At 39.3% G+C, this 57,671-nt stretch carries 55 protein-coding genes and 1 pseudogene (2 of these 56 cut by a window edge); 54 read left to right on the top strand and 2 right to left on the bottom strand.

The window, feature by feature from the left end; all coding sequences use genetic code 11:
- From EO111_RS07100 to EO111_RS07030, 15 genes are all read left to right on the top strand, one after another.
- Positions 1-82: the final stretch of an aminopeptidase gene (locus EO111_RS07100; protein WP_127011123.1), read on the top strand. Its footprint begins 1,304 nt before the window's first position; the window shows 82 of its 1,386 coding nt (coding positions 1,305-1,386); its start codon lies beyond the left edge, outside the window; it ends in the stop codon at positions 80-82.
- A 4-nt stretch (positions 83-86) separates the two neighbouring features.
- Complete coding sequence (locus EO111_RS07095; protein ID WP_062403195.1) at positions 87-461, top strand: hypothetical protein; 375 nt, start codon at positions 87-89, stop codon at positions 459-461.
- 19 nt (positions 462-480) lie between these two features.
- Positions 481-849 carry an arsenate reductase family protein gene (locus EO111_RS07090; RefSeq protein WP_009372193.1) on the top strand — a complete coding sequence of 123 codons (369 nt, stop codon included), beginning with the start codon at positions 481-483 and terminating at the stop codon, positions 847-849.
- Between the two features lie 107 nt (positions 850-956).
- Positions 957-1,415, top strand: a complete 459-nt coding sequence (gene rimP / locus EO111_RS07085) for a ribosome maturation factor RimP (RefSeq protein ID WP_009372209.1) — start codon at positions 957-959, stop codon at positions 1,413-1,415.
- 12 nt (positions 1,416-1,427) lie between these two features.
- Positions 1,428-2,525, top strand: coding sequence for a transcription termination factor NusA (gene nusA, locus EO111_RS07080; RefSeq protein ID WP_009372179.1), 1,098 nt, complete (start codon positions 1,428-1,430; stop codon positions 2,523-2,525).
- 1 nt (position 2,526) lies between these two features.
- Positions 2,527-2,793 carry an RNase P modulator RnpM gene (gene rnpM / locus EO111_RS07075; RefSeq protein ID WP_038145077.1) on the top strand — a complete coding sequence of 89 codons (267 nt, stop codon included), beginning with the start codon at positions 2,527-2,529 and terminating at the stop codon, positions 2,791-2,793.
- Positions 2,786-3,097: a ribosomal L7Ae/L30e/S12e/Gadd45 family protein gene (locus EO111_RS07070; RefSeq protein ID WP_009372159.1), complete on the top strand. Its 312-nt coding sequence runs from the start codon at positions 2,786-2,788 to the stop codon at positions 3,095-3,097. Before rnpM ends, EO111_RS07070 begins: the two co-directional genes overlap by 8 nt.
- A gap of 13 nt (positions 3,098-3,110) precedes the next feature.
- Positions 3,111-5,765, top strand: a complete 2,655-nt coding sequence (gene infB, locus EO111_RS07065; protein ID WP_127011122.1) for a translation initiation factor IF-2 — start codon at positions 3,111-3,113, stop codon at positions 5,763-5,765.
- 9 nt (positions 5,766-5,774) lie between these two features.
- Positions 5,775-6,125 (top strand): 30S ribosome-binding factor RbfA, encoded by a 351-nt coding sequence (rbfA, locus tag EO111_RS07060; protein ID WP_009372220.1) that lies wholly within the window; start codon positions 5,775-5,777, stop codon positions 6,123-6,125.
- Positions 6,125-7,066 (top strand): bifunctional oligoribonuclease/PAP phosphatase NrnA, encoded by a 942-nt coding sequence (locus EO111_RS07055; protein WP_126940973.1) that lies wholly within the window; start codon positions 6,125-6,127, stop codon positions 7,064-7,066. Before rbfA ends, EO111_RS07055 begins: the two co-directional genes overlap by 1 nt.
- A complete protein-coding gene (gene truB, locus EO111_RS07050; protein ID WP_127011121.1) occupies positions 7,066-7,965 on the top strand; it encodes a tRNA pseudouridine(55) synthase TruB in 900 nt (299 codons plus the stop codon). Before EO111_RS07055 ends, truB begins: the two co-directional genes overlap by 1 nt.
- 250 nt (positions 7,966-8,215) lie before the next feature.
- Positions 8,216-9,157 carry a bifunctional riboflavin kinase/FAD synthetase gene (locus EO111_RS07045; protein ID WP_127011120.1) on the top strand — a complete coding sequence of 314 codons (942 nt, stop codon included), beginning with the start codon at positions 8,216-8,218 and terminating at the stop codon, positions 9,155-9,157.
- 11 nt (positions 9,158-9,168) lie between these two features.
- Entirely contained in the window at positions 9,169-9,936 is a 768-nt protein-coding gene (locus EO111_RS07040) for a shikimate kinase (protein WP_062403179.1), read from the top strand.
- Positions 9,933-12,080, top strand: coding sequence for an ATP-dependent RecD-like DNA helicase (locus EO111_RS07035; protein WP_126940976.1), 2,148 nt, complete (start codon positions 9,933-9,935; stop codon positions 12,078-12,080). The genes EO111_RS07040 and EO111_RS07035 overlap by 4 nt, the downstream gene beginning before the upstream one ends.
- A complete protein-coding gene (locus tag EO111_RS07030) occupies positions 12,080-12,733 on the top strand; it encodes a ComF family protein (RefSeq protein WP_127011119.1) in 654 nt (217 codons plus the stop codon). Before EO111_RS07035 ends, EO111_RS07030 begins: the two co-directional genes overlap by 1 nt.
- Positions 12,734-12,736: 3 nt before the next feature.
- Here EO111_RS07030 and EO111_RS07025 read toward each other — a convergent pair whose 3' ends face one another.
- The gene (locus EO111_RS07025) at positions 12,737-13,339 is read right to left on the bottom strand and encodes an HD-GYP domain-containing protein (RefSeq protein ID WP_127011118.1); all 603 of its coding nucleotides are present in this window, start codon (positions 13,337-13,339) and stop codon (positions 12,737-12,739) included.
- Between the two features lie 739 nt (positions 13,340-14,078).
- Here EO111_RS07025 and EO111_RS07020 point away from each other — a divergent pair.
- The 5 genes from EO111_RS07020 (at position 14,079) to hpf (ending at position 17,854) form a co-directional block, all read left to right on the top strand.
- Entirely contained in the window at positions 14,079-14,894 is an 816-nt protein-coding gene (locus EO111_RS07020; protein ID WP_369813347.1) for a basic amino acid ABC transporter substrate-binding protein, read from the top strand.
- Positions 14,895-14,958: 64 nt separating this feature from the next.
- Positions 14,959-15,642, top strand: coding sequence for an amino acid ABC transporter permease (locus EO111_RS07015; RefSeq protein WP_009372151.1), 684 nt, complete (start codon positions 14,959-14,961; stop codon positions 15,640-15,642).
- A complete protein-coding gene (locus tag EO111_RS07010) occupies positions 15,639-16,361 on the top strand; it encodes an amino acid ABC transporter ATP-binding protein (RefSeq protein ID WP_127011117.1) in 723 nt (240 codons plus the stop codon). The genes EO111_RS07015 and EO111_RS07010 overlap by 4 nt, the downstream gene beginning before the upstream one ends.
- A 599-nt stretch (positions 16,362-16,960) precedes the next feature.
- Positions 16,961-17,158, top strand: a complete 198-nt coding sequence (locus EO111_RS07005) for a cold shock domain-containing protein (protein WP_009354004.1) — start codon at positions 16,961-16,963, stop codon at positions 17,156-17,158.
- 162 nt (positions 17,159-17,320) lie between these two features.
- Positions 17,321-17,854, top strand: coding sequence for a ribosome hibernation-promoting factor, HPF/YfiA family (gene hpf, locus EO111_RS07000; RefSeq protein WP_009372200.1), 534 nt, complete (start codon positions 17,321-17,323; stop codon positions 17,852-17,854).
- Between the two features lie 184 nt (positions 17,855-18,038).
- Here hpf and EO111_RS06995 read toward each other — a convergent pair whose 3' ends face one another.
- Entirely contained in the window at positions 18,039-21,947 is a 3,909-nt protein-coding gene (locus tag EO111_RS06995; protein WP_127011116.1) for a phosphoribosylformylglycinamidine synthase, read from the bottom strand.
- Between the two features lie 231 nt (positions 21,948-22,178).
- Here EO111_RS06995 and EO111_RS06990 point away from each other — a divergent pair, with 231 nt between their 5' ends.
- From EO111_RS06990 to groL, 34 genes and pseudogenes are all read left to right on the top strand, one after another.
- Positions 22,179-23,735, top strand: coding sequence for an amidophosphoribosyltransferase (locus EO111_RS06990; RefSeq protein ID WP_127011115.1), 1,557 nt, complete (start codon positions 22,179-22,181; stop codon positions 23,733-23,735).
- Positions 23,725-24,786: a phosphoribosylformylglycinamidine cyclo-ligase gene (purM, locus tag EO111_RS06985; protein ID WP_127011114.1), complete on the top strand. Its 1,062-nt coding sequence runs from the start codon at positions 23,725-23,727 to the stop codon at positions 24,784-24,786. The genes EO111_RS06990 and purM overlap by 11 nt, the downstream gene beginning before the upstream one ends.
- Positions 24,779-25,402, top strand: coding sequence for a phosphoribosylglycinamide formyltransferase (purN, locus tag EO111_RS06980; RefSeq protein WP_127011113.1), 624 nt, complete (start codon positions 24,779-24,781; stop codon positions 25,400-25,402). Before purM ends, purN begins: the two co-directional genes overlap by 8 nt.
- A 19-nt stretch (positions 25,403-25,421) precedes the next feature.
- Complete coding sequence (gene purD / locus EO111_RS06975; protein WP_127011112.1) at positions 25,422-26,723, top strand: phosphoribosylamine--glycine ligase; 1,302 nt, start codon at positions 25,422-25,424, stop codon at positions 26,721-26,723.
- A 67-nt stretch (positions 26,724-26,790) separates the two neighbouring features.
- Positions 26,791-27,975 carry a Na+/H+ antiporter NhaA gene (nhaA, locus tag EO111_RS06970; RefSeq protein WP_127011111.1) on the top strand — a complete coding sequence of 395 codons (1,185 nt, stop codon included), beginning with the start codon at positions 26,791-26,793 and terminating at the stop codon, positions 27,973-27,975.
- Between the two features lie 171 nt (positions 27,976-28,146).
- The gene (locus tag EO111_RS06965; protein WP_062403145.1) at positions 28,147-29,151 is read left to right on the top strand and encodes an iron ABC transporter permease; all 1,005 of its coding nucleotides are present in this window, start codon (positions 28,147-28,149) and stop codon (positions 29,149-29,151) included.
- Positions 29,151-29,957 (top strand): ABC transporter ATP-binding protein, encoded by an 807-nt coding sequence (locus EO111_RS06960; protein WP_127011110.1) that lies wholly within the window; start codon positions 29,151-29,153, stop codon positions 29,955-29,957. The genes EO111_RS06965 and EO111_RS06960 overlap by 1 nt, the downstream gene beginning before the upstream one ends.
- Positions 29,954-31,009: an ABC transporter substrate-binding protein gene (locus EO111_RS06955; RefSeq protein WP_206168563.1), complete on the top strand. Its 1,056-nt coding sequence runs from the start codon at positions 29,954-29,956 to the stop codon at positions 31,007-31,009. The genes EO111_RS06960 and EO111_RS06955 overlap by 4 nt, the downstream gene beginning before the upstream one ends.
- Positions 31,010-31,070: 61 nt before the next feature.
- On the top strand, positions 31,071-32,126 hold the full coding sequence (locus EO111_RS06950) for an ABC transporter substrate-binding protein (RefSeq protein WP_206168562.1): 1,056 nt from the start codon (positions 31,071-31,073) through the stop codon (positions 32,124-32,126).
- A 296-nt stretch (positions 32,127-32,422) separates the two neighbouring features.
- Entirely contained in the window at positions 32,423-32,680 is a 258-nt protein-coding gene (locus EO111_RS06940; protein WP_062403139.1) for a SemiSWEET family transporter, read from the top strand.
- 433 nt (positions 32,681-33,113) lie between these two features.
- On the top strand, positions 33,114-33,917 hold the full coding sequence (locus EO111_RS06935) for a peptidoglycan-binding protein (protein WP_305798498.1): 804 nt from the start codon (positions 33,114-33,116) through the stop codon (positions 33,915-33,917).
- Between the two features lie 203 nt (positions 33,918-34,120).
- Positions 34,121-34,780: a TerC family protein gene (locus EO111_RS06930; RefSeq protein WP_082717820.1), complete on the top strand. Its 660-nt coding sequence runs from the start codon at positions 34,121-34,123 to the stop codon at positions 34,778-34,780.
- Positions 34,781-35,040: 260 nt separating this feature from the next.
- Positions 35,041-36,432: a 23S rRNA (uracil(1939)-C(5))-methyltransferase RlmD gene (rlmD, locus tag EO111_RS06925; RefSeq protein WP_126941200.1), complete on the top strand. Its 1,392-nt coding sequence runs from the start codon at positions 35,041-35,043 to the stop codon at positions 36,430-36,432.
- A gap of 161 nt (positions 36,433-36,593) precedes the next feature.
- Entirely contained in the window at positions 36,594-36,833 is a 240-nt protein-coding gene (locus EO111_RS06920; RefSeq protein ID WP_009354058.1) for a GlsB/YeaQ/YmgE family stress response membrane protein, read from the top strand.
- Positions 36,834-37,286: 453 nt separating this feature from the next.
- The gene (locus tag EO111_RS06915; RefSeq protein WP_164723928.1) at positions 37,287-38,879 is read left to right on the top strand and encodes an ABC transporter substrate-binding protein; all 1,593 of its coding nucleotides are present in this window, start codon (positions 37,287-37,289) and stop codon (positions 38,877-38,879) included.
- A 17-nt stretch (positions 38,880-38,896) separates the two neighbouring features.
- The gene (locus tag EO111_RS06910) at positions 38,897-39,883 is read left to right on the top strand and encodes an ABC transporter permease (protein WP_127011109.1); all 987 of its coding nucleotides are present in this window, start codon (positions 38,897-38,899) and stop codon (positions 39,881-39,883) included.
- On the top strand, positions 39,880-40,734 hold the full coding sequence (locus EO111_RS06905) for an ABC transporter permease (RefSeq protein ID WP_127011108.1): 855 nt from the start codon (positions 39,880-39,882) through the stop codon (positions 40,732-40,734). Before EO111_RS06910 ends, EO111_RS06905 begins: the two co-directional genes overlap by 4 nt.
- Positions 40,735-40,743: 9 nt before the next feature.
- Positions 40,744-41,574, top strand: coding sequence for an ABC transporter ATP-binding protein (locus EO111_RS06900; RefSeq protein WP_127011107.1), 831 nt, complete (start codon positions 40,744-40,746; stop codon positions 41,572-41,574).
- Positions 41,561-42,169: an ABC transporter ATP-binding protein gene (locus tag EO111_RS06895; protein WP_127011106.1), complete on the top strand. Its 609-nt coding sequence runs from the start codon at positions 41,561-41,563 to the stop codon at positions 42,167-42,169. The genes EO111_RS06900 and EO111_RS06895 overlap by 14 nt, the downstream gene beginning before the upstream one ends.
- A 113-nt stretch (positions 42,170-42,282) precedes the next feature.
- Positions 42,283-43,628 (top strand): annotated as a pseudogene (locus tag EO111_RS06890) (anaerobic C4-dicarboxylate transporter).
- A gap of 184 nt (positions 43,629-43,812) precedes the next feature.
- The gene (locus EO111_RS06885) at positions 43,813-45,096 is read left to right on the top strand and encodes an APC family permease (protein ID WP_127011105.1); all 1,284 of its coding nucleotides are present in this window, start codon (positions 43,813-43,815) and stop codon (positions 45,094-45,096) included.
- A gap of 390 nt (positions 45,097-45,486) precedes the next feature.
- Complete coding sequence (locus EO111_RS06880; RefSeq protein ID WP_127011104.1) at positions 45,487-46,752, top strand: N-acetylmuramoyl-L-alanine amidase; 1,266 nt, start codon at positions 45,487-45,489, stop codon at positions 46,750-46,752.
- Positions 46,753-46,755: 3 nt separating this feature from the next.
- Complete coding sequence (locus EO111_RS06875) at positions 46,756-47,310, top strand: GerMN domain-containing protein (protein WP_009353602.1); 555 nt, start codon at positions 46,756-46,758, stop codon at positions 47,308-47,310.
- Positions 47,311-47,423: 113 nt separating this feature from the next.
- Entirely contained in the window at positions 47,424-48,965 is a 1,542-nt protein-coding gene (locus EO111_RS06870; protein ID WP_127011103.1) for a glycine betaine ABC transporter substrate-binding protein, read from the top strand.
- Entirely contained in the window at positions 48,966-49,694 is a 729-nt protein-coding gene (locus EO111_RS06865) for an ABC transporter ATP-binding protein (RefSeq protein WP_127011102.1), read from the top strand.
- 216 nt (positions 49,695-49,910) lie between these two features.
- The gene (gene thiL / locus EO111_RS08360) at positions 49,911-51,851 is read left to right on the top strand and encodes a thiamine-phosphate kinase (RefSeq protein ID WP_206168941.1); all 1,941 of its coding nucleotides are present in this window, start codon (positions 49,911-49,913) and stop codon (positions 51,849-51,851) included.
- Positions 51,848-52,321 (top strand): tRNA (adenosine(37)-N6)-threonylcarbamoyltransferase complex ATPase subunit type 1 TsaE, encoded by a 474-nt coding sequence (gene tsaE, locus EO111_RS06850; protein ID WP_062403110.1) that lies wholly within the window; start codon positions 51,848-51,850, stop codon positions 52,319-52,321. Before thiL ends, tsaE begins: the two co-directional genes overlap by 4 nt.
- Positions 52,318-53,106: a tRNA (adenosine(37)-N6)-threonylcarbamoyltransferase complex dimerization subunit type 1 TsaB gene (tsaB, locus tag EO111_RS06845; RefSeq protein WP_164727619.1), complete on the top strand. Its 789-nt coding sequence runs from the start codon at positions 52,318-52,320 to the stop codon at positions 53,104-53,106. Before tsaE ends, tsaB begins: the two co-directional genes overlap by 4 nt.
- Positions 53,106-53,558, top strand: a complete 453-nt coding sequence (gene rimI, locus EO111_RS06840) for a ribosomal protein S18-alanine N-acetyltransferase (RefSeq protein WP_127011100.1) — start codon at positions 53,106-53,108, stop codon at positions 53,556-53,558. The genes tsaB and rimI overlap by 1 nt, the downstream gene beginning before the upstream one ends.
- Positions 53,555-54,595 (top strand): tRNA (adenosine(37)-N6)-threonylcarbamoyltransferase complex transferase subunit TsaD, encoded by a 1,041-nt coding sequence (gene tsaD, locus EO111_RS06835; RefSeq protein ID WP_127011099.1) that lies wholly within the window; start codon positions 53,555-53,557, stop codon positions 54,593-54,595. The genes rimI and tsaD overlap by 4 nt, the downstream gene beginning before the upstream one ends.
- Positions 54,588-56,048 (top strand): sensor histidine kinase, encoded by a 1,461-nt coding sequence (locus EO111_RS06830; RefSeq protein WP_164727618.1) that lies wholly within the window; start codon positions 54,588-54,590, stop codon positions 56,046-56,048. Before tsaD ends, EO111_RS06830 begins: the two co-directional genes overlap by 8 nt.
- Entirely contained in the window at positions 56,026-56,598 is a 573-nt protein-coding gene (locus EO111_RS06825; protein WP_062403101.1) for an ANTAR domain-containing response regulator, read from the top strand. Before EO111_RS06830 ends, EO111_RS06825 begins: the two co-directional genes overlap by 23 nt.
- 173 nt (positions 56,599-56,771) lie before the next feature.
- Positions 56,772-57,050: a co-chaperone GroES gene (gene groES, locus EO111_RS06820; RefSeq protein ID WP_038144714.1), complete on the top strand. Its 279-nt coding sequence runs from the start codon at positions 56,772-56,774 to the stop codon at positions 57,048-57,050.
- A 42-nt stretch (positions 57,051-57,092) separates the two neighbouring features.
- Positions 57,093-57,671: the beginning of a chaperonin GroEL gene (gene groL / locus EO111_RS06815; protein WP_062403098.1), read on the top strand. Its footprint extends 1,050 nt past the window's final position; only the first 579 of its 1,629 coding nucleotides appear in the window; it begins with the start codon at positions 57,093-57,095; its stop codon lies beyond the right edge, outside the window.

The following is a 57,671-nucleotide window of genomic DNA, read 5'->3' as shown; positions in this document are numbered from 1 at the left end:
TCCTTGGGAGGTGACGAGCAAAGCCGATATTTACGAAGCAAAACGTTGTTATTTAGCGTTCTTAGCGGCGAAAGGGGAATAATCCTATGACAACACATGGTGAAATGGAACGTGTGAAAGTAGATATTTTTAGCATGACTAAAGATGAAGCAGCGCAATTCATTGAGGATAAGGCATACTTTATGATGACTTTGCGTAAATTGATGTATGAATATTGCCCTATCGTAAAAGTAGAGCGATTTGATCCTGCGGAAGGTGAAAGTATTTCGGGGTACTTGACGGAGGACCTAGAACAAGCACAAACTCCAGTCTTATCTGTGGTGTTAGATCCCTTTGAAGTGTCTGCTATGAAAGTGGCAGAAGAACGAGGTAAATTAAAAGAGTATGTCTTTGCGGCTAGCGAAATGACAGAAGTTTTATTACAGGTATTAAAAGAAAAATTTTCTAATGGTGAAATATAGTAATTGGAGGAACAGAGAAATGTTATATATTGAATATCCAAAATGTACGACTTGCAAACGAGCAAAAAAATATTTAGATGATCATGGTATTCACTATACCCATCGTGATATTAAAGAAGAAAACCCAACAGCAGAAGAATTAGGTGTATGGTATCCAAAAAGCAAGAAAGCAGATATTAAAGCCTTCTTTAATACATCTGGTCAAATTTATCGTGGAGAAGGTATTAAAGATAAATTACCAACTATGACAGAGGATGAGAAGTTAGCCTTATTAGCAACGAATGGTATGTTGGTGAAACGTCCTATTTTGGTCTTAGAAGATACAGTGCTTGTAGGATTCAAAGAACAAGAGTGGGAAGATGCCTTAAAACGTAATGGTTTACTGTAGCTATTTTTAGTCAGTTGTGGTATACTAGAAGTAACTTTTATAGAATCTATTAAAAGAGTGAGCTGCGGCTCACTCTTTCTCTTATACTAATGCAGGGAGGGGATAAGATGAAACGTGACGCCGTAGAGGAATTTGTGTCCGAAGTAGTAGAAACGATTATAGAGTCTACGGAGTTAGAGCTTGTAGATGTGGAGTACGTGCATGAGCGGGAATGGTACTTGCGTGTATTTTTAGACAAAGAGGGTGGCATCGACTTAGATGACTGCCAAATGGTGAGTGAAAAATTAAGCGAAGTATTGGATGCAAAGGATCCAATCAAAGAAAATTACTTGTTAGAAGTATCTTCTCCAGGATTGGATCGAGTGTTGAAAAAAGAAAAAGATTTCATTCGCTACCATGGACGTGATGTGGATATTCAATTGTTTAAACCTATTGATGGTAAAAAGCAATACACAGGATCTTTGCAAGGCTATTCTGATGAAGTCATCACGATTCAGGTGCAAGAAGAACGTATTGATCTAGAACGTGCAGCTATTGCACAAATTCGTTTACATTTAGATTTTTAAGGGAGGAAACCAGTGAGTCAAGAATTAGTACAAGCGGTATTAGCAGTTACTAAACAAAAAGGGGTGGCACCAGAGATTATTTTTGATTCTCTTGAAGTGGCATTATTACAAGCCTATCGTAAAGAGGTGGGAGCAAATCAAGAGGCATATATTTATTTCAATCGTGAAACAGGTGATTATAAAGTGTTGGCTAAGAAAACAGTAGTGGACACGCCTGAAAATGAAGAAGTAGAAATTGCGTTAGTAGATGCTCGTCAATTGGATAAACGTATGGAAATCGGCGATATTATCGAAGTGGATGTGACGCCAAAAAACTTCGGTCGTAGTGCAGCTCATACGGCAAAACAATTGTTGATTCAACGCTTGAAAGAAGCAGAACGCAACATTGTCTATGATGAATATTCCAGCCGTGAAGGCGATATTTTGACTGGTTTGGTGGAACGTATTGAGGGTCGAAATGTATTCATTAATCTAGGAAAAACTGAGGCGATTTTACCTGTATCTGAGCAAATTCCTAGTGAAAGCTATGCTGTGGGAGATCGTATTAAATGCTACATTGTGGAAGTGAAAAAGACCACAAAAGGCCCTCAAATTATGATTTCCCGTACACATCCTGGTTTATTAAAACGCTTGTTTGAATTAGAAGTGCCAGAAATTGCAGAAGGTACAGTAGAATTGAAATCGGTAGCTCGTGAACCAGGTATGCGTTCTAAAATTGCTGTTGTATCTCGCGAGGAAGAAGTGGATGCAGTAGGCGCGTGTGTTGGTCCTAAAGGACAACGTGTACAAAATATCGTGGATGAGCTAAATGGCGAAAAAATAGATATTGTGAAATGGGATGAAGATCCAGCGGTATATATTGCCAATGCCTTAAGTCCAGCGAAAGTAGTAAGCGTAGTAGCTCGTGATGAAGAAAAAACATCTTCTGTTGTGGTGCCAGATTACCAACTTTCACTGGCTATCGGTAAAGCAGGTCAAAATGCCCGTTTAGCGGCGAAATTAACAAACTGGAAAATTGATATTAAAAGTGAAACACAAGCCGCTGAAGCCGGTGAATATGTGGAATCTGATGATATGATTTCCTTGGATGCTTTTGGAGATGAAGACTAATATGAAACAGAAGTCTCAGCCTATGCGAGTATGTGTGGGATGTGGAGAACTTCTTCCCAAGAAAGAGTTAACACGTGTTGTGTTGAGTCCAACGGGAGAGATTTCTATTGACCCCACAGGTAAAGCCCCTGGACGGGGAGCATATATGGAAATGAAAGTAGAATGCCTAGACATGGCGTATAAAGCCAAACGATTAGAGCGTTCGCTAAAACATAAAGTTTCACAAGAAATTTATGAATCTTTAAAGGAACAAATATCCCATGAATAAAGAAAAAGTGTTGAATATATTAGGATTAGCACAGCGAGCAGGTCGCTTATTATCAGGCGATTTTGTAGTGGAACGGTCCATGAAGCGGCAAGCCTATCCACTGTTGATTATGGCAGAAGATTGTGCGCAGAATAATGCTAAAAAATATATGCACTTAGCCGAGTCTCATCAGGTGCCCCTTCGTTTAGTAGGGACCAAAGAGGAACTAGGTAGAGCATTGGGAAAAGAAATGCGAGCAGTTATATTAGTAAATGATGCTGGATTTGCTAAATCCTTGCTAGCTGAAATAGATAAGAATCAGTAGAGGGGGAATGTAGATGTCCAAAAAAAGAGTATATGAAGTAGCAAAAGACCTAGGTGTAGAAAATAAAGTAGTGATTGATGCTTTAAAAAAGCACAATGTAGAAGTGAAAAGCCATATGAGTACAGTGGAGGATTCACAAGTATCTATGATTAAACAATCGTTAGCAGGTGGCGCTAAACAAGCACAAAGTGAAGCACCAAAAGCAACTCAACAAGCACCGCAAAAGAAAGTACACGAATACCGTCGCAATGAAGATGGCGAAAGACGTGGACCTAAACAAGATAGAAATAATCGCAATGATCGTAACGATCGTGGAGACCGTAATGACCGTGGTGAAAAGCGTGACCGCCCATTCAATCGTGATGGTAAAAATAATGGTCAACGAGATCATCGCAATGACAGAAATGACCGTGGAGACAATCGTTCTAACCAACGAAATGGTCAAAACCGTGATGGTCGTCGTCCAGAAGGTCGCAATGATCAACGTCAAGACAATCGTAATGGTGGTAATCGTCCTAACAATGGTGGCAGATTCGACCGCAATAATGACCGCAATCATGATCGCAACAACAATCGTAGTAACGATCGTAATAATGATCGTCGCAATGATGGACCACGTCGTGAACGCCGCTTAGAGATTCCACAAGTGGATCCAGCTCTTACTGTGAAAACAGAAGGTCGTGATCGTCAAGCGAGCCGTGAAGTGGATCGTCAAAAAGAAAATCGTCGTTTTGAATCTGAACATCGCAATGAAAATCGTAGCGAGCGTCGCAATAAAAAAGATAAAAAAGGTAAAAAAGGCGAACGTACTCAATCCTTAGTATCTTCTGCGTTGCAAAAAAATAAAAATAAGGTTAAGCAACGTAATGAGCAACACATCAAACAAAAAGAAGAAGAACGCCGTAAGGCTGAAGCAGCGATTGCTACATCTATCGAACTGTCTGGGCCATTAACTGTTAAAGAATTGGCTGAAAAAATGGGCCGTGAAGTATCTGAAATCATCAAAAAATTGATGATGTTAGGTGTTATGGCTACCATCAACCAAGAAATTGATGTGGAAACTGCTATGGTATTAGCAGAAGATTTCGGCGTGGAAGTGGTAGAAGTAGAACCTGAACAAGATCCTACAGAAATCATCGAAATCGAGGATAGCCCAGAAAGCTTACAAGCTCGTCCACCAGTTGTTACCATCATGGGTCACGTTGACCATGGTAAAACATCTTTGTTGGACGTGATTCGTTCTACCAATGTAACAGCTTCTGAAGCAGGTGGTATTACGCAGCATATCGGTGCCTACCAAGTTCGCTATGAAGGTAATAAAATTACATTCCTTGATACACCAGGCCATGAAGCTTTCACAGCGATGCGTTTGCGTGGTGCTCAATCCACGGATATCGCAGTCCTTGTGGTAGCTGCTGATGACGGTGTTATGCCACAAACCATCGAAGCTATCAACCATGCTAAATCCGCAGAAGTGCCAATTATCGTAGCTATCAATAAAATGGATAAACCAGGTGCGAACCCTGACCATGTAAAACAACAACTGTCTGAACACGGTTTGCTACCAGAAGAATGGGGCGGTGATACCATCATGGTTCCTGTATCTGCTAAACAACGTCAAGGTATTGAAGACCTATTGGAAACTATCTTGTTGGTAGCAGAAGTACAAGAATTGAAGGCGAACCCTAACCGTAAGGCACAAGGTATCGTTATCGAAGCCCAATTGGATAAAGGCCGTGGTCCTGTATGTACAGTGTTGGTACAAAAAGGTTCCTTACGTGTAGGGGAAACGATCCTTGCCGGTGTAGCCTACGGTAAAGTACGTGCTATGACGAATGAACGTGGAGAAAAAGTAAAAGTAGCTCGTCCATCTATGCCTGTGGAAATCTTAGGTTTATCTGATGTACCACAAGCTGGTGAAGTGATATTCGCTGTAGATGACAACGAAGCTCGTTCCATTGCAGAAAAACGTATTGAAAAACAACGCATTACTGAAATGAATGCGAAAACAAAAGTCACTCTTGATGATTTGTTCAACCAAATGCAACAAGGGGAATTGAAAGACTTAAATATTATTATCAAAGGTGACGTACAAGGTTCTGTAGAAGCGTTACGTCAATCCTTAGAGGGCATTAAAAACCCAGAAGTACGCATCAACATTATCCACAGTGCAGTAGGTGCTATCAACGAATCTGATGTGATGTTAGCCTCTGCATCGGGTGCGATTATTATCGGCTTTAACGTGCGTCCAGATGCGAATGTACGTAAAGAAGCAGAAAAAGAAAGTGTTGACCTTCGTACATACCGTGTCATCTACGATGCGATCAATGAAATTGAAGCCGCTATGCGTGGTATGTTAACTCCTGAATTTAAAGAAGTGATTTTAGGCCGTGCAGAAGTGCGCCAAGTGATTTCTACTCCGAAAGCTATTGTAGCTGGTTCCTATGTAACGGAAGGTAAAATCACAAATAACTCTGAAATTCGCTTAATCCGTGATGGTATCGTTATCCATGAAGGGCATATCGATTCCTTACGCCGTTTCAAAGATGAAGTGAAAGAAGTAGCTACCAGCTTTGAGTGTGGTATCTCCTTAGAACGTTACCGTGATGTGAAAGAAGGCGACGTGATCGAAGCGTACAAAATGGAAGAAATTGCCCCAGAAGTATAGGAGGTATCCATGAGTGAAGTTCGTGTACGAAAATTACAAGAGTTTATTAAACAAGAAGCAAGTCAAATCTTATTGCGCGGGTTGAAAGACCCTCGCATCGGATTTGTTACTGTTACCGATGTGCGTGTTACTGGCGATTTGCGAGAAGCTACGATTTATGTAAGCTTATTCGGCAGTGAAGCGGAGAAACAACAGTCCTTAGAGACTTTGCGCAGAAGCGCTGGCTACTTCCGCTCTGAACTAGGAAAGGTGCTTCAATTGCGCCATATTCCTAGCATTGCCTTTGATGCAGATACATCCTTAGATTACAGTATGCACATCGAAGGATTATTAAATTCTATTAAACAAGAGGAACAATAATGGCAAAAATTAGTATTGATCAACTAAAAACATCGATTGATACAGCCCATTCCATTCTTCTTACCGTTCATGTTAGTCCTGATGGAGATGCTATTGGTTCCATGCTCGCTATGTATGAAGCCTTGGTAGCCCAAGGGAAAGCAGTTCGCATGGTAGTAGATGATGTGATTCCTGAAAAGTTTTCTTTTCTTCCTCTATGCTCTAAGATTGAGCCTATTGAAAGTTTAGAAACCGGTTATACATCGGATATGCTACTTATTTTGGACGCTAGCACATTTGAACGAATTGGAGAAGTAGGTGTACGAGTGAGTGCACCTACTTTTAATATAGACCATCATATTTCTAATACAGAATTTGCAGACGGCTTATATTTACGTCCTGATTTTTCTTCTACTGGAGAAACCGTGGCGTACCTATGTAAGATATGGAATTGGGAAATCACTCAATCGATGGGACAAGCTTTGTACATGGCTATGGCTACAGATACAGGGTTCTTTAAATTCTCTAATACAACAGCACATACGATGGAGATGTCAGGTCTATGTTTACAAGCAGGAGCACAACCACATGTGATTTCTGAAGCCATAGAAATGGTAGAACCAGGTCGTATCGAGGTGATGAAACAGATCTTAGATAATGTGTCCTTTCATCATGAAGGGCAAGTGGTATCCATGTGCTTGACATTACCGCTGATGGAGCGCATTGGGGATGATACCGATGGATTTGTGGACATGATTCGAAACATCAAAGGTGTGGATGTAGCTATCGTTTTAAAAGCGAAAACAGAGACGGTAACTCGTGCTAGCATTCGCTCCAAAGTGCGAGATGCAAATCAAATTGCTAGTCACTTTGGCGGTGGTGGGCATATTCGAGCAGCTGGCTGCTCTATCGAAAGTCCTATCCACGAAGCATTGGAACAAATCTTAGCGGTGATTGATTAATGGATGGTGTTATTTCTTTAATCAAGCCACCAGGCATCACGAGCCATGATGCGATCGGTATTTGTCGACGCATTTTGAAAGAGCGCCGTATCGGTCATAGTGGGACGTTAGATCCATTGGCGTATGGAGTGCTACCTATCTTTGTCGGAAAAGCCACTCGTGCCATCGAATACACAGAGTCCATCGGTAAAACCTATGTGGCGGAATGCAAATTTGGCGTTGAAACAGATACAGAAGATAGCACAGGGAATATATTACGTACTTTAGATAGTATTGAGGCTCCTAGTTGGGACGAACTAGAACAAGCAGTGCAGTCCTTCCAAGGTTCGATTGAACAGCGACCATCCAAGTATTCTGCTATCAAAATCAATGGGCAACGTGCTTATGATTTAGCCCGTGCAGGAGTAGAATTTGAACTGCCATCTCGTTTGATTCATATCCATGACATTGAGTTACTAGCCTATGCATTTCCATTCTTTACCATTCGTGTACGATGTTCTGCGGGCACTTATGTGCGTGCTTTGTTACGGGATATATGTCAGCGATTGGATCTATGTGGTATGATGACACAACTATGTCGTACTGCAGTAGGACAATGCAACATTGAACAGTCTGTGACCATCGAAGAACTAGAAACACTGGTGGAACAAGCTGTGCAGCCAGTAGATACTTTGCTAACGCACTTGCCAGCGGTGTATATCAATGATATTAATCGAACGCGCTTGGTGCAAGGGAAACAAGTTCCAATCCATACAGTCAAACCGAATGAAACTTTCTGTGTGTCGCCAGATGAAATCCAAGTAGATACATTAGTGAGAGCCTATGATGCGAATGGGTTTATGAGTATCTTACGACGATTGGATGATACCTTAAAAGTAGAGAAAAATATATACATATGATGTAAGTATAAAAATGGTCAGGAACCTCAAGGGAACCTGACCATTTTCTTGTGTATACTATTTGATAGAAAAGAATCTTATATGGCGTGTATTATAATGAATAGGATATTACAAATAAAACTGTATATGGTGACATTGTATTTCTTTTAGAGAAATACATGTATACACTTTCTATAGTCTTCGGTTGTGTTATAATAAAGAGTAAACGAAATAAAAGTTTTATTTCATATTTCAAAAGATAAGGATCAATATGAATATTTTATATACGATATCAGAGTTAGATACGATACAGGAGCCCATTGTATATGGAATGGGAACCTTTGATGGACTGCATTTAGGTCATCAATCAATCATTAAGGAAGTCTGTGACAGCGCTAAGGCATGTCATGGAGTTTCTGTGATTGTTACCTTCGATGCCCATCCATTTACTATATTACAACCGAAACAAATTCCACCTCGTTTGTTACAACGAGAAGAACGATATGATATGTTAAAGGCTATGGGTGTTGATTATATATTGGAGCTTCCTATGACTCAAGAATTAGTAGCGCAGTCAGGGGAAGATTTTATTCATGGTTTATGTGCCCATCGTAATGTACTGAAAATAGTGGTAGGTGCAAACTTTAATTTTGGATATAAAGGGTTAGGCAATTCTCAGTTAATTCGTCAGTTATATCCGTCTATTGAAGTCCATGATCAAGAATTGGTGCGTTATGATTGGATTGATGCGCCTATATCGAGTACTGCCATACGCAGTAGCATTTTACGTGGTGATATTGAATTAGCTAATACCATGCTAGGTAGACCTTATCGATTTACTGGCACAGTAGTAAAAGGGGATCAACGGGGGCGCACTTTGGGGTTTCCTACGTTAAACTTTCATTTCCCAGATACTATGGCAGCGCCAGCTGATGGTGTGTATGTAAACCAAGTATATATTGGTGGCAAATGGTATGGTGCAGTAGGTAATATGGGCGATAATCCGACTTTTACCAATCAATATCATCGTTTTGAAACCCATTTATTTGATTTTTCTGATGATGTATACGGAGAAGTGGCTACGGTAGAATTTCTTGCTTTTATCCGAGGAGAAGTAAAGTTTGATTCCCTGCAAGCCCTTATCGATCAAATGGAAGATGATAAGACCTTTGCATTAAAGCATTTACATAGTACTATCTATAAAAAATTCTAAGGAGTATATCTATGAAATTACAAGAAAATCGCCAAAAAATTGATGCTATTAATAAAGAAATGATTCGCCTCTTTGAAGAACGTTTGAGTATTGTGGTAGATATTGCAAAATATAAAGAAGAGCATCAGATGAAAATTCATGATGTACAAAGAGAGCAAGAAATCCTTGCATCGGCTGTACAAGCATTGGAAAACCCTGAATTAGCGGATTATGCAAAAGAGTTTATGAATGAGGTAATTCGTATTTCTAAAGAGTATGAAAAGAACCATGTTCATCAACATATTTTCTTAATTGGTATGCCTGGAGCAGGTAAAACAACGATTGGTAAAGCCTTAGCACAGGCATTAGGCTTAGAGTTCTTTGATGTGGATACAGAAATCCAAGAGCGTACAGGAAAATCCATTCAAAATATTATTATTCATGATGGAGAAGAAGAATTCCACCAATTAGAACTCAATGTAATTCAAGATTTGGTGAGCAAAAAAAATGCCAGTGTCATTGCTACAGGTGGTGGTACGGTATTGTGTGATGCCACAGCTGAACTGATGCGTGAATCTGGTTATGTGGTATTGATCCAACGAGATGTAAAACAAATCCTTGACGATTTAGATATGGAAATTCGTCCATTATTAAAAGAAAGTATTGAATATATTTTCCGACTGTACGAAGAGCGTCAACCAATTTATGAACGTGTGAGTCACATTAAAATTGAAAATATTAGCAATGTAGCAGATGTGGTACAAGCTGTTATTTCTGCATTGCCCAATGCATCTCTATGATAACGGTATTAGGAACGGTATACCGTGTAATCTATAAGTCCCCTCAAGAAGATTACTGTATATTTATCGTGCGGGATTATCAGGAAGATACTCATACTTGTACGGGAAATATAGCACCTCCCAAAGTAGGGGAAGAGGTGGAAATTAAAGGTAAGTTTGTCATCCATAAAAGATATGGCAAACAGATTGCTGTCCAAAGCATACAACGTGTGATGCCAGATACCTTAGCAGGTGCTAGACGGTATTTAGAAAGTCTTAGTGTGAAAGGGTTAGGGCCTAAATCATTAGATAAGCTGCTGGACTATTTTGGAATTTCTATTCTAGAGATTCTTAAAAACGAAAATCCTATGGAATTATTAGAAGTTCCTAATATATCCCTTAGAACAAAGCAAGAACTGTATAAGGTTTTGTTAGGTGAAGGAGTCCTGCAGGAAATTAATGATTTTTTTGCTAAATACAATATGAGTAATCGTTGGAGTCGCCAACTTTACGAAGTGTACGGTGCTAAAAGCATAGAAATGCTGCAAGATAATCCTTATTACCTATTGACGGTGGATACAAACTTGCCTTTTTCTGTAGTAGATCATTTTGCAGCAGAATTAGGATTTCCCTTTGATAATCCAAAGCGCATCGATGCAGGGATTCGCTTTACCATGGAGCAGATCGGATCTTCAGGGCATTCTTGTATGCCCGTAGAGGAATTGATGGTACAGTTGTCGAATCTATTAGGTGATGAGTATATCGATGTGATTGTAGACCGTTTAGAAACCTTAATTGAAACAAAGCGCTATGTACAGGTAGATCACGACGATGTACTGTATATCTACCACCCTACTGTGTATCGAGCAGAAGTAGACAGCGTAGATTTCACAGAAGCTTTCCTAGATAATGATGTACTACCTTTATTGGATGGTGATGATTTCTGCAAAAGTTATGAAATTAAGCATTCCATGGAGTTAGGGGTGGAGCAAAAGCAAGCTATTCATATGGCGCTTAGTCATCGATTCTCTATTATCACTGGAGGTCCAGGTACAGGAAAGACCACTATTATCAAAGCCTTAGTAGAAGGATTTCAGCAAGGAAATTTAAAACGTATTGTCCTCTGTGCGCCTACAGGACGAGCTACAAAACGTCTGTCGGAAGCGACGGGTATGGAGGCTTATACTATTCATCGCTTGCTAGAGCCAGAACTTGATAATACTATTTATACCTTTGCCCGGAATCAAGATGAGCCATTAGAGGTAGATGTAGTTATCGTTGATGAATCATCTATGCTTAATTTAGAGCTATACTATGCCCTGATACAGGCGATTCCACCTAGTGCTTATGTGGTCCTTGTGGGAGATGTGGATCAATTGCCACCTATTGGTGCGGGCTTTATTTTGCGAGATATGTTGACTAGTTCTGTGATACCTTATCAAGGGTTAACGCAGATATATCGTCAACAAGAGGGGAATCGAATCATCGATAATGCCTACGCGATCAATCATGGTGAGATGCCCGATCTATCGAGTTGTGATGAATTTCAATTTGAAAGTGCTCATGATGTGGAAAGTGTCCTATTAGCGGTTACTAAGCATTATCGAGAGGAATTACAGTACGTAGAGTCTGACCTAGATATTCAAATCGTTTGTCCTATGCGTAAAGGCGTCATAGGTAGTGCGGCTATTTCTAAATATTTGCAAGAAGAATTGAATCCGAGAAGAAGTGGTGAAGAAGAATTAAAAGTAGATGGTACAGTGTATCGCATTGGAGATAAGATTATTCAAATGGAAAATAATTATGATCAAGATGTGTACAATGGAGAAATTGGTGTAATTACAGATATACTTGGCAAACAGGTACATGTAAAATTTCCAGATAAATCGATGACTCTTGACGAAGAAGATATGATGACGATGGCACTTGCTTATGCAATTACGGTTCATAAAGCACAGGGTAGTGAATATGAACGTATCATTCTACCATTTATTTCTGCCTATAATGTGATGTTACAGCGAAATCTACTCTATACAGCGATTACACGTGCTAAGGATAAGGTGTTACTTATCGGTAGCGAAACGGCTGTAGATACAGCGGTGAATCGAGTAGATACAAATTATCGATATACATTATTTAAAGAACGCTTAGAGGGGGCGATCTAATGAGATTATGGGACGTATTGTGTCCACCTACTTGTATCCATTGTGGTAAAGATGTATATACTCAAGGCGAGTGGTGTGATACATGTTTGCAAGCAGTTATGCATGAACGTTGTATAATAGGTCCAAAATTTTCTTCTTTAGAATGTATATATATTCTAGCAGATTATGTAGGTGGCATTAAAACCATGCTACACGATATAAAATTTAATGGAAAAAAGGAGCGAGCTCTAGGAGCCGCTCCTTTTTTACAACGTTTTACAGTTACTTGTTTGGATATGAAGTATGTACCAACCATTGTTGTACCTATTCCCATTAGTGAAAGCAAACGGAAACAACGGGGTTATAATCAAGTGGATGTGCTATTCAAAAGTTGGGTTATGCAACAAGGTTGGAATTGGGTAGATTTATTGTTGAAATTAGATGGATCTAAACCGATGTGGACATTGACAAAGGAAGAACGACGAAAAAATATGAAAGGTCATTTCTTAGTTCGTTCTACTATGGTGGATGCCTATGTAGACAAAGAAATCAGTATATTACTAGTGGATGACATCTATACAACAGGGGCCACCTTATTAGAAGCAACGGAGACAATCCATGCTGTCTTACCTAAAGCAAAGATAAAGGCTCTCACTTTAGCAAGTGGAGCCTAATGATTATCCTAATATTTCTATGAATGCTTTCACCACATCTGGATCAAATTGTGTGCCAGAGTGTCTAAATAGTTCTTGTTTGATCTCGCTACGAGGTTGTAGGCTTGTATCTGAAGCTGGATCGATGGCTGTTACGTAGTAATCAGCAATACCAATAATGCGAGCTCCTAATGGAATATTGGCACCTCGTAAGTGTTTTGGAAAACCTGTGCCATCCCAACGCTCATGATGGTATTTAACGTAAGGGATGATAGGTTGACAACATGGATAGTTTTCAATCATGCTAGCCCCAAATACAGGATGTTGCTTGTATTTGGATAATTCCTGACGGTTGAAGTAGGGAAACTTCATCAAGGTAGTGGTAGGTAAGCAAATTAAGCCTAAATCGTGTAAACACGCTGCGTGGCGAATCAATTCGATTTCACCTTTTGGCAAACCCATTTTAGCAGCAATGGCTACAGCATAATTGGTAACCTGTACTGAATGCACATATAAAGTTTGGCTTTTCATCTGAATCATTTGTAAGAGTTGTAAGGTTACTAACTCTAAGGTGCTTTTATCTTGTTCGTAAGCCCCTGATTCTTGAATTAATGATAACATAAACATGTGCAAACCCTTCCTAACAAACAGAAACGGTGTACTCTCTTTTGGAAAACCACCGTTTTTATATTCTTCGTTTACTTAAGTACACACATTATACAATAAAATTCTATCCTTGAATATACCCTATAGAGTGGACAAAAATGTACTGAAAAGTTCTCATCATTTACATAAAAAGTGAGAATGTGATAAACATGGGATGGAGTAAAGCTGATGTATATTTGATGAAAAAAAGCAAGTCTTTTTTATAAATGTACTATATAAAAATGATATAAGTAAAATGAAAAATATCATGATAGTTCCTAAGTGACAAAAGTGAAAAATATAGATATAATAAGAGTACATAACGGGTCTGTGGTTGAAAGTCGAGGCCAGTCGCAGGCGAAACGATCCACATAAGCAATGAGAAATTGTGAGCATGGTGCGGCTTAGATGTAAGACCTGCCGACAAAATATGTCGAGAGGGGTAGTAGTGGGGAGCATGGCTTAAGAGCGAACCTTCCAGCAGGCGAGTGTGGGGGCAAAGACCAGGTCAGCCGTATGAAACACAGCAGAAATTGTTCTGCTGTGTATTTTTTTATGCTTTTTTGGTATATCAGTTTCTATATATTGCTTATACAATTTAACAAATATAACAAGAATTAATAAAAATACAAAATATATGTAAATTTATGTTGACTAAATATTCGTATAGATGTATAATTAGTGCATAAGATATACATAAGATATTTAATAAAGGAGACCAATTATGAAAGCAAATGTAAAAAAATTAATATGTACGGGCTTATTAGCTTTAGGTGTAGTAGCACTACTAGGGGGATGTGGCTCTCAAGGAGGAGACCAAGTACAAAAAGGAAGTGTCTTGAAGATAGGCACTAATGCAACGTTTGTACCGTTTGAGTTTAAGCAAGAAGGATCCGAAGAATTACAAGGTTTTGACATCGATGTAGCTAAAGAAATTGCGAAACGGACGGGGAAAACTATTGAATTTAAAAATGTTCCTTTTGATGCACTAGTACCAGCTTTAGATAATGGCGAAATTGATTTAGCAGCATCGGGGATGACCATTACAAAAGCACGGATGGAAAAAGTTGGTTTCAGTATGCCTTATTATGAATCTGGTATGGCTGTGGTTGTCAAGGAAAGTAGCGTTATTAAAAGTTTAGATGATTTGACAGGAAAAACGATTGCCGTACAAATGGGTACTACAGGGGCAGACTTAGCAAACAAAATCAATGGAGCTATAGTAAAAAACTTTGACCATACTAGCGATGCTTTATTAGAATTACAAAATGGTGGTGTAGAAGGGGCCTTAATTGATTTGCCAGTGGCTCAGTATTACGTAGCCAAACATAGTGATCAACACTTAACGATTATCGCTTATCCAAATACGAAAGAATACTTTGGTTTAGCTATGAATAAAAAGAATAAAGACCTAGTAGATAGTGTAAATAAAGCATTGACAGAGATGAAGCAAGATGGTACTTTAAATAAGATATACCAAACATGGTTTAAAACTGACATGCCTAAGGATATTCCCGTGACATACGAAGGAAAATAATGTACTATATAAGGAGGCTTTGTGCCTCCTTATCTGTGTTGAATGAAAGGATGGATAGGTAACGATGGATTTTAATTGGCAGTTAATTGTCGACTCTTTACCCCTGTTAATTGGAGGGGCTGGAATTACAATTCAAATTACCCTCATGAGTGTGGGCTTTGGTTTCTTTATTGGACTAGTAGTGGCGCTGATGAACTTATCACGATTTAAAGTGATTCGTTTGATCGCAAAATGTTATGTAGAACTATTTCGTGGCACACCACTATTAGTACAAATCTTTATGATTTACTTTGGTGGTCCTAAATTATTGGGGGCTATCGTTAATGCCAATGGTGCGCCAGAACCAATTGGGCCCTATTTAGCCGCCGTCTTGGCTTGTTCTATAAACTCTGGTGCTTATGTTTCAGAAATTTTCCGTGCCGGTATCCAATCTATTAATAAAGGTCAAATGGAAGCAGGTCGCTCTTTAGGTTTAACTTGGTTCCAAACGATGCGCTATGTTATTATGCCACAAGCTTTCAAAGCTATCATTCCACCATTGGGCAATGAATTTATTGCTATGTTGAAAGATACTTCTCTAGTAGCAGTTATTGGTTTTGAAGAATTGACACGTCGAGGACAATTAATTATCGCTCGTACCTACGGTTCCTTTGAAATTTGGACAGCCGTAGCGGTGATTTACTTGATTATGACATTAACCATTTCCCGACTCGTAGCGTACTTAGAAAGGAAATATAATATCAAATGATTCAATTACAGAATGTACATAAATATTTTGGACAACTCCATGTCTTAAAAGGCGTTTCTACAGAAATCGATGCTGGTGAAGTAGTGGTCATTATTGGACCATCTGGTTCTGGTAAAAGTACTGTATTACGCTGTATGAACTATTTAGAAGAACCAACAGAAGGTGACGTGATTGTAGATGGCAAGAACTTAAATGTGAAAGAAAACATCAACAACGTACGCGCTGAAGTGGGCATGGTATTCCAGCGGTTTAATCTATTTCCTCATATGACTGTAATAGATAATATTACTTTAGCACCACAAAAAATTAGAGGACTTTCAAAATCTGAAGCGGAAAGCATTGCTCGTGATTTATTGGGAAAAGTAGGTTTATCCGATAAAGCAGAGGCGTACCCAGAACAATTATCTGGGGGGCAGCAACAGCGTGTAGCCATTGCTAGAGCTTTAGCGATGAAACCAAAAGTCATGCTTTTTGACGAACCTACATCAGCGTTAGATCCAGAGATGGTTAGTGAAGTATTAGACGTTATGAAAGATTTGGCTAAAGAGGGGATGACTATGGTCATCGTTACTCATGAAATGAGCTTTGCCAAAGAAGTAGCTACACGTGTATTATTTGTAGATGGTGGCGAAATTTTGGAAGAAGGAACACCAGCAGAAGTATTCGATACTCCAAAACATGAACGAACAAAGTCTTTCTTATCAAAAGTTATTCGATAAGACGATATCAGAGACATATAACTACCCTATATATGGAGTTTCCTATGTAGGGTAGTTTTTTTGTTGTGAAATTAAGTATGATATCTAAAATTTTACTAATGAATTGATTGGTATGCCTAGACCTATATGTTGTAAGGAGTACACCGTTTTAGATAGTAGTGGTATTTATTTGTATGAGTATAAAATATAGTGAATAACTTACGCAAAAAGAATAATTATGGTATTGTTTCATAGTTGTTTATAAAATAAAATAATTATTAAAATGATGCGCATATGGAATAAATACAACGATATGAATAAAATATATAAATTTAATCTTGATAATTGACATTATTCATAGATTTATAAAAATAAGGTATAATGTGAATATAAATTGAAAAATATAATGCATATATAAAGCGTAAAATATACCCTAAATGTTTATCTTATTAGTATAGAATGAAATAATTGATTAATAGTTTCGTTAAATTATATCGATATGTTATATACTTGAAAATAAAGTGATATTTTGATTGACATCATACATATATAGTGATAACATGAAAGCAAGATTTAGATACTCTAAATCGCTTGCAGTATTAAAGGTAGGAGGAATTATCATGCTTGGGAAAGTAAAATGGTTCAGTGCAGAAAAAGGTTATGGCTTTATTGAAAGAGAAGATGGCAGCGATGTATTCGTTCATTTTTCTGCAATCCAAGAAGATGGCTTTAAGTCTTTATCCGAAGGACAACAAGTAGAATTTGAAATCGTAGATGGCAACCGTGGTCTTCAAGCGGCTAACGTATATAAAGCATAATTTATGAACAAAGCTTAGGGATTCCTAAATAGGGTCCCTAAGTTTTTTTTACTTTCACTAAATGCAGAAAAAATATAGAAAAATAAAAAAGGGTTTTCATACTTTCATGTAGAATTATATACATATAGCAACACTATATGTTACACAGAAAGGGTGACGACTATGAAAGTATCTGTAAGAGGAAAAAATCTTGAAGTGACAGCTGCCTTGCGTGAATATATTGAAAAACGGTTGGAAAAGTTATCCCGTTATTTTGAAACACCAGTTACGGTTCAAGTTGTGTTATCTCTAGAAAAAGAAGAGCGCAAAGTAGAAGTGACATGTTTTGTAGAAAGCGTAGTATTGCGTGGTGTAGAAAGTCATTTAGATATGTATGCTGCTATCGATTTAGTGGTGGATAAAATTGTTCGTCAAATCCATAAACATAAAACACGGTTAGCAAAACGATTCCGTAAAGAAACTGGATTCCATGTAGATGTGACACCTGTGGAAGCGATTCCAGAAGAAAAGGAATTAGAAGTAGTACGTCGCAAAAACTTTACCGTACGTCCTATGAGCGTGGAAGAAGCAATTTTACAAATGAATCTATTGGAACATGACTTCTTTATGTTCTTCAATGAAGATACTGAAATCATGAACGTTGTATATCGTCGTCATGATGGCAAATATGGTTTGTTAGAACCAGAAGTGGGTTAATTATAATTCATACATCATATATCATATATAAAGGGCTATGATACCATGTGTTACATGTTGTCATAGCCTCTTTTTTGTAAAGCCATATAACGATAGAGGAAGATGGAGGCCTTTACTCCATCTTCCTCTATTTGTGTTTTTCAGTCTTTTTTATAGTTGGGGCTTAGGTTACCGAGCGAGAGTACTAATCTATAAAGTAGTGCACGCCTGATGCAAAAATAGGCATTACAAGGTTACCATTGATATTTTTATGTATACCATGGCCCAGGCGTTCTATATGAGCCATTTTCCCTAATATTCTACCATCAGGGCTTAATAATCCTTCTACAGCACCTATAGATTGGTTAGGATTCCATCGTGGATCATAGGTAGTATTACCCACAAGGTCTACATATTGTGTGGCAACTTGCCCCTGAGCATAGAGTTCTTCTACTTGTTCTGTTGTAGCAAGGAAACGACCTTCTCCATGAGAAATAGGGACTGTGTAGATGTCGCCTATTTGACAAGCACTGAGCCATGGTGAATTTGTGGATACAACCTTTGTATGGACTATCGTAGAAATGTGACGTCCTATTGTATTGTACGTTAAGGTAGGACTGGTTTGCTCCAATGGTTGGATATGGCCTGTTGGGACTAATCCAAGCTTAATTAGTGCTTGAAATCCATTGCATATACCAAGCACTAAACCATCACGCTTGTATAATAGATTCTCTAAAGATTCTTGCAAGTATGGATTGTGAAACAGGGTAGCTATAAATTTGCCTGATCCAGCTGGTTCATCACCGCTACTAAAACCACCAGGGAAACATACAATTTGAGCACTGTTTATACTGCGTTTTAAGGCTTGAATAGATTCTTGTAATTCTTGACTGCTTCGATTGCGAATGACAAGAGTTTCTATCTTGGCACCATGCTCTGTGAAAGCCCGTGCAGATTCATATTCACAATTGGTGCCAGGGAATACAGGAATCAGCACTTTAGGATGAGATAGAGAAGTATACTTACTACATGGTTTGCTTTGTGTAGTGTGTAGTAGTTTGCTGTTAGCAGAGGTACTGGTATCACCGAAGTTTTTTTCTTTTGCGTAGATAGGAAAGATAGATGCTAAGGAGCTTTCATAGGAATTGGTTAAGTCATCTAATGAGATAGAGGTATCCCCCATCACAATAGAAGGGTCTTCTTGTGTAGTGCCAATATGGTACATGTGAGGTAAGTCCCTTAATGCCTGAGCTGTCACAGTATCCACCTCTATGAGGAAGGAACCACGGAAGGGATAGAACAATATATCTTCAGGAGTTAGAGAAGCAAGGAGACTATCATTCTCTGATGTATTGGCACAGGATTGAGTTATGCTTGTTTGGTCTAGTTCTCGTTTTTTATGCGTAGAAGATACAGCCATAACTAGTCTTTGCAGTTCGTCTTTATGGTAGACACAGCCAATGGCATTGCCTAGACAAGCTTTCACCGTAGCGGGTCCGATGCCATCCTGTTCTACGACATACGCACTATACACTTGTTGCGTGATATTGAAGGAACGCAAGGTTTTACAATGTGCTTTAAAGGCGGCCCAGTTAGGTGTACCATCAGAGAGCTCTGGTACATACAGAAATAGGATGTGATGGTGTGCCTCATGAAAGTGAGGAGAGAGTATGCGATGGATATCCTCGGTGGTGACAGCAAAAGAAATGAGAGAAGGGGGCACATGGAGATCTTGGAATGTACCGCTCATAGAATCTTTACCACCAATGGCGGCTACACCTAATTGGCGTTGCGCCTCATAGGCGCCCAACAGAGCAGATATCACTTTACCCCAGGACATAGGAGTGTTGAGTTTTTCAAAATATTCTTGAAAACTTAGATAAGCTTTAGAGATATCTCCTCCTAAAGCGGCTAATTTTGCTAAGCTAAGGAGTACCGCATATTGAGCGCCATGGTAGGGACTCCATTCTGATAGATATGGATCAAAACCATGGGTCATGATACTTGCAGTCGTGGTAGTTCCCTGTAACACAGGAAGTTTTGCTACCATCCCTTGGACCGGAGTTTTCAGATAGGTTCCGCTGAAAGGAAAGAGCACAGTATTCGCACCGACGGTAGAGTCAAACATAGCTCGTAATCCTTCTTGGGAGGTACTGTTCAAATCTTGCAAGGCTTGATGAAAGCGTGTTTCTATGGAAGCTTTGGTTGTTGTATAGAGAGAAGATAGATTCGTAATAAACGAAGGAGAGGGAGTTGCTCTTGGAGATACGATATGAGCTGTAGTACTTTGTGTAGCTCCATTTGTAGCTAAGAGCTGACGATGTAGGCTGACGATAATTTCTCCGCGAAAGTCCATCACTAGGCGTCCAGTATTTGTTACTTCTCCTACAATAGTAGCCTCCAAATTTTCCTCTGCACAATAGGATTGGATTCGTTTCCATTGGCTAGGATCAATAATGCAAGCCATTCTTTCTTGGGATTCTGAGATAGCTAGTTCCGTACCAGTGAGTCCAGTGTATTTTGTAGGTATCGCATCTAGGTATATATGAATGCTATCTGTGAGTTCTCCAATAGCAACGGCTACACCTCCTGCTCCAAAGTCGTTACATCTCTTGATATATAATGTCACCTCTGGGTTGCGGAATAGGCGTTGAATTTTTCGTTCTGTTACAGGATTTCCTTTTTGCACTTCTGCACCACAGGTAGAGAGAGAGTCTTTCGTATGTATTTTAGAAGAGCCCGTAGCACCGCCACAGCCATCACGGCCGGTTTTACCACCTAGCAATATAATGAGATCACCTGGGACAGGGTTTTCACGATGTACATGAGATCGCGGCACAGCACCGATGACAGCACCTACTTCTAAACGTTTAGCTCGATAGGAGTCGTGGTAATACTCACGTACTTCCCCTGTAGGAACGCCAATTTGGTTGCCGTAGGAAGAAAAACCTTTGGCAGCTGTGGTTGTGATGTAGGATTGTGGTAATTTACCGAGCAAAGTATGCTCTTTTGAGACTAAAGGGTTACCAGATCCAGTGATACGCATGGCTTGGTATACATAGGCACGACCACTGAGAGGATCTCGAATACAGCCACCTAAACAAGTAGCAGCACCACCGAAAGGTTCGATTTCAGTGGGGTGATTATGGGTTTCGTTTTTGAACAATAATAGCCATTCTTCTTCTTTGCCATCCACCTGCACCGGAACAATGATGGTGCACGCATTGATTTCGTCCGACACATCTAATTGATTTAGTTTGCCTTGATGACGAAGTTCTTGCATAGCCATTGTGGCCATGTCCATTAATGTGGGTACTACATTGCTCGATGGATTCAGTTGTTGTTTTGTTTCAAGATAGGTTTGATACGTTTTTTGAATCGGCTCGGTAAGGGCAGACTCATCAAAAGTAATCTCCGTTAATTGGGTATTGAATGTAGTGTGGCGACAATGATCTGACCAATAGGTGTCTAATACACGAATTTCAGTTACTGTTGGATTTCGATGCTCTTTTTGAAAATACCTTTGAATACATAGTAGGTCTTCTAGAGTCATGGCCAATTGCATAGAGTGAAGGAGTTCTTCTAGCTTTATTTTCGTCAGGGTGGTGAACTCCTTTATGTGCGAAGTCTCTGGAACTACCGGTGTTACTATATCTAGCGTTGTAGGAAGGTCCATGGAGCTTTCATAGGCATCGATAGATTGCAAAAGATATTGTCGAGCTGTATCTATATGTGTGTTAGTTAGGGGGCCCCTTAAGACATAGATTCGTGCAGTACGTACAGTACTATGATCATGACCAGTGAGGATGGAGAGGCATTGCTCTGCAGCATCAGCACGCTGGTCATATTGACCTAGTATAGGTGCAATAGCAATGGGATGGTCTAGGGAGGACAGGTTTAATGTAGTACAGGTAGTTTCTATGGGAGGTTCAGAAAAAATGAGGGTTTTAGCACGTTCAAACTCTGATTCTGTGATTCCAGAGATGTCGTATCGTTCGTAGACCCTGAGGTCGGTGAGAGGAATCTGTAAGTCTTGTTGAAAGGTCGTAAGTAGTTGCTGTGACTCTTGTGATGTGGTAGTGTGAGGAGTGACAAATAGACGGAATATGTGCATACATAGCCTCCTTTAGGTTAATAGGACAGTAGTGAGATTCTTATTACATCCTATAGTATGTTTGATAGCGTTCCATACATGACTTCTTATATCTTAAGTATATCACGTTTTTGTTGATTCCTTGAGTTTATATTGAAGATAGCTGTGTAGCAAGTTATAATAGAGATAGTTTGACATTTGATAATCTGTCCGTGTGCACGATATGAGTAGAGTATGACTCTAGGGGGCATAATGAAATATGATGGTGTGTTAGATACATGGCATGAGGAATGTGGAGTCTTTGGAATCTATGACAAGTCCTCTACCATCGGGACAACTATATATGAAGGCCTTATGGCGTTACAGCACCGAGGGCAAGAGGGAGCGGGTATCGCTGTTGTTCATGAATCACAGATAGATGTGGTGAAAGGACCAGGGCTCGTGAAAGAGGCCTTACAGGATGTTTCTTTCTTAAAAGGTCATATAGGAATTGGACATGTGCGGTATTCCACTACAGGTATAGAGAATCCTTGTGATGTACAACCCATTGTAGGGGAGTCGCAGTGGGGTGCATTTGCAGTGGCCCATAATGGGAATTTGACGAATGCCCAAGTGTTACGTCGTGAGTTGGAAACTCAAGGCTGTGTGTTTACGACCACAATGGATTCAGAAGTCATCGTCCATTTAATCAACTGCTCCAATACATCGACCATCTTAGGTGCGATTCAGCAAGCTTGTAGAAGATTGGAAGGCGCCTTTTCGTTGACGATTGTTGCTAATGAGATGCTGATAGGTGTACGAGATCCTCATGGATATCGTCCTCTTTGCGTAGGTCGTACGACCCATGGGTATGTACTTGCCTCTGAAAGTTGCGCTATAGACGCTATAGAGGGGACTTTCATTCGTGATGTAAGGCCTAGTGAAATAATTCTTATTGATGGAACAGATTTCTGCAGTGTACCGTATCACTCCAGTATAAGATACGAAGTCTCGGACTACCAAAATACTGAGGGTGGTATACAGAGTAGAACTATTTCTCGAGGTGGGGTTGAGGGATTAGAAAATAAAGAAAAAACAAAACAATTACATGTAGGAAGTGCAGGCATAGAACAACAGGAGGTAGTGGAACAACATACTTGCGTGTTTGAATATATTTATTTTGCACATCCTACCAGTGTTATCGATGGGCAAGGTGTATCAGAAGCAAGGGTAGCTATGGGACGTCAGCTGGCAAAAGAAACACAATATGAAGCGGATATTGTTATGCCCATACCTAATTCAGGGACTTTGTCTGCTCAGGGATATGCAGAGGAATCTGGTATACCCTATAGGGAAGGGTTAGTGAGGAATCCGAAGGTATTGCGGACTTTCATAGAACCCAACCAAATTAGTCGAGAGGAAGCGGTGTGTAAAAAGTTTAGTATTGTTCCTGATGTGGTACAAGGAAAGCGTATTGTTCTTATTGATGATTCCATTGTACGAGGCACCACAAGTCGACATATCGTTTCCATGTTACGACAAGCGGGAGCGAAAGAAATCTATTTGTGTTTAACTTCTGAACCTATTCGGTATCCTTGCTATTTTGGTATCGATACATCTGATTCAGAAGAGTTGTTAGCTCATCGATATTCCATAGAAGAAATCAGTCAATATATTGGCGTTGATCGTTTATATTATTTGTCTCATGAAGGATTGATGCAGTCTATGAAACAATTAGAAGTACCGCATTTGTGTGTGGCTTGTTTTACTGGAGAGTATCCAAGTCCTGTAGGGGATGAGTATACCAAGGGAGGTACTTATGTCTGTTGATAATACACCTGTTACTTATTTAGATGCTGGCGTGGATGTAGAAGCGGGGAACCAGCTCATTCAAAAGATTAAACACCGTGTGGAACGCACCTATACACCGGGTGTACTAGGATCTCTAGGTGGTTTTAGTGGGCTCTATTCTTTAGCAGGCCATAGCATGAAAGAACCCGTGCTAGTATCAAGCACAGATGGAGTGGGTACAAAAATTCGCTTTGCCGTCCTCATGAATGAGCATCGCCAGATTGGTCAAGATTGTGTGGCTATGAGTGTGAACGATGTGATAGCACAGGGGGCGACTCCTTTATTTTTCCTAGACTACATTGCAGTCGGTAAATTGGAACATAATCATATTGAAAGTATCATTGATGGTATCGGCGAAGCTTGTGAAGAATCTGGGTGTGCTTTAATCGGTGGAGAAACATCGGAAATGTCTAGTTTCTACGGAGATGGCAATTATGATTTGGCTGGCTTTGCAGTAGGGATTGTAGATAAGGACCGATGCATTACGGGAGCTTCTATCGAGGCAGGAGATATGGTGCTAGGTTTACCTTCATCAGGTTTACACTCCAATGGATTTTCCTTAGTACGCCATATCATTTTAGATAAACAACAAATGCCATTGGACACCTATGTAGACGAGTTAGGTCGCACCATTGGAGAAGAAGTATTAACACCAACGAAACTGTATGTAAAACCTATTCTATCACTACTGAAAGAACAGTTAGTGAAGGGGATGGCTCATATAACAGGGGGATCTTTCTACGACAATATTCCTCGCATATTACCAAAGGGGTTATCTGTTACGATTCATAGTGATGCCTGGCCAGTACCATCTATTTTTAAGCTATTACAAGAATGGGGACATGTGGAAACGAGAGAAATGTATCATACTTTCAATATGGGCATAGGTATGGTGCTAGTAGTGAAGCCAGAGTTAGTAGAACGAGTCGTAGAAGTGTTGCAAGAGCAAGGGGAAGTGGTGTACTCCATTGGACTTGTTACAGAAGGGCAGGGAGATGTGACGATTCTTGGTGAGGCATTCCATGGGTAAACGATTGGCTCTATTTGGCAGTGGCAGAGGGTCTAATGGAGAAGCCATCTATAAGGCCATAGAAGCGGGGTATATAGAGGGTGAAATAGTTCTTATCATTAGTGATAGACCCAATGTGGGTATTGTGGAGAAAGGACGTGCTTGGTACATTCCTGTACACATAGTAGAGCCTGCCAACTATGGTACTGAAGCAGCCTGGACACAAGCTATGCTAGATTTGTTACAAGAATATGAAGTGGAGGGCATCTTGTTAGCTGGGTATATGCGTATATTACCACCTACATTTGTGCAAGCGTACAGAGGAAACATCTTGAACATACATCCCTCCTTATTGCCAGCCTTTACAGGCTTACAGGCACAGAAGCAAGCCTTACTAAAAGGCGTAACATACACGGGATGTACCGTTCACTTTGTAGATGAAGGCATGGATACGGGCCCTATCATTGCGCAGGCGGTGGTACCTGTCTATGAAGATGACACGGTGGATACTTTATCAACACGAATCTTGCATGAAGAGCATCGCATCTACCCAGAGGCGGTGCGATTATTTTGCGAGGATGCCTTGAATATAGTGGGATCTCGTGTTGTCATTAAGAAACAAGCTATTATAAAATAGTTTATATTGAGAGGTATCTATGAAAGTATGTATTATTGGCAATGGTGGTCGTGAACATGCATTAGCTTGGAAATTGCATCATAGCCCATCTGTAACAGATGTCTATGTAGTGCCAGGCAATGCAGGGATGACTTCGATAGCTACTGTAGTCAACCTAGATTGGAAGAACCGAGACACCTTACTAGCTTGGTTATTGGACTATAAGATTGACTTGGTTGTTATAGGGCCTGAATTGCCACTTGTCGAGGGACTTAGTGATGCAATCAGAACAGTAGGGATTCCTGTGTTTGGACCATCCAAGCAGGCTTCTCGATTAGAAGGGTCTAAGCCGTTTGCAAAAGAATTAATGCGTCGATATGAGATTCCTACGGCAAAGTATGAGGTTTGCCAAGATGTAGAAACTGGAAAAGGCATTATTCATCAATGGGGTGTACCTATTGTATTAAAGAGAGATGGCCTCTGGGGCGGTAAAGGTGTCACTATTTGTGAGACTTTCACAGACGCAGAACGAGTGTTGAAAGAAATGCTGAATAGTTCGGAAGAAAGCGTTGTGATTGAGGAATATATGCGAGGACAGGAGGTATCCTTGTTGTCCTTTGTGGACGGTACTCACGTCTTACCTATGATAGGAGCAAGAGATCATAAACGATTGTTAGACCATGATGAAGGTCCAAATACAGGAGGAATGGGCGCCTATGCACCGGTGCCAGAACTGGATGGCACTTTGGAACAAACCATAGTAGACGCAATAGTAAAACCTATCGTGAAAGCCATGGCAGAAGAAGGTCATCCATATGTAGGGTGCTTGTACACAGGTCTAATGCTTACCGAGGAAGGACCGAAAGTAGTAGAGTTCAATGCTCGCTTCGGAGATCCAGAAACACAAGTGATATTGCCATTATTGCAGAGTGATTTAGGAGTCATCATGTATGCCACAGCTACGGGACAATTAGAGGGGATATCCTTGGAATGGTCGAAACAATACGCTTCCTGTGTTATCTTAGCATCCGAAGGATATCCACAGCAGACCTTGACAGGTCAAAGAATCACAGGAGATATTCATACTATAGATACTGTATCGATGGTATTTCACTCTGGTACAACATATGAAACAGATCACTATGTAACGCAAGGTGGTCGTGTATTAGGTGTTGTAGGGTTGGGGAATACATTGGAACAATCCTTAGAACATGCTTATGAACGTGTATCCATGATTGACTTTGAGGGACGACAGTATCGTAAGGACATCGGTGAATCGAGTATTGGATTTTGTATACATACGCAATATAGAAAAAATTCGATAGATAAAGAATATAATTAGTGATATAATAACAAAAGAATATGTTAGTTATTTAATGATATATATTACATAGTAGAGGGGTAATTGTATGAATCGAATTGTATCTTTTTTTACATCACCATCAGCAGGGGGTGTACTACTCTTTGTAGCTGCTGTGGTAGGAGTGCTATTGGCAAACTCTCCAGTAGAAAGTTTGTACCACTCTTTGCTTCATGCTAAATTAGGACCATTGTCCATTGAATTATGGATTAATGACGTGGCCATGGCGGTCTTCTTTTTATTTGTAGGCCTTGAAGTAAAACGGGAAATGATTGCAGGGGAATTGAATACCAATGCAAAACGATTTTTGCCTGGTATTGCAGCATTTTTTGGCCTTTTAATGCCGGCTTTAATCTATTATTTCATTGTCGGTTATCATCCAGACTTTATTCATGGTTGGGGGATTCCAACAGCTACAGACATTGCCTTTGCCATCGGTATCGTTTCACTCTTAGGTGATCGAGTACCCATTGCAATGAAAGTATTTTTAACTACCTTGGCTGTTATGGATGACTTGATGGCTATTGTTATCATTGCTTTTTTCTATACAGCGGAGTTAAACTTCTTTTACTTATTCGTAGCAGCAATCATCGTGTTCATGTTACAATACGTAAACCGTATGAACTATACGAGACCAATTCCGTATTTAGCATTAGGATTTGGCCTTTGGTTCTGTGTGTTTAAGTCAGGATTGCATGCTACCTTAGCAGGTGTAATTTTAGCGGCGTTTATTCCATACCATGGCATACGTGATGGTCGTCATGTATCTCCATTATCTGAATGGGAACACACCTTAAGTAACTGGGTTACCTACTTAATTATTCCAATCTTTGGATTTGCCAATGCAGGGGTATCCTTCCACGGATTTACCTTAGAAAGCTTTGCTCATCCAGTTGTACTAGGTGTCGCAGTAGGTTTAGTACTTGGTAAACAAGTAGGTGTCTTTGGTACCTTGTTCTTGCTAGTGAAATCTAAACTCGTGGAAATGCCCGCGCAAACCAATTGGGTTCATGTGTATGGTATTGCTCTATGTTGTGGTATTGGATTTACTATGAGTTTATTCGTATCCTTGTTAGCATTCCCTCCAGGAGAAGCACAAGAAATGGCAAAAGTTGGTATCTTCGTAGGTTCCATCGTATCTGGTATTTTGGGATATACAGTATTACGAATTGCTGGACGAAAACAACAAGTAAATGTATCTGAATACGATATGATCAAAGGACAGTATATTTAATTGCATACTTCATAGAGAGTAGAGGCTCTATATAAAAGTCGCAGTGAAAGGAAACTTTTACTGCGTTTTTTTAATTATGCCAATTTTCAATATGTAAAAAAAGTGCTTGCAATATTCGAATTAACTCCCTATAGTAAGTATATAAGAATAAATGAGAATGGGAGGGTGACTATGCATCATTACAAACGGACCATGGTGATAGCAGTCCTTGTATGTGCAGGGATATTCTTACTATCTTTAGTGATGGGACGATTCTTTATTCCGGTTCAAGAAGTATGGAATATATTGCTATCTAAATTTTTAGTATTACCTATCACTTGGGATGCTTCGATGTATAATGTAGTTATGGAGATTCGATTACCTCGGGTATTAGGTGCTATTTTGGTAGGCATTGCGTTAGCTGTATCGGGTACAGCCTATCAAGGAGTTTTCCGCAATGATTTGGTATCTCCAGATTTACTGGGTGTTTCACATGGTGCAAGTGTGGGAGCCTGCTTAGGTATCTTATTACATTTGTCATTGTATGGGGTAGCAATATGTGCCTTTATTGGTGGTATCGCAGCCGTGTGCTTAACCTTGTTATTACCAAAATTAATTCAGAATCAATCGAGGATTGTCCTTGTCTTATGCGGTATCATTGTGTCTGGATTTATGGCAGCCATCATTGGACTACTGAAATACATTGCCGATCCAGATACAGAACTACAAGATATTGTGTATTGGCAGTTGGGTAGCTTGGCAAAAGTTACGTGGGATAATTTATTTTATGTATTACCGATTATTGTGATTGGTACCTTAGCAATTGTAGCCTTGCGGTGGCGTTTAAATATTTTATCGTTATCCGATCAAGAGGCACAGAGTTTGGGTATTAATGTACATAAAGAACGAATTGTCATAATCGTAATTTCTACATTGCTAACTGCAGCAGCAGTATGCTTAAGCGGTACCATTGGATGGGTAGGCTTAGTCATTCCTCATTTATCTCGTATGTTAGTAGGTCATGATCATAAAAAATTGATTCCCGCCGCAATTGTGGTCAGTGCCTCCTTTTTGATGGTAGCAGATTTGTTTGCTAGAGCGTTAACAACAGCAGAGATTCCACTAGGAATACTCTGTGGATTCATTGGAACGCCATTCTTTGCGTGGGTATTGTATAAACAACGGAGGTATTTCTAATGGATTCTTTTGAGCTTTCAGTAGATTCTATCTCTTTTTCATATGGCAAGGGAGAGCCTAATATTTTTACGGACTTATCATTCTCTGTGAAAGCTGGTGATACCTTAGCTCTATTAGGGCGTAATGGGGTAGGAAAATCTACATTGCTTAGTTGCTTGATGTGCTTTCAGCAGGTACAATCGGGGCATATATATTGCAATGGTATAGATTTAGGGAGTGTGTCTATTCAAGAGCGAGCGAAGTTAATTGCTTTTGTACCACAGATTATAGGAGCAGATATAGCCTATACGGTACGAGATTATATATCCTTTGGAGCAACGCTACGAACGGGGATGTTTTCTTCACCAGGAAAAAAAGAATTTCAAAAAACAGATAGCATACTAGAAATGCTAGGGATTACAGAATTACGAGATAAACCGTGTCGCGATTTAAGTGGAGGGCAACGACAATTAGTAGCGATTGGACGTGCTTTATTGCAAGATACGAGATTATTATTAATGGACGAGCCAACATCTGCATTAGATATACGTAATCAAGTGATTGTTCTAGAAACGATAGAACAATTGCGAACACAAGGATATGCTATTATTTTTACTACACATGTACCGGAACAGGCTTTATTACTGAATAGCCGTGTTGGTTTATGTCGTGGTGGAACAATAGATTTTTACGATTCTGTCAATGATGTGACTGTGGAAGTATTGGAGAGAATTTACCGGACGAAACTTAGTTTATTTTACAGCGAAACGGTACAGCGCACAGTTTGTGTTATCCCACAGTTAGGTCAGAAAGGGGAGATTTTATGAAGCGTATTGTAGTATTGTTGTTAGCCTTATTTACAACCATTTGTATGCTAGTTGGTTGTGGCACAGAAAATGCATCCCAAGGGAATACATCTTCTACGAGGGTTATCACAGATATTGATGGAACGGAAGTGACGATTCCAAAAGATATCAAACAAGTGGCAGACTTATGGCATGCTAATAACCAAGTGGTATTGATGTTAGGGGGCGCAGATACACTAGTATCTACTACAAAAAATGTACAAGGATTGCCTTGGTTTGTAAAAGTGTATCCTAGAATTAAAGAGATTCCAGCTCCGGTAAAAGGTACAGATGTACAAATGGAGGAAATTCAAAAATTAAATCCACAAGTGGTATTGGCTAGTAATAAGAACCAAATTGAAATGGCCCGCAAAGCGGGTCTTCCAGCAGTACGTGTGAATTTTACAGACTATGAAGGATTGCGCAAAACAGTGGCTATTACAGCCGATGTATTAGGTGGTAAAGCCATCGATATTAGCAAACAATATCTAGCCTATTTAGATGGTAATGTGAAATTAGCGGAAGAAAAAACTAAACATCTTAGCGATGCAGAACGACCAACCGTGTTGCATATCGTAGGTGGAGATAATCTATTAAAAGTAGATGGAGACAAAACAATTATCAATGAATGGATTCGTTATGCAGGTGGTAAGAATGCCATTATAGCAGCAGGTCCACAAATCGTAGTAACTATAGAAGAAATCATCAAAGCAGATCCAGATATTATCATCATCGGTGGTACACAAGCGCAAAAAGGCATTGACCAAATGATGAATGATCCACAATGGGCAAGCTTAAAAGCTGTTAGAAATCATCGTGTATATCGCAATCCTGTAGGAACGTTCAACTGGGACCGGTATAGTGCCGAAGCAGCATTACAAATCTTATGGGCAGGTCAAATCATTCAACCACAATTATTTGCGGATATTAACCTAGTGAAAGAAACACAAAAATTCTATAATGATTTCTTACATTTTGATTTATCTGGTGATGATGCAGAACGTATTATCCATGGTGAAAGTCCTGCAAATTAAATTTATTAACGCATGATTTTTAAGTAGTTAGTTTGTGTATGGAAGCTAGTTAGGAGACGTTATGAAACGAATTATTACTATGCTCTTTGCATTGCTGATTTCCATCGGCTTGTTAGCTGGTTGTGGCACAGAAAATGCATCAAAAGGAGCAACGCAAGAAGTACATACTATCACCGATATTGGTGGCACTCAAGTTCAATTACCAACACATGTAGAACGAATTGCTGACTTATGGCCAGCGAATAATCAAGTTATGTTGATGCTAGGTGGGGCAGATAAATTAGTTGCTACTACACAATATGTACAAACATTACCTTGGTTCTCACATATTTATCCAAATATTAAAAACATTGCTGCGCCAGATCGTTTTGGCTTTGATTTACAATTAGAAGAACTACAAAAAGTATCACCACAAGTAATTATTGTAAATAGTAAAAAGCAAGCAGAACAAGTCCGTCAAGGCGGCTTTACAGCAGTGCATATGGAGTTTACTGACTATAAAGGACTTCGCAATGTAGTATCCATGACCGCAGATATTCTAGGCGGTAATGCGGTAGAGATTGCTAAGAGTTACAATGCGTATTTAGATAAAAATATCGCTTTAGCAGAAGAAAAAACGAAAGTGTTAACCGATGCAGAACGTCCAAGAGTGATGCATATTGCTACAGGTGAAAATTTACTTAAAGTAGATGGCACTAAAACAATTATTGATGAATGGATTCACTATGCGGGTGGTATCAATGCGATCGAACAAAAAGGTCGTGGGCTTACATTAACCATGGAAGAAATCATCAAAGCTAACCCAGATATTATCATTATAGGTGATGTGAACTCCAAAGCAGCTATTGAAAAAATTATGAATGACCCACAATGGAGTGGTATTAAAGCAGTTCAAATGGGTCGTGTATATAGCAATCCTGTAGGAACATTCAAGTGGGACCGATACAGTGCTGAATCAGCATTACAAATCTTATGGGCAGGTCAAATCATCCAACCACAATTATTTGGAGATATTAACCTAGTGAAAGAAACACAAGATTTCTATAAAAACTTCATGCATTATGATTTATCTACCGTAGAGGCAGAGCGTATTATTGCTGGAGAAGGTCCACAATAGTTGCAATAGTAGGCAATAGATCCGATTGACTCTATATTAAAACCGTAGTAAGAGGATACTTTTACTACGGTTTTATTAGGTTTATTTTCACCGTGGCAAAATGGAAAGATAGAGCGAAGTCATAAGATTGATGGGGAGAGATTCTATACCAGAAAGTTTAGGGTTGTGTCACAAATGTTTGACTACTTCATAGATATTATATAAAAACTTAAATTTAAGTATTGATTTCCTAGCATTTTGTGATATACTACTAAAATATTTAAGTTAATTGATCTTATAAGAGGGAAGATAATAGAATGAGTGAAAAAAATTTAAAAATGTTAGGATGGCTTGGAACATTCCTTTCAGTAATGATGTATGTGTCTTATGTTCCGCAAATCATGGGAAACTTGGATGGGAATAAAACATTTTTTCTGCAGCCCTTGGCAGCGACGATTAACTGTATCATATGGGCAAGTTACGGACTTTTAAAAGAAAAAAAGGACTATCCTTTGGCAGTAGCAAACTTGCCGGGAATTATCTTTGGATTGCTTGCAACCATTACGGCGTTTTAAATAATCTCGTTTTAAAGATGTATTGTGAAAAGCTCATTTGAATGATGATTAGTCATTTTAGTGAGCTTTTTTGTTATAATTATTTTTCAAGATATAATTCTAACTTCTTCAATTTTAAAATATTATTTATTATGATTATTTTAATATGTAAAACTTTTGTATCACATCATATTGAAATGATCTATTATACCAATTTAGTATAGCAACCCTATTTTTATGCATATTTACTATAGAAAATGAGGAAAACTAACATTTTTAGTGTATATATGTAGTAGGTGGTATTTCCTATGGGGAGAGATTTATACCACATGTGGGAAAAATATAATAAAAATAGGTACTAAGTGGTGTTAAAGTGTTAAAAAAGTCCTGTTTTTTTGACGTATCTCCCAAAAAATGGTAAAATGTATAAGCATTTAGATATGAGGTGAACATCGTGAAAAAAATAACTCTCCTAGCGATTCTCCTGATGGTATGTACCATGGTGACAGCCTTGGCAACATCTGGACGTGGTGATCGCGGTAAAGAGGTAGAAGAGTTACAAGCGTTGTTAGTAGCCCAAGGCTATTTGCTTGATACAGCAGATGGAGTGTTTGGGAATAATACAGAATACGCAGTACTCGTCTTTCAGAAAGAACACGGGTTAACTCCAGACGGTAGAGTAGGTAAAGAAACAATGCGTGCTTTACTAGAGAATCAAAAACACTTTGAGGGGCAACAAGCATCTCGAAATACCCGTAGTGTAGAAGTATCACGGTTTGGTGATCGTGGTCGCAACATAGAAGAAGTACAACTTAAATTAGTAGATAGTGGATTTTCTCCTGGAGCTGTTGATGGTGTCTTTGGGGATGGAACTAAAGAAGCTTTGATTCGTTTCCAGCGTCATTATGGATTACCAGTGACAGGAACTGTTGATAGTGCTACATGGTCAAAATTATCTATCAAACGAGGCAAACCAACAAGCTATAAAAAAACATTAGAAATGGAAGCTAGTGCCTATTCAAGTTATGAATCTGGTACACATACAGCTAGAGGCAACGCACTTCGCCGTGGGTATGTTTCGGTAGATCCTAATGTAATTCCATTAGGAACAGAAGTGTATGTGGAAGGATATGGTTATGCTGTAGCGGATGATACAGGTGGTGCTATTATAGGTCATCGCATTGATTTGGCTATGGATAGCTATAATGAGGCCATCCAATTTGGTCGTCGAACAGTAAAAGTATATATTTTAGATTAGAGAAGTCATTGATTTGTTGTAAAACAGAAAGAACATCTAATTGCAAACGTGTTATTACACAAAAATAAAGAGGTAGGAACTAGAGTAATTTAGTTGTTACTAATATAGAGGATAGCTGATTCAGAGAATTGGCTATCCTTTGTTTTATGGGTTCCCTATGCTATAATAAAATGTATTCTAAGTAGTAAATATAGGAGGATATGGTGGATATTACATCAACACAAGGGTTATTAGCAATTTTACAAATTATTATTATTGATATATTATTGGCTGGCGATAATGCTATCGTTATTGGTATGGCAGCTAAAAACTTGCCGGAACATTTGCGTAAACGTGCTATTTTCTGGGGCACAGCAGGGGCAATTGTTTTGCGTCTAGTGATGGCCATTTTGTTTATTGAAGCTTTAGATAATATTCCTGCATTACGCATTGTTGGTGGGATTATGTTGCTTTGGATTGGCTATTCCTTATTGAAAGATGGCGATAATGAACACAATATTGAAGCAAAAGATAATATCTGGGGCGCTATTGCTACGATTATCATTGCTGATGGTGTGATGGGCATCGATAATGTGCTAGGCGTTGTGGCAGCAGCAGAAGGTCATTTTGGGCTAGTAGTAGCTGGTATGTTAGTAACAGTGCCAATTATTGTTTGGGGCAGTACTATCTTTGTAAAACTGATTGATAAATTCCCTGTTATTCTATACGCAGGTGGTGGTATCCTAGGATGGGTCTCTGCTAGCATGATTCAACATGATCCAATGGCAGCACCATATATTGAACCATATAGCTTGCCATTCCATGTTGGATGTGTCGTATTGGTATTAGGAGCAGCGATCATTCGCAATCGTTTAGTGAAATAAACTGGTATTGGTAAAAGTAACAGCTCAATGCACTAGAACATAAGGCATACTAGTTTTGAAAAAGAGTGTGATACATAGGCATACAGTCTCCATGATGGAGGCTGTATGCTTTTTCTTTTTTGAGAGGAGCAGGTTATAGAATACAATGAGTTGCTTTCACTACCAATGATGTAAGGAGTCGTGTAAAGAACATATAAAAATGATATAATAAAAAGACATACATTGATACAAACGATTACATTGTGTATAAGGATATATAGATGAGTGAGAAGAAGAAACAACAGAAAGCACCGGTGTGCGTTGGACATACATATACGATAGAGATTCACGGCACCGGCAGTAGTGGCGAAGGGGTAGGCAAATACGAAGGGTTTACAGTATTTGTGCCCTATGCTTTACCGAATGAAATGGTGCAAGTGAAGATTACCATAGTCAAAAAGAATTATGCTGTAGGAGATATTGTAGAGGTGCTCACACCGTCTGCAGAGCGAGTGGCCCCAGAATGTAAGGTATATGGCAATTGTGGGGGCTGCCAATTACAACATGCGTCCTATACAGAACAATTGCGACTAAAAACAGAATCTGTGAAAGCCGTTATCGAACGGATTGCTAAATGTGACCCCAATTTGGTATTACCTTGCATAGGCCCAGAGCAGCCTTGGCGGTATCGGAATAAAATGCAAATGCCTGTAGGTGGCACCGTAGACAAAATTCGTATGGGATTTTATCAAAAGGGATCCCATAGCATCATTAACCATGAACATTGCCCTATTCAAGATGTAGGCAATGATGAGATTCGTAAAGTTTGCTATGAAGCTATGAATAAATTGGGAATCGAACCTTATGATGAGTATACGGAAAGAGGTGTCATTCGTCATGTTGTGGGTCGTATTGGGAAAGATGAATGGATGGTTATCCTCGTAAGTCGCACAGCGAATATTCCTCGTGAATCGGAATTGGTAGACCGTATCGTAAGAGCATTGCCACAGGTAACATCCATCGTAGTGAATCACAATCCAAAACAAACGAATGTGATTTTAGGACCTACGAATCGTACCATTTATGGAAAAGACCAAATTACAGATTACATCAAAGATTTGTCCTTTCAATTGTCACCGCATTCTTTCTTTCAAGTGAATCCAGAACAAACCACGGTACTATATGATACAGCTTTGGAATTTGCGGACTTGAAAGGCCATGAAATGGTGATAGATGCGTATTGTGGAACAGGAACTATTTCTTTGTTCTTGGCTCACAAAGCAAAACATGTCATTGGAATTGAAATCGTTGAGCCTGCCATCAAAGATGCGAAAAAGAATGCAGAACGAAATGGATACGATAATACAGAATTTATCGTAGGCGATGCAGCGGTGGAAATGCCTAAGTTGTATAAACAAGGCATTAAGCCAGATGTGATTGTATTCGATCCCATCCGTGCAGGCTGCAAAGAAGATGTATTACATGCTGCTGTTGGGATGGGGCCAGAACGGATAGTGTACGTGTCTTGTAACCCATCCTCCATGGCACGAGATATAGAAATACTGACAAAACAGGGCTACCAATTGGTGAAAGTTCAACCAGTGGATATGTTCCCGCAGACGTATCATACAGAAGCTGTGGCGCTGCTTACTAGGAGTGAAGCCATGCAGTAAGCATTAGATCGGCCTATATCAGTGGATGTCCAAGAGTTCGAGGGAAGCGAATTTGATTAATCATCACAGTTGATGTAGAATACAATTGAGATCTTTATTACAGAAGCTACTAAGTATAGTGCTTTCATATAAATATATATATTTTATAAAGGAGGGGTAGTATGATTTGGTCATGTATTATTGGTGGATTGATTGGATTTATTGCAGGTAAAATTACTAAAAAAGCTGGATCTATGGGTATTATTGCTAGAATTATTGCAGGCTTAATAGGTTCTTCTGTGGGACAAGCAATTTTTGGCACTTGGGGGCCAAGCTTAGCTGGGATGGCTTTGATTCCTTCAGTCATTGGTGCAGTGATTGTCATTGCTGTAGTATCTTTTTTCTTTGGAAAGAAAAAGTAAAAATATGTTAATTAAGTAGAGAAGAAACATAAGTTAGTATATGGATGCGTGTATATATATTTATAGATGGTCTTTTATACTACTTATGTTTCTTTTAATTTGAGAATATATTTATTTCTCACGTATAACCGAAAGTTATTTGACGTATGACGATCGTGTATTGTAAGATTAAAGATAATTACATATAGGTGAAAGAACTGATAAGATATTAGAAAGTTTTAATTCATAAAGTCTTTTAGAATATATCTAAAGTTGTTTTATGATGTTTGTAATCAATAGTGGTTACCTAATTTATATAAGAAGAGGGTATCTTTTTTATACGATAGGTGCACTATGGATTTTTTATAAAGATGATTAATTATATATCCGTTTAATCATTATGTTTTATTCGAAAGGAGGATATAGGTTTTAAGTTTAGGGTATAAATATTTTATTTTTGAAAGGGCGTACGTTATGTTAAAAAGATTATTTATGCTTGTAACCACGATTATGGCATTTTTAATGATTGCTGGTTGCGGTGGCAATACAGATCAGGCGAGAGCTGATCGTGCAGCCAAGGGAGAAATTGTTATTTCCATGGGGAAATATATGATTAATGGTGGTTATGACCCTACTAGTGGATGGGGTATGTGGGCTGCGGATCCATTCCACTCTGCGTTATATACAAGAAATGATAAAAAAGAACTGGAAATGGATTTAGCGAAAGATGTAACCATATCTCCAGATGGCTTGCATTATACATTTAAAATTCGTGATGATGTTAAGTTCTCTGATGGTCAACCACTAACAGCTAAAGATATTGTATTTACTTATGAAACAGCACAAAAGGCAGGTGGCTATGTAGATCTTACTTTCATGGAATCAGTCGTGGCAAAAGATGACTATACGGTAGAATTTACATTGAAAAAACCTTGGTCTCTATTTCTTGAAATAACTTCTACATTGGGGATTGTACCAGCCCATGCGTATAATAAAGAAACTTACGGTTCACAACCAATTGGTTCTGGTCCATGGAAAGTAGTGGCATTCCAAAAAGAGCAACAGTTAATTATGGAACCAAATGAATATTATTATGGTGAAAAACCAAAATTAAAAAAAGTGACAGTTTTAAATATTGCTGAAGATGCTGCAGTAGCAGCGGCTAAATCTGGTCAAGTGGATGTGTTATTCTTGAACTCTGACTATGCGAATGCAAAAGTAGATAATATGAAAGTATTTACGATGCAAACTATAGCTTCTTTTACATTGAATCTTCCAACACAACCAGAACGTGAAGAAAATGGTATGAAAGTAGGTAATAATATTACGTCTGACCCAGCCATTCGTAAAGCTTTAAATATTGGTATTAATCGTGCAGAAATTATCAAAAATGCATTGAATGGATTTGGTGAACCAACATACATGTATTCCAAAGAGCTAGCATGGGTTAATCCAGAATTAAATATCACAGATAATCGTGTAGAAGAAGCGAAAAAAATTCTTGAAGATGCTGGATGGAAAGACACAGATGGTGATGGAATTCGTGAAAAAAATGGCGTAAAAGCTGAATTTAAAATTTCCGGTCGTTCCAACGATTTACAACGTTATAATACAGCAGTAGCGCTAGCAGCGGATGCAAAAAAATTGGGCATCAATATGATTGCGGAATCTATGGCATGGTCTGATGCTCGTAAAATTGCTCGTAATGTACCTACAATTTGGGCTTCTAGTGACTTTAATCCATTGTCTCTTTACATGTATTTCCATAGTTCCCAAATTGGTAAAAACGTAATTAATAACCCAGCTATGTATAGCAATCCAACAGTAGATGCTCATATTGATGCGGCATTGGCAGCTAACAGCTGGGATGAAGCGATTAAAGAATTTAAGTTGGCTCAATGGGATGGAAAAACAGGTATAAAAGAAGATGTACCATATTTATGGATTGCCAATGTATCCGTTCCATATTTAGTTCGTGATGGTCTAGACCTAGGTAATGTAGGCGTTAATCAACGTGGACAAGGCATGGGTATTATAGCAAATCTTTCTCAATGGCAATGGAAATAGTATAGTAAGGATCACATATGAATCAGCAAATTTGGTCTTTTATTAGACAACAACTTATTCGTGTGGTACTTTTGATATTTGCTGTCAGCGTAGTTAGCTTTTTGCTCTTAGTTATTTCTCCGATTGATCCAATTGATGCGTACTTTTCGGGATTATCTGTGACGGAGGAGCAAAAAGCGGCTATGGCTGCTTTCTGGCAATTTGATAAGCCACCAGTAGAACGATACTGTATTTGGGCAGCAGACTTGTTACAAGGTAATTGGGGAGTTTCCTTCCTTTACAATGAACCTGTTATTAATGTCATTGCTGAGAAGTTCCAAGAAACTCTTTTGTTAATGATGCTTTCATGGGTACTAGCTGGATTGGTAGGGTTTTTCTTTGGTATCGTCAGTGGCGTATACGAGGGAACATGGATTGATAAAATCATCAATGGGTTTTCCTTGTTGTGCGTATCTATACCAACCTTTTGGTTAGGCATTGTGGTGCTATTTATTTTTGCAGTGGAATTACAATGGTTTCCCTTTGCCTTATCCACTCCCATTGGTAAAATCGGGGCAGATGTCACATGGGCAGAGCGATTATACCATGTGGTCTTACCCGCATTAACTTTAGCGGTTACGGGTGTATCTGCTATCACTCTACATACGAGACAAAAGATGATCGATTGCTTAGGCAGTAATTATATGTTATTTGCAGAAGCTAGAGGGGAAACGCTGTGGCAACGTGTGTTACGACATGGGTTGAGGAATGTGATGATTCCAGCGATTACATTACATTTTGCATCTTTTGCTGAACTATTCGGAGGTGCCATTTTAACAGAAGTTGTATTCTCCTATCCTGGTTTAGGTAGTGCAGTGACATTGGCAGGTCTGCGAGGCGATGTTCCTTTATTATTAGGTATTTCATTTTTTAGTGCCATCTTTGTATTTGTAGGCAATTTAATTGCTAATATATTGTATGCAGTGGTGAATCCAGAAATTAAGAAAGGGGGACATGAGATATGAATGACGATGTAATAGAAGTATCGACTGTTCATTCTTGGACAAGACGTAAAAAAATGTTACTGTTAGCATCTTTTGTATCTGTTGTCCTTGTATTGATTACCATTGCAGGGGCACTTATGCCAGAAGAAAGTTATGCAATCAATTATGGTAATAAATATGCAGAGCCTTCCTTGCAATATATATTTGGTACTGACCATATGGGAAGAGATATGCTATATCGTTGTATCAAAGGTCTATCCATTAGTATTCAAGTAGGCTTATTGGCTGCTTTTGTCAGTTCTTGTATAGCATTGGTGTTAGGAACCTTATCTGCTACCTTTGGGGGAAAAGTTGATGCCTTTATCTTGTGGCTCGTTGATTTGTGTATGGGGGTGCCTCATATTTTGTTAATCCTCATGATTTCTGTGTCCTTAGGAGGCGGAATGAAAGGAGTTGTCATCGGCGTGGTGGCAACACATTGGACTCGCTTAACACGCTTGATACGGGCAGAGGTCATGCAACTTCGTAAAGAACCATATGTGTTGGCAGCACGTAATTATGGTCATTCCTATTTCCGTATTGCCAAAGAGCATTTTGTGCCACATATTTTACCTCAATATATCATTGGCCTTGTGTTATTGTTTCCTCATGCTATCTTGCATGAAGCAGGGATTACCTTTTTAGGCTATGGGTTACCATTAGACTTACCAGCTATTGGTATCATATTGTCTGAATCGATTCGTCATATCTCTTTAGGATTATGGTGGTTGGCCTTTTTCCCTGGTATGACATTAATGGTTGTGGTATTTTTCTTTGATCGATTGGGAGAAGCTTTAAAAGAGTTATTCGACCCTGCACATTCACAGCGATAGGAGGTTCTCATGAAAGAAGAATTATTGCGGGTAGAGAACCTTGCAGTCACTTTTGAAATGTACCAAGGGAAACTTTCAAAACGCCATGTACAGGGGATTAAGGATATATCATTGAGTGTCTACACAGGAGAAATATTAGCCGTAGTCGGTGCCAGCGGGTCAGGAAAAACCTTATTAGCGCACGCTATTATGGGATTATTGCCTTATAACTCTACTGTGGAGGGGAAGATTTTTTATAAAGGAGAACCTTTAACTCCGAAACAGCAAGAACTCTATCGTGGTTCAGAGATGGCTCTAGTACCACAGTCGATCACCTATTTGGATCCGACCATGAAAGTAGGAAAACAAGTTATTGGACTAACAGGAAATGTGGCGGCACAAGAAGCTGTATTTGCTAAATTAGCATTGCGTGAAGGTGTGAGCCGTATGTATCCTTTTGAATTATCTGGCGGTATGGCACGGCGCGTGCTAGTATCGACAGCATTGATTAGTCATGCTCAGTTTATTGTAGCAGACGAACCAACTCCAGGTATGGAAATGAAAGATGCTGTGCAAGCCTTACAGATGTTCCGTGATATGGCGAATGAAGGAAAAAGCTGTATGCTCATCACCCATGACTTAGATTTGGCCATTCATGTGGCAGATCGCGTAGCTGTATTTTATGATGGTCGCTTAATTGATGTGACAAAGGCAAGAAACTTTCAAAGTCCAGAGCTGTTAACACATCCGTATACACAAGCTTTATTTAATGCATTACCACAGAATGAGTTTAGAGACTATTCTAAAGCAGAAGTTGAACAATTTTTGATGACAAAGGAGGGATATGATGTTAGACATTAAAAATCTCACCTTTGGGTATCATGAGGATGAACTTGTACTGAATGATGTGTCTTTACAAATTGAACAAGGTAAGCGTATTGCATTACTGGGGCCTAGTGGATATGGTAAAAGTACATTAGCTAAAATTTTAGCTGGGTATATGCTACAACGAAGTGGTAGTGTCACCTTAGATGGGCAAGATATTCGGGAGATACAAGGATACAATCCGATTCAATTGATTTATCAACATCCTGAAAAAGCCTTAAACCCTAGATGGAAACTCAAAAAGAGTTTAGATGAAGCTTGGGACATTCCAGAGTCCTTATTGGATCGTATGGGCATTGAAAGAGAATGGTTGTCTCGTTGGCCTAATGAATTATCTGGTGGTCAATTACAACGTATCTCTATTTTACGTGCTCTTTCACCACAGACGAAAGTATTGATAGCAGACGAGATTACCGCTAGTTTAGATGCGATTACACAAGCGCAATTATGGTCTGTTATCTTAGAAGAAGTAGATAAGCACAATATGACATTGGTGCTGATTACGCATAATCGTCATTTAGCAAACCGAGTTTGTGAAGAATTAGTGGAAATGAATGTAATTAATAACTAACTTTCATGTAAAATATATCCTATAGAAGTGGTTTTACACTGTTTTTATTACGTCACTTGCCGTATAATGTATACGACAAGTGATTTTTTTATTAGAAAGGATTTAGTAATTTTATGATTATTTTATTCGGATTTATTCTATTGTTAGCTTGTTTAATTGTTGGTGTAAGGCATGGTGGCTTAGGTTTGGCCGCTGTATCTGGTATCGGTCTTGCTATTTACGTATTTGTAATTGGTCTTGTACCCGGTAAACCACCAATTGATGTAATGCTAACGATTATGGCAGTAGTAACGTGTTCTGGTTTCTACAAGCCTCCAAAGGTTTGGATGTCATGCTTGTATACGCAGAAAAATTTCTTCGTAGCAATCCAAAACAGATTACTATTTTAGCGCCGATCACAACATGGTTCTTAACTGTGTTATGCGGAACAGGACACGTAGTGTATACGATGTTCCCAATCATCTATGACATTTCTATCAAAGAAGGTATCCGTCCAGAACGACCAATGGCTGTGGCATCCATAGCTTCTCAAATGGGGATTTGTGCATCTCCAGCATCCGTTGCCGTTGTATCTGTAGTAGCTATGTTAGGGGCAGTCAACTTCCCAGCTAGCGTGGTAACGATTTTATCCATTACAATTCCAGCTACATTTATTGGCGTTATTGTAGCTGGTGTATGGAGTATGCGTCGTGGTAAGGAATTGGCCAATGACCCTGACTTCCAAGCTCGTATTCAAGATCCTGAACAACGTGCCTATATCTATGAAGAGAATAAAGAAGCTAGTGTTGTAAAAGAACTTCCTCGCACAGCATATTGGGCAACCATCATTTTCTTACTAGGTATTTTGGTCATTGCTTTATTCGGTAGTTTCCCTAACCAATTATTGCCATTAGTTCCTAATGCAAAAGGTCTATGGAAACCATTATCCATGACTCCAACAATTCAAATTGCTATGCTTGTGATGGCAGCTTTAATTCTGTTGGTATGTAAAGTAAAAGTTAGCGATGTAACAAGTGGTTCTGTATTCAAATCTGGTATGATTGCTGTTGTGTCGGTATACGGTGTAGCTTGGATGGCAGAAACCTATTTTGGTGCCTATATTCCACAATTCAAAACAACTCTATCGAGTGTGGTAGTAGAGCATCCATGGACCTATGCACTTGTATTATTTATCATTTCTAAATTGGTTAACTCTCAAGCAGCAGCACTCGCTATCGTGGTGCCAATGGGTTTAAGTGTAGGCGTAGATCCATTGATTGTGTTATCCTTCATACCTGCATGTTATGCATACTTTGTATTGCCAACGTATCCATCTGACTTAGCATGTATTGGTTTTGACCGTTCTGGTACAACACGAATTGGTAAATTTGTTATTAATCATAGCTTTATTATTCCAGGTATCATTGGAGTGTTCACTAGCTGTGTAGTAGGTTACTTTATTGCCCATGCTATGTTCTAATGAGATATAGATTGAAGATAGAATATCTAACGGTCAATAGCTATTGGCAATGGTAATCTAGTAATGCTATACTTTTACGAGGGTAACTAAGATGTGTGAGCCTATATAGTTTAGTTATCCTTGCTAGTATATAGCATTTGTTTAGTATTAGTTGAGTAAGCACAAGGGTATAAGGAGAAGTACTATGTCAACTAACAAATTAGGCCTCATGAGTATCATACTCTTAGGGGTGAATGCAATTATTGGTACAGGAATTTTCCTGCTTCCAGGTAAAGCGGCTGCGTTGGTAGGCGTCAACAGTTTATGGGTTATCGTATTCGATGCTCTACTAGTGATGTCTATTGCCTTATGTTTTGCCGAAATGGGTGGTATGTTCAATAAGAACGGCGGTCCATATGTCTATGCAAAGGAAGCATTTGGTAACTTCGTAGGTTTTGAAGTTGGTTTTATGAAATGGGCAATTGCAACAATTGCTTGGTCTGCTATGGCAGTAGGTTTTGCTACTGCTCTTGGTGCGGTATGGGAACCAGCAAGCACAGAAATGGGTAAAAATGTGATTGCCACATTGATTATCGTGGTACTTGGTATCATGAATATCATGGGTGTTAAGATTTCAAAAATTATCAATAATATCGTAACTATAGGTAAATTGTTGCCATTAATTTTCTTCATCCTAGTAGGTATTTTCTATGTGAAAGGTGTTAACTTCCAACCAATGCAATCTGTGCCAGATATGACGCAAGCAAGCTTTGGAGCGGCAGCTTTAATTATTTTCTACGCTTTCACAGGTTTTGAATCTATTGCGGTAGCAGCGGAAGATATGGAAAACCCTGAACGCAATGTGCCAAAAGCAATTATTCTTGTATTAACACTGGTATCTATTGTATATATCTTAATTCAAGCGATTTGTATTGGTATCATGGGTGATTCCCTTGTTACATCTAAAACTCCTGTAGCCGATGCAGCCTTTGTGTTCATGGGACCTTTGGCGAAAGCAATTGTTACAGCAGGTACACTGATTTCTATCGGTGGTATTAACGTAGCATCTTCCTTCTTGGCACCACGTTCTGGGGTAGCTATGGCGGATGATGGACTGATTCCTAAAGTAGTATCCAAACGTAATAAAAAAGATGCTCCTTATGTAGCTATTATTGTCACTGTAGTATTTGCAGTTGTATTATCTTGGACTGGTAGTTTTGAAAAATTAGCAGCTATTTCCGTAGTATCTCGTTTTGCTCAATACTTACCTACATGCTTAGCAGTACTTGTGTTCAGAAGCAAACGCCCAGATATGGATAGAACGTTCCGTGTTCCAATGGGACCAGTGATTCCAGTATTAGCTATTGTAGTTAGTGTTTGGTTGATAACACAATCTTCTTTGGAAAAAGTATTCTGGGGACTTGGTGGCTTAGTAGTAGGTGCTGTATTGTACTACATTATGAATCGTAATGGAAAACAAACAGCTTAGTCGCCTAAAATAATAAGTTCATAAGATATTTGTGGGTTCTTATCATTAGAGGATTATAAGTAGGTTATGAATGATTGAGCGGAAAGCTCTATATAACATGTATATATAAAAGTAAGAAACATAGGTAGGCATGTAATATAGTCAGTTTTGATGGATACATAAAGCCTACTTATGTTTCTTTTTTATTTTCTTTTTATATACTGTATGAAATGCTCAATGTAGTGAATCTTTTCTAGAAATACACAAGCAGATGCTAGTTCTGGATTTTAGATAAAATTGTAAAAAGAATAACTTTCATTACTTTTTCATGTATATAGCTCACAAGTATGGTATAATAAGGATACTGTCTAAAGAAAACTATCCAGTGCAATACAGATTGGAGTGAGATATTTGCGTAAGTTATTTGCCCTATTGGGTATGTTAGTATTGGTGTTACCAGTTTTGTTTGGTGTCACGAAGGCTGCGAATGTGACAGATCTTCATTGGGTGACAAGAAATGATGCACCAATTCCTTTTGTGAGAATGGTCTTTAGTTTATCAAGTCCTGTTCATGCTACGGCTTCTATTAGTGCTAGTGGTACATCGACTACATTAGTGCTAAAAAATGCTACTCTAGCAGGAGCACCTACATCAATTATGATGGATGATGGTATTGCTAAAAGTGCTACACTTTCACAACAAGGACAAGATACGCTAGTAAAAATTGAAACACCAAAAGCTATTGATGTAGAAGATTTAAAAGTATTTACATTAAAAAAAGACACTGTAAATAATAAGCCATACCGTATGGTGGTGGATATTCAGAAAAAAGGGGTGGCTCCACGAGAAAACTACTATGGGAAAAAGCCTGTAGTGGAGGCTAAATCTGCTGTAGCTGCTAAACCAGTGGTAGCTACTACATCTGCAGAGGTAAAACCTGTTGTACCTAAGGAAATACCAAAACCAGTGGCTAAGGTGGAGAAACCTAAGGCAAACTCACCGGCAAAAACAGAATCCAAGGAAGGACCTAAAAAACCAATTGTCTTACCAACAATCCCAGAAAAACCAGTGCCACAATCAGTAAGTTATCGTACATCTGGTGGCATCAAGGGTAAGATTATTGTGTTGGACCCTGGACATGGTGGTAGTGATCCAGGTGCTATTGGACCAACCGGATTACAAGAGAAGCAAGTGACCTTGCCTATATCAGAATATTTAAAATCTATACTGGAAGCGAAAGGTGCTAAAGTTATCTTGACTCGTACTACAGATGTAGATGTGTATGGTCCACATGCGAGTGGTGTTGATGAATTACAAGCTCGTGTGAATGTGGCAAATGCTAATCAAGCTGATGCATTTATCAGTATTCATATTAATTCTTTTTCCAATCCTAATGTAGGTGGGATTGCTACCTACTATTTTGACGGATCTGAGCAGTCGAAAAAACTAGCTTCTTCCGTACAAGGTCAGATTGCTGATCATAGTGGATTTAATGGTGATCGTGGTATTCAACCAGGAAATCTGTATGTATTACGACACTCCTTTATGCCATCTATATTGGTAGAGTTAGGATTTATTTCAAATCCTAAGGAGGAAGGTCATTTAAAAGAATCATCTACACGACAACAATTTGCTAATGAATTAGCAAAAGGGTTGGAAATCTATTTTGGAGGTTAATTCATGAAACAATCATTACGCTATGGCTTAGTGGCTATGATGAGCGTTTGTGTCATTGCTTTGGCGGGGTGTAATTCTCAAGATTTGAAACTAGATCTAGGAAAACAAACAACCGTTCAATCGACTACATCAGAAGATAAAAAAGCGATGGATAAGATGACAAAAATTGTGGTCTATGTACCGCGACAAGATGGGAAAGGCGTAATGCCACAACCGCTTACGATTGATAAAGAGCGTAAAACGGTAAAAGATGCCATAAATTTGATGATTGAGCAAGATGGTCGTGCAGAATATCCAGTCTTTGCAAAAGGCACAAAAGTAGTCGAAACATCAAAACATGATGATACAGTCACAGTGGTTTTGAATGATGACTTTTTACAGGATGCTACAGGTTTAACAGCCACACTTCGCATTGCATCTATCGTCAATACAGCAGTGGAATTTGATGGTGTACATAAGGTGTATGTAAAGGTAAAAGGAGTGACCTTGCCGACTTATGGTAATATTGATTTAACGCGTCCATTGAAACAAATGAAAGATAAAATCGTAAAAGATTAAGTACTATGTTGGGGGACTCTTCATAAAGAGCCTCCAACATTTTTATACCTTAAATTCATGGTAATTTAGTATGAAAAAAGATCTACAAACATATTGTAAAAAGGGAGGATTTGATGATACAAAATTTATTAGAAGAGTTAGGTAAGAACTGGCCATTTTATATGCATTTATTGCTAGAGCATATAGGAATTACTTTTACAGCAGTCATCATTGCCACGATTTTGGGTTTGGCTATAGGAGTGTTCATCACACGGAAGCAAAAATTGGCTAATTCTGTTATATCTGTAGTGAATATTGCTTACACCATACCCTCAATTGCTTTGTTGGGCTTTTTGATTTCTTTTACTGGTGTGGGAAATACGACGGCTATTATTGCTCTTACCATCTATGCGTTGTTACCTATCGTGCGTAGTACCTATGTAGGGATTACCACTATTGATCCAAAGATTATTGAGGCTAGCCGTGCTATGGGTAGTACAGATAGGCAAATTTTATGGAAAATACAGTTACCGCTAGCATTTCCTGTTATCTTCGGAGCTATTATGAATATGGTGACCATGACCATCGCCTTAGCAGGGATTGCTTCCTTTGTAGGGGCAGGGGGTCTAGGAGTTGCTATTTACCGTGGTATAACTACTAACAATGAAATATTGATTTGGATTGGCGGTATTTTAATTGCTCTCTTAGCTTTGGTCATAGACGGCATACTAGGCTTCATTGGTAAACTAGTAGAACAGCACAAAATGCATACGGTAGTGAATAAAAAAATAGGCTATGCATTGGGAGCTATCTTAGTGATTATTTTTGGTGTCCTGGGAATGCAACAGTATAGTAAAAATGATACCATTCACATTGCATCAAAACCTGTATCAGAAGGATACATTTTGGCGGAAATCGTGGGTACTCTCATTGAGGCTGATACTGACTTGAAGGTTAAGTACACCCATGGTGTAGGTGGTGGCACATCTAATATTCATCCTGGCATGGTGCGAGGCGACTTTGATATGTATCCAGAGTATACAGGGACATCTTGGCAAATCGTGTTAAAACATAAGGAAGAGTACAAAAATGACAAGTTCTCCATGTTGACTGGGGAATACAAGGATAAGTATCACTTCTTATGGAAAGGTATGTTTGGCTTTAATGATACCTATAGCATTGGTATTCGTGCAGACTTAGCAAAGGAATATGGTATCCGCACATTTACTGATTTGGCGAAGTATGCAGGACAGCTAACATTTGGTGCAGAATATGATTTTTTTGAACGTGAAGATGGTTATAAAGCGTTAGCTAAAGCCTATAACTATCACTTCAAAAAAGAAGTAGATATGGACAATGGATTAAAATATCAAGCCTTGTTTGATAAGAAAATTGATGCGATGACTGTGTTTACTACAGATGGTCAACTGTCTGATCCACGGGTTGTAGTATTAGAGGACGATCGAAACTTTTACCCAAGTTACATGGCAGGCATGGTTGTACATGAGGAAACGTTGCAGAAACATCCTGAGCTAGAAAAGGTATTACATCGTTTGGATGGTATCTTAGATGAAAGTACTATGGCACAGCTGAATAAAAGGGTAGAAATTGATAAGGAAGACCCGAAACAAGTGGCAAAGGAATTTTTGCAATCTAAAGGATTGGTGGTGAAATAGATGAATCAAATTATAAAATATAAAAATATTGGAAAATCCTATCAAGGCAAATGGGTGGTGAGAGATTGCAATTTAACAATCAATGAAGGTGACTTTCTTTGTATTGTAGGTACATCTGGGTCAGGGAAAACGACACTCTTAAAAATGATTAATGGATTGATAGTACCCGACGAGGGAGATATTACTATTTTTGGAACTCGTGTTATTGATCAGGATATTATTTCTTTGCGGAGAAAGATTGGCTATGCTATTCAAGGGGATGGACTGTTCCCCCATATGACAGTAGCAGAGAATATTGGGTATGTGCCTAGACTAGAGGGTGTATCGAAAGAAGAGGTAGATGCTATTGTAGAACGCATGCTTTCATTAGTGGGCTTACCACTAGATAGTAAGGAAAAGTATCCTAAAGAATTATCTGGAGGTCAACAACAACGGGTTGGTATCGCTAGAGCCTATGCGAACTCGCCGAAGATATTGCTCATGGATGAACCATTTGGAGCGGTGGATTCCATTACGAGGTATCAACTACAAGAAGACTTGAAACATATTCATAAGCAAACGGACTGTACTATTGTGTTTATCACCCATGACATGCACGAAGCTTTCAAGCTAGGCACACATATCCTTGTCATGCACGAAGGTAAGATACAACAATATGGAACAACGGAGGAAGTAAAGAATCATCCGAGTAATGACTATGTGAAACAGCTAGTGGAGATGACGCGGTAGGGATATACAAATATACGGAAACATACTAAAAGGGAATCCTTATAGGGGTTCCTTTTATTTTTGTTATCCTTTGGTCCCTAGTATGGTACAATAAGAACAACGTGTATAGAAAAGTGATATACAGATCTTATAGTTCAATTGCAATAGTATATCGTTATTATCTGTAACGGCATAGATACGTTAGTTTGTTATTACACAATGAAACGAGGTGGTACGATGCATAAGGATCCTTTTGAGGAATATATCCGTCAAGGTGAAGCTAGTCAATATGAAAAAGCTCAAGCCTGGAAGACAGCTATTGGTTTACAAGCTGTCGATGGGTTGACGCCGTCTGCCTATTTAGTAGACTTAGCAAAGAAGAATATTGAAGGGCAGATGTCGCTACAGGTTCTTCATACATTGTTGGAAAATTATTATGAACCCTATCCGAATCAAGAAGATAGAACGGCAGAGGCGGATATAGTATCACTTCGTATGTTGGAGTTGCTCTTAGAGAAAGCTTTCAGTTTTACGCCGAATGAGTACCTATCGATTCATAGACAATTGTTTACAGATATCTATGCCCATGCGGGCAGTATACGAGATTACAATATTACAAAAAAGGAATGGATTCTCGATGGTGATACGGTGACCTATGGTAGCGTGTCTGAACTAGGGGCGACCTTACTCTATGACATAGAGCAAGAAAAAAATTTTTCCTATGCCAATTTGGATATGTCAGAGACGATTCGTCATTTGGCTACTTTTGTTGCCAGATTGTGGCAGATTCATGTATTTGGTGAAGGAAATACGAGAACGACTGCTGTGTTTTTTATCAAATATCTCCGAACCCTAGGCTTTACCGTGATGAATGATATGTTCGCTGACCATGTGTGGTACTTTAGAAATGCTTTGGTACGAGCCAATTATCAAAATTTGAAACTAGGCGTGTATAGAACAACAGAATATTTAGAACGTTTCTTGCAGAATTTGTTGTTAGACGAAAGCCATTTGCTATCGAATCGTTGTATGCATATTTATAGTACTAACGGGAATATACAGGAAGAAAGCATACAATATAATGACAATGGGTATACTATCAGCAGGGATGCTATATCAGATTATGATGCTACTTCGGAGAGTGAAACTGTGGAGGACATGCGCTGTCACATGGAAAATAGTACTACTGTACCTGAGGGTAGGGTATCGTCGCTTGACGAATTTGCTCTCATCGACAAATTAACCCAACACAGTATCTATAATCCTACGTACGTAAAGGTCGGTGTTGGTGATGACTGTGCTGTCTATGATACGCCTTGCGATGTGGATCAACTGGTTAGTACGGACATGATGGTAGAAGGCATCCACTTTAGTGAAAGCACCACAGCCTCTTTTGATGTAGGGTATCGATTAGGGGCAGCAAACATTAGCGACATAGCAGCGATGGGTGGCACCCCACGGCATATGGTGGTGTCTATTGCAGTGCCTAAGGGGCGACATACGTCCTATGTAGAAGAAGTGTATCAAGGATTGCATGACATATGTGCAGAGTATAGAGTCAATATCATCGGCGGCGATACGGTGTCGACCGAGGGACCTTTTGTGATTTCTGCCACAGTGTTTGGAGATGTTCCAACAAATCAATCTGTCCTACGCAGTGGAGCTCAAGATGGTGATGCAGTGTTCATCACGAATTATCTGGGTTTATCTTATGTGGGTCTTCACAGTTTGTTAGAGGGCAGCGAGGACTATCCGGTGAGCAGGTCTGTCCATCAACGGCCCATTCCTCATGTGGAATGTGGTATAATAGCAAGAGACTTAGGTGCCACGTCTATGAACGACATCAGTGACGGCTTATCCAGCGAGCTTAATGAGATTGCTAACGCATCGCAGGTGACTATTTTCATTGATGAAAGTGCGTTGCCCATCCATCCAGAGGTTCAGGCCTATTGTGAAAGTCATCAGATGAGTCCTTATCTTCCTATGTGGACAGGGGGCGAAGATTTTCAGCTAGTGGGAACTATTCCAGCTGATAAAGCAGAGGCATTGCCGGCTGAGACTTTCACCATCATTGGGTATGTCAAAGCAGGCAATGCACAGGTATTAGTAGACCGTGATGGACAATGGATGAGAGTGGAACCTAAAGGATATAATCATTTGGATAAAGGAATACTATGAATACCATACAATATACAACACACTCCGTAGAGGAAACGTTGGCTCTAGGTTATAGCCTAGGGAATTTTATGAAAGACTATGAAAGTCCTATATGTATTGCCCTAGATGGCACGCTAGGGGCAGGGAAAACGCATTTTTCCCAAGGGATTGCAAAGGGCTTTGGAGTTACAGAAGAAGTGACAAGTCCTACATTCGCCTTGATGAACACCTATGAAGTAGATGGTTCTAACTTATACCATTTCGATTTGTATCGAATGGACTTGGTAGAAGAACTGGAAACCATCGGCTTTTACGAATATACAGAGGAAACGAAGTCCGTTGTGGAATGGGCTAGTAAGTTTGTCGATGAATTACCAGATACGACAGTGTGGATTGAGATTTCTGTCGGTAATGATGGATCTCGTCAGTTTACAGTTCGTACGGACTTACTTTCAGAGGAAACATTACAATGCATAGGAGAGAACCTATGATTTTAGGAATTGAAACGAGTAGCGCCATTGCTAGCGTAGCGGTAGGAAATGACAAAGAAATACGAAGCGAACTCATTGTACAAGCAGGGCTTACTCATTCTGAGCAATTGGTGCCACATATTGAAGCGGTGCTGACAACGGGGAAAGTAAAGAAATCTGACATTACCGGCATTGCCGTAACCATTGGGCCTGGTTCCTTTACAGGCTTGCGCATTGGCTTAGGCACGGCAAAGGCTTTGGCTTATGCTTGGAATGTACCCGTAGTAGGCGTGCTCACCACCGATGTGTTAGCCCAAAGTTTTATGTATTCTAACTATCGGGTATGCACTGTCATTGATGCACAAAAGAAACAGGTCTATGGCCGTCAGTATGAGTGGAATGGCGCGGACATAATTGCTTTAGATACAATAGAAGTACATCAAGTAACTGAATTGTTAGAGAAACTAGTACAGCTATCTGGAGATACTCCAGTGGTCATCGTAGGGGATGGTCTGAAGCGATTGGAAAAAGAATATGCCATAGGTGTAGAAGCAGGTCGTATTGACCCTATTAGACTTGTTATTGGTCATGAATCGAAGCAACGCCCACGGGCATCTCATGTTATTCAAGTGGCATTACCACAATTCGTGAGTGGTACGATTCCTGATGCGCAGTCCATTGAGCCATTCTATATTCGTAAATCGGAAGCGGAAGTGGTGTGGGATGAGAAAAACAAAGACATCCTAGCCACTGGTACCTACGTGGAACCTACGGTAGTAGTCCGTGAAGCAGCAGGTGAACGATAATGGTCACATTACGAGAAGCCTTACGAAGTGATATTGAAGGTATCTACCAAATAGAGAGGGCCTGTTTTTCAACACCTTGGTCAAAGGAAGCCTTATTAGATGATTTAGAAGTAGAAGATAAGCTGTACCTTGTGGCAGAAGCAGAAGATGACAAGATTATTGGTTATGCAGGATCTTGGTTAGTCTTGGATGAAGGGCAGATTACGAATATTGCCATACATCCTGAACATCGTCGTGCAGGTTATGGATCTAAAATGACTCGTAAGTTAACGCAAATGCTCCGTAAACAAGGCATGAAGCATATTTTTTTAGAAGTGCGTGTCTCCAATATTGCAGCTCAAGCGATGTATCGTAGACTTGGCTTTACAGCGGTAGGAGTACGCAAACAATTTTATTCAGATCCAGTAGAAGATGGGCTGATTATGGCGAAAGAAATGGAGGAACTGGCATGAGTATCTACACACTAGCTATTGAAACTAGTTGTGATGAAACATCGGCAGCAGTGTTGCAAGATGGCAGAACGGTCGTTTCTAATGTAATTTCCAGTCAAGTACCCATACATAGAAAGTTTGGCGGTGTCGTTCCAGAAGTGGCGTCTCGACATCATATAGAACAGATTATGCCAGTCATTGACCAAGCTTTGGCAGATGCGAATGTAACATTAGATGATATGGACCATATCGGTGTCACTTATGGGCCTGGTTTAGTTGGGGCTTTGTTGGTAGGTGTGTCAGCGGCGAAGGCTCTATCCTTTGCAAAAGATATTCCCTTGATTGGCGTTCATCATATGGAAGGTCACATCTTTGCAAATTTCTTGTTACACCCTGATTTAGAGCCTCCCTTCTTGTGCTTAGTGGTATCTGGGGGGCACACTATGATTGTTCATGTGACAGATTATGAAAGCTTTCAGGTATTAGGACAAACACGTGATGATGCGGCAGGTGAAGCCTTCGATAAAATCGCTCGCGTATTAGGCTATCCTTACCCAGGAGGGCCACATATTGATGCATTGGCAAAAGAGGGCAATCCAGGTGCCATCGATTTCCCACGGCCTTTATTAGAAACAGGAAACTTCGACTTTAGCTTTAGTGGTTTAAAATCTGCGGTGCTTAACTATATCAATGGAAAACAACAAAAAGGTGAATCCATCTGTCATGAAGATGTAGCAGCCTCCTTTCAAAAGGCCATTACGGACGTATTGGTAGAAAAAATGAAAGAAGCGGCTCATACATTAGGAGAAACGAAGATCGCTCTAGCTGGTGGCGTGTCGGCTAACAGTGGATTGCAGCGAGATTTACAAGCCATGTGTGAAGCAGAAGGCTTGACGTACCTCACAGCAGGATCTATGTTGGCTACAGATAATGCAGCTATGATTGGTTGCCGAGCCTATTATATGGCACAAGCTGGTAAATTCAGTAACTACACTTTGAATGCAAAACCGTCCATTCCATTGGGCAGTGATTTGTGGAAAGGAAACCAACATGATTAGTTGGAAAGACAGCCTAGACAAAGAAACAGATTTATATCCTACACAACAGGCTTTATTATTGCAGTTCTCTGAACGATTAAGCTTTGGTAAAGCTATCAGTGAGCAAGGGGTGTCCCTCTTAGTGCAAGCTAAGGACGGACACCTTTTACTTAGTGGAGCGTTGGATAGTCGTCATACGGGGACAGTACAGAAATTAGACATACCCCTAGAGCATCCGATTCAACAGATATTAGATACAGGAAAACCTTTTGCAGGCCTATTGGAGTGGGAAGAAGAAACAGATAGTGGGATTACAGTAGAAACCTATCACTCTTATATCTATCCTATTGTAGATAATGGAGGCAAATGTATTGGTGCTTGTGCCTTTACTAATCCTGTGTCTGAAGTGTATTCTAATCGTTATGATGAATTTATGTCCATGGTATCACAGACTACGTTTCAAGGAATGTTAGTACCACAATTACAACAACCTGAGTTATATGATGGGATTTCCGTATTAGATGGAATTATTTTCTTTGAACAGGATGGAACTATTTTATATGCGAACCGTGCTGCGAAAAAATTAGGGGATATATTTGGTATCGACAGACGCATACAGGGTACATCAATCTATAGCAGCACATTGAAAGTAGGTCGTATTAAAAAGGCTTTAGAAGATAGACTAGGTACGATTGACGAAGAATTATATGGTGATATTGCCTTGCGACAAGTGATGATTCCCGTTGTTCTTGGAGTTAGATGGAAACGTGGTATTTTGGTGTTACAAGATAAGACGGAGCTTCGAAAACGGGATCAACAGTTACTAGTAAAAAATTCTGTCATTAAAGAAGTGCATCATCGAGTGAAAAATAATTTGCAATCTGTAGCGGGTTTATTGCGCATGCAAAGTAGAAGAAGTACTTCCGAAGATGTAAAACAAGCCTTACAAAACAGTATTCATCGGATTGAAAGTATGGCTCTTGTCCATGAAATCGTGTCTAATTTTGATGAAGACTATGTGGCGTTGCGCAGTATTATAGAAGAACTGTGGCGCTTGTTGCGACAAGGGTTAGGGTCTTCTGAGCAACGCATAGACATGGAATATATTGGAGAAGACATTATTATGTCATCTCACAAGGCCAGCTATGTGTCCTTGGTAATGAATGAACTCTTTTCCAATCTTTTTAAACATGCTTTCAAAGACAGAATAGAAGGTCAAGTACAGGTAGAGGTACGAGACGTAAGAGACGTTGGACATCATGACATGCTACACATTAGTATCCATGACTCAGGCTGTGGTTTGCCAGACGATTTTGAAAGTACTAGAAAGAGCCATTTAGGATTACAGATTATAGAGAATTTAGTGCGAAATGAATTGGATGGAAGAATTTCTTGGACATCTAAAGGAACAGGGACTATGGTAGATATTTGGATTTATAAAGGAGAAGAGTATGCGCGTCTTAGTAGTCGATGATGAGTCGCTCATTCGCATGGACTTGCGAGATATATTAGAAAGCCAAGGTCATACCGTTGTAGGGGAAGGTTGTAATGGTGTAGAGGCTATTCAACTATGTCAAACAGTACAACCAGATATAGTATTGATGGATGTGAAGATGCCTGAATTAGATGGCATAGAAGCGGCTCGACAAATTCGCCATCAACGATTGGCTCCAGTGGTACTATTAACAGCGTACAGCCAAGATGATTTAATCCAAAAGGCATCTCAATCTGGAGTGTATGGTTATTTAATAAAACCTCTACGAGAATCGGACTTGGGTCCAGCTCTACAGATGGCTATGGGTCGTTTTCAAGAAGAAGAAAACTTGCTAGAACAGGTCAAAGGATTGGAAAGTTCCCTAGAAGAACGAAAATATGTGGCGAAAGCGACGGGCATATTGATGAGTTTACATGGATTTTCTGAGGAAAAAGCGTACGAGAAAATACGAGCTTTCAGTATGGATAAACGCATTAGCCTCGTGGAAACTTGCAAAAAGATTATCGCAGCTCATGAAGCAAAATCATAAAAAAATTATGGCTGCTATGAAGTAAAGTTTTAACTATGAAAAAGTATTTAGTCAAAAAGTCAAAAAAGACTTGCAAAAATTTAAAAATGATTTATAATAATACTTGTGATTAGCACTCACCACTCTTGAGTGCTAACATCGATATTATAGTGTATAAGAGAAGAGGTATAACAATGAAACCATTAGGCGATCGTGTCATTATTCGTGTATTAGAAGTAGAAACAAAAACGGAAAGTGGTATCTTTTTAGCATCTTCCACAAAAGAACGTCCATCTGAAGGTACGGTTATTGCTGTGGGTCCTGGTAAATTATGTGACAATGGCGAACGTGTAGCACCAGAAGTTAAAGTGGGCGATACAGTTATGTTCTCCAAATATGCTGGTACTGAGTTCAAAATTGATGGCATTGACCATTTGATCATCAGCGAAAAAGATATTTTAGCAGTATTATAATCTGACCAAAGAAGGGGACGACCCCATATAGGAGGCTATACAATGGCAAAAGAAATTTTATTTAACGAAGAAGCACGCCGTGCATTAGGCCGTGGCGTTGACCAATTAGCAAATGCAGTAAAAGTAACATTAGGACCTAAAGGTCGCAATGTAGTATTAGAGAAAAAATTTGGTGCCCCAACAATCACTAACGATGGTGTTACCATCGCTCGCGATATTGAACTTCCAGATCCATTTGAAAACATGGGTGCTCAATTAGTGAAAGAAGTTGCTACTAAAACTAACGATGTAGCTGGTGATGGTACAACTACTGCTACAGTCTTGGCGCAAGCTATGATTCAAGAAGGTATGCGCAATGTAGCAGCTGGTGCTAACCCAATGATCCTTAAAAAAGGTATCGAATTAGCCGTTAAAAAATTAGTGGCTGAAATTCAATCCAAAGCGATTGATGTAAATGGTAAACAAGACATTGCTCAAGTAGCATCCGTATCTGCAGCTGACGAAGAAATCGGCGCATTGATCGCGGAAGCAATGGACCGTGTAGGCAACGATGGTGTTATCACTGTAGAAGAATCTAAAACATTACAAACTGAGTTAAATGTAGTAGAAGGCATGCAATTC

This window comes from Veillonella sp. CHU594 (assembly GCF_003992265.1).
Classification (GTDB): domain Bacteria; phylum Bacillota; class Negativicutes; order Veillonellales; family Veillonellaceae; genus F0422.
This window is presented reverse-complemented; position numbering and strand designations above follow the sequence as displayed.

Bases quoted from the DNA above. Each gene is read 5' to 3' on its own strand.
- EO111_RS07005 (WP_009354004.1), top strand. From the start codon at position 16,961: ATGCTTGGGAAAGTAAAATGGTTCAGTGCAGAAAAAGGTTATGGCTTT.
- infB (WP_127011122.1), top strand. From the start codon at position 3,111: ATGTCCAAAAAAAGAGTATATGAAGTAGCAAAAGACCTAGGTGTAGAA.
- EO111_RS06900 (WP_127011107.1), top strand. From the start codon at position 40,744: ATGAAAGAAGAATTATTGCGGGTAGAGAACCTTGCAGTCACTTTTGAA.
- EO111_RS06825 (WP_062403101.1), top strand. From the start codon at position 56,026: ATGCGCGTCTTAGTAGTCGATGATGAGTCGCTCATTCGCATGGACTTG.
- thiL (WP_206168941.1), top strand. From the start codon at position 49,911: ATGCATAAGGATCCTTTTGAGGAATATATCCGTCAAGGTGAAGCTAGT.
- EO111_RS06950 (WP_206168562.1), top strand. From the start codon at position 31,071: ATGAAACGAATTATTACTATGCTCTTTGCATTGCTGATTTCCATCGGC.
- EO111_RS06895 (WP_127011106.1), top strand. From the start codon at position 41,561: ATGTTAGACATTAAAAATCTCACCTTTGGGTATCATGAGGATGAACTT.
- tsaB (WP_164727619.1), top strand. From the start codon at position 52,318: ATGATTTTAGGAATTGAAACGAGTAGCGCCATTGCTAGCGTAGCGGTA.
- EO111_RS07035 (WP_126940976.1), top strand. From the start codon at position 9,933: ATGATAACGGTATTAGGAACGGTATACCGTGTAATCTATAAGTCCCCT.
- EO111_RS06910 (WP_127011109.1), top strand. From the start codon at position 38,897: ATGAATCAGCAAATTTGGTCTTTTATTAGACAACAACTTATTCGTGTG.
- EO111_RS06995 (WP_127011116.1), bottom strand. From the start codon at position 21,947: ATGCACATATTCCGTCTATTTGTCACTCCTCACACTACCACATCACAA.
- purD (WP_127011112.1), top strand. From the start codon at position 25,422: ATGAAAGTATGTATTATTGGCAATGGTGGTCGTGAACATGCATTAGCT.
- EO111_RS07010 (WP_127011117.1), top strand. From the start codon at position 15,639: ATGATTCAATTACAGAATGTACATAAATATTTTGGACAACTCCATGTC.
- EO111_RS06875 (WP_009353602.1), top strand. From the start codon at position 46,756: ATGAAACAATCATTACGCTATGGCTTAGTGGCTATGATGAGCGTTTGT.
- tsaD (WP_127011099.1), top strand. From the start codon at position 53,555: ATGAGTATCTACACACTAGCTATTGAAACTAGTTGTGATGAAACATCG.
- EO111_RS07090 (WP_009372193.1), top strand. From the start codon at position 481: ATGTTATATATTGAATATCCAAAATGTACGACTTGCAAACGAGCAAAA.
- hpf (WP_009372200.1), top strand. From the start codon at position 17,321: ATGAAAGTATCTGTAAGAGGAAAAAATCTTGAAGTGACAGCTGCCTTG.
- truB (WP_127011121.1), top strand. From the start codon at position 7,066: ATGGATGGTGTTATTTCTTTAATCAAGCCACCAGGCATCACGAGCCAT.
- EO111_RS07055 (WP_126940973.1), top strand. From the start codon at position 6,125: ATGGCAAAAATTAGTATTGATCAACTAAAAACATCGATTGATACAGCC.
- EO111_RS07040 (WP_062403179.1), top strand. From the start codon at position 9,169: ATGAAATTACAAGAAAATCGCCAAAAAATTGATGCTATTAATAAAGAA.
- EO111_RS07095 (WP_062403195.1), top strand. From the start codon at position 87: ATGACAACACATGGTGAAATGGAACGTGTGAAAGTAGATATTTTTAGC.
- EO111_RS06990 (WP_127011115.1), top strand. From the start codon at position 22,179: ATGAAATATGATGGTGTGTTAGATACATGGCATGAGGAATGTGGAGTC.
- rbfA (WP_009372220.1), top strand. From the start codon at position 5,775: ATGAGTGAAGTTCGTGTACGAAAATTACAAGAGTTTATTAAACAAGAA.
- EO111_RS06885 (WP_127011105.1), top strand. From the start codon at position 43,813: ATGTCAACTAACAAATTAGGCCTCATGAGTATCATACTCTTAGGGGTG.
- EO111_RS06915 (WP_164723928.1), top strand. From the start codon at position 37,287: ATGTTAAAAAGATTATTTATGCTTGTAACCACGATTATGGCATTTTTA.
- groES (WP_038144714.1), top strand. From the start codon at position 56,772: ATGAAACCATTAGGCGATCGTGTCATTATTCGTGTATTAGAAGTAGAA.
- EO111_RS06955 (WP_206168563.1), top strand. From the start codon at position 29,954: ATGAAGCGTATTGTAGTATTGTTGTTAGCCTTATTTACAACCATTTGT.
- EO111_RS06865 (WP_127011102.1), top strand. From the start codon at position 48,966: ATGAATCAAATTATAAAATATAAAAATATTGGAAAATCCTATCAAGGC.
- EO111_RS06870 (WP_127011103.1), top strand. From the start codon at position 47,424: ATGATACAAAATTTATTAGAAGAGTTAGGTAAGAACTGGCCATTTTAT.
- EO111_RS07025 (WP_127011118.1), bottom strand. From the start codon at position 13,339: ATGTTTATGTTATCATTAATTCAAGAATCAGGGGCTTACGAACAAGAT.
- rlmD (WP_126941200.1), top strand. From the start codon at position 35,041: ATGAGTGAGAAGAAGAAACAACAGAAAGCACCGGTGTGCGTTGGACAT.
- purN (WP_127011113.1), top strand. From the start codon at position 24,779: ATGGGTAAACGATTGGCTCTATTTGGCAGTGGCAGAGGGTCTAATGGA.
- purM (WP_127011114.1), top strand. From the start codon at position 23,725: ATGTCTGTTGATAATACACCTGTTACTTATTTAGATGCTGGCGTGGAT.
- rimI (WP_127011100.1), top strand. From the start codon at position 53,106: ATGGTCACATTACGAGAAGCCTTACGAAGTGATATTGAAGGTATCTAC.
- EO111_RS06960 (WP_127011110.1), top strand. From the start codon at position 29,151: ATGGATTCTTTTGAGCTTTCAGTAGATTCTATCTCTTTTTCATATGGC.
- EO111_RS06965 (WP_062403145.1), top strand. From the start codon at position 28,147: ATGCATCATTACAAACGGACCATGGTGATAGCAGTCCTTGTATGTGCA.
- rimP (WP_009372209.1), top strand. From the start codon at position 957: ATGAAACGTGACGCCGTAGAGGAATTTGTGTCCGAAGTAGTAGAAACG.
- EO111_RS07045 (WP_127011120.1), top strand. From the start codon at position 8,216: ATGAATATTTTATATACGATATCAGAGTTAGATACGATACAGGAGCCC.
- EO111_RS07070 (WP_009372159.1), top strand. From the start codon at position 2,786: ATGAATAAAGAAAAAGTGTTGAATATATTAGGATTAGCACAGCGAGCA.
- EO111_RS06940 (WP_062403139.1), top strand. From the start codon at position 32,423: ATGAGTGAAAAAAATTTAAAAATGTTAGGATGGCTTGGAACATTCCTT.
- EO111_RS07015 (WP_009372151.1), top strand. From the start codon at position 14,959: ATGGATTTTAATTGGCAGTTAATTGTCGACTCTTTACCCCTGTTAATT.
- EO111_RS06920 (WP_009354058.1), top strand. From the start codon at position 36,594: ATGATTTGGTCATGTATTATTGGTGGATTGATTGGATTTATTGCAGGT.
- tsaE (WP_062403110.1), top strand. From the start codon at position 51,848: ATGAATACCATACAATATACAACACACTCCGTAGAGGAAACGTTGGCT.
- EO111_RS06905 (WP_127011108.1), top strand. From the start codon at position 39,880: ATGAATGACGATGTAATAGAAGTATCGACTGTTCATTCTTGGACAAGA.
- nhaA (WP_127011111.1), top strand. From the start codon at position 26,791: ATGAATCGAATTGTATCTTTTTTTACATCACCATCAGCAGGGGGTGTA.
- EO111_RS06830 (WP_164727618.1), top strand. From the start codon at position 54,588: ATGATTAGTTGGAAAGACAGCCTAGACAAAGAAACAGATTTATATCCT.
- EO111_RS07030 (WP_127011119.1), top strand. From the start codon at position 12,080: ATGAGATTATGGGACGTATTGTGTCCACCTACTTGTATCCATTGTGGT.
- rnpM (WP_038145077.1), top strand. From the start codon at position 2,527: ATGAAACAGAAGTCTCAGCCTATGCGAGTATGTGTGGGATGTGGAGAA.